This window comes from Brevibacillus borstelensis (genome assembly GCF_037834415.1).
In the GTDB taxonomy this organism is placed as follows: domain Bacteria; phylum Bacillota; class Bacilli; order Brevibacillales; family Brevibacillaceae; genus Brevibacillus; species Brevibacillus borstelensis_A.
In genome coordinates, this window is record NZ_JAUMSJ010000043.1 from 1 (window position 1) to 42,639 (window position 42,639).

At 51.8% G+C, this 42,639-nt stretch carries 51 protein-coding genes and 1 pseudogene; 43 read left to right on the top strand and 9 right to left on the bottom strand.

Going from position 1 to position 42,639, the window contains the following annotated elements:
• Positions 1–80: 80 nt before the first annotated feature.
• A complete protein-coding gene (locus Q3F21_RS23345) occupies positions 81–275 on the bottom strand; it encodes a DUF378 domain-containing protein (RefSeq protein WP_340258384.1) in 195 nt (64 codons plus the stop codon).
• Between the two features lie 180 nt (positions 276–455).
• Here Q3F21_RS23345 and Q3F21_RS23350 point away from each other — a divergent pair, with 180 nt between their 5' ends.
• The 6 genes and pseudogenes from Q3F21_RS23350 (at position 456) to Q3F21_RS23375 (ending at position 4,807) form a co-directional block, all read left to right on the top strand.
• Complete coding sequence (locus Q3F21_RS23350; RefSeq protein ID WP_340258386.1) at positions 456–1,457, top strand: phosphate ABC transporter substrate-binding protein PstS family protein; 1,002 nt, start codon at positions 456–458, stop codon at positions 1,455–1,457.
• Between the two features lie 90 nt (positions 1,458–1,547).
• A complete protein-coding gene (pstC, locus tag Q3F21_RS23355) occupies positions 1,548–2,495 on the top strand; it encodes a phosphate ABC transporter permease subunit PstC (protein WP_340258388.1) in 948 nt (315 codons plus the stop codon).
• Complete coding sequence (gene pstA, locus Q3F21_RS23360) at positions 2,495–3,352, top strand: phosphate ABC transporter permease PstA (RefSeq protein WP_340258390.1); 858 nt, start codon at positions 2,495–2,497, stop codon at positions 3,350–3,352. The genes pstC and pstA overlap by 1 nt, the downstream gene beginning before the upstream one ends.
• Before the next feature lie 36 nt (positions 3,353–3,388).
• Entirely contained in the window at positions 3,389–4,141 is a 753-nt protein-coding gene (gene pstB, locus Q3F21_RS23365) for a phosphate ABC transporter ATP-binding protein PstB (RefSeq protein WP_340258392.1), read from the top strand.
• Positions 4,142–4,192: 51 nt separating this feature from the next.
• Positions 4,193–4,273, top strand: a pseudogene (locus tag Q3F21_RS23370) (ArsB/NhaD family transporter); the annotation flags it as partial.
• Positions 4,274–4,345: 72 nt separating this feature from the next.
• The gene (locus Q3F21_RS23375) at positions 4,346–4,807 is read left to right on the top strand and encodes a hypothetical protein (protein WP_340258394.1); all 462 of its coding nucleotides are present in this window, start codon (positions 4,346–4,348) and stop codon (positions 4,805–4,807) included.
• A gap of 38 nt (positions 4,808–4,845) precedes the next feature.
• On the opposite strand, the gene Q3F21_RS23380 is transcribed toward Q3F21_RS23375, so the two are convergent.
• Positions 4,846–5,625, bottom strand: coding sequence for a DUF4367 domain-containing protein (locus Q3F21_RS23380; protein WP_340258396.1), 780 nt, complete (start codon positions 5,623–5,625; stop codon positions 4,846–4,848).
• Positions 5,612–6,190 carry an RNA polymerase sigma factor gene (locus tag Q3F21_RS23385; RefSeq protein WP_340258398.1) on the bottom strand — a complete coding sequence of 193 codons (579 nt, stop codon included), beginning with the start codon at positions 6,188–6,190 and terminating at the stop codon, positions 5,612–5,614. Before Q3F21_RS23385 ends, Q3F21_RS23380 begins: the two co-directional genes overlap by 14 nt.
• A 492-nt stretch (positions 6,191–6,682) precedes the next feature.
• Here Q3F21_RS23385 and Q3F21_RS23390 point away from each other — a divergent pair, with 492 nt between their 5' ends.
• The 5 genes from Q3F21_RS23390 to Q3F21_RS23410 all read left to right on the top strand — a co-directional run bounded on the left by Q3F21_RS23390 (position 6,683) and on the right by Q3F21_RS23410 (position 9,745).
• Entirely contained in the window at positions 6,683–7,180 is a 498-nt protein-coding gene (locus Q3F21_RS23390) for a hypothetical protein (RefSeq protein WP_340258400.1), read from the top strand.
• Positions 7,181–7,254: 74 nt separating this feature from the next.
• Positions 7,255–7,920 (top strand): ATP-binding cassette domain-containing protein, encoded by a 666-nt coding sequence (locus tag Q3F21_RS23395; protein WP_340258402.1) that lies wholly within the window; start codon positions 7,255–7,257, stop codon positions 7,918–7,920.
• Entirely contained in the window at positions 7,892–8,845 is a 954-nt protein-coding gene (locus Q3F21_RS23400; RefSeq protein ID WP_340258404.1) for a hypothetical protein, read from the top strand. Before Q3F21_RS23395 ends, Q3F21_RS23400 begins: the two co-directional genes overlap by 29 nt.
• A 47-nt stretch (positions 8,846–8,892) precedes the next feature.
• Positions 8,893–9,039 (top strand): ArsB/NhaD family transporter, encoded by a 147-nt coding sequence (locus tag Q3F21_RS23405; RefSeq protein WP_425341296.1) that lies wholly within the window; start codon positions 8,893–8,895, stop codon positions 9,037–9,039.
• 370 nt (positions 9,040–9,409) lie between these two features.
• Positions 9,410–9,745: a metalloregulator ArsR/SmtB family transcription factor gene (locus Q3F21_RS23410; RefSeq protein ID WP_340258406.1), complete on the top strand. Its 336-nt coding sequence runs from the start codon at positions 9,410–9,412 to the stop codon at positions 9,743–9,745.
• A 22-nt stretch (positions 9,746–9,767) separates the two neighbouring features.
• Here Q3F21_RS23410 and Q3F21_RS23415 read toward each other — a convergent pair whose 3' ends face one another.
• Positions 9,768–9,959, bottom strand: a complete 192-nt coding sequence (locus tag Q3F21_RS23415) for a glutaredoxin family protein (RefSeq protein WP_340258408.1) — start codon at positions 9,957–9,959, stop codon at positions 9,768–9,770.
• Positions 9,960–10,238: 279 nt separating this feature from the next.
• Between Q3F21_RS23415 and Q3F21_RS23420 the strand changes: the two genes are divergently transcribed.
• The 13 genes from Q3F21_RS23420 to Q3F21_RS23480 all read left to right on the top strand — a co-directional run bounded on the left by Q3F21_RS23420 (position 10,239) and on the right by Q3F21_RS23480 (position 20,577).
• Positions 10,239–10,406: a gamma-type small acid-soluble spore protein gene (locus Q3F21_RS23420; protein ID WP_340258410.1), complete on the top strand. Its 168-nt coding sequence runs from the start codon at positions 10,239–10,241 to the stop codon at positions 10,404–10,406.
• A 116-nt stretch (positions 10,407–10,522) separates the two neighbouring features.
• On the top strand, positions 10,523–10,912 hold the full coding sequence (gene acpS / locus Q3F21_RS23425) for a holo-ACP synthase (RefSeq protein ID WP_340258412.1): 390 nt from the start codon (positions 10,523–10,525) through the stop codon (positions 10,910–10,912).
• A gap of 266 nt (positions 10,913–11,178) precedes the next feature.
• Positions 11,179–12,213, top strand: a complete 1,035-nt coding sequence (locus Q3F21_RS23430) for a DUF4367 domain-containing protein (RefSeq protein ID WP_340258414.1) — start codon at positions 11,179–11,181, stop codon at positions 12,211–12,213.
• Positions 12,214–12,509: 296 nt separating this feature from the next.
• The gene (locus Q3F21_RS23435; protein WP_340258416.1) at positions 12,510–12,950 is read left to right on the top strand and encodes a hypothetical protein; all 441 of its coding nucleotides are present in this window, start codon (positions 12,510–12,512) and stop codon (positions 12,948–12,950) included.
• A gap of 3 nt (positions 12,951–12,953) precedes the next feature.
• Entirely contained in the window at positions 12,954–14,156 is a 1,203-nt protein-coding gene (gene alr, locus Q3F21_RS23440; RefSeq protein ID WP_340258418.1) for an alanine racemase, read from the top strand.
• A gap of 166 nt (positions 14,157–14,322) precedes the next feature.
• On the top strand, positions 14,323–14,622 hold the full coding sequence (locus tag Q3F21_RS23445; protein WP_024985091.1) for a CopG family ribbon-helix-helix protein: 300 nt from the start codon (positions 14,323–14,325) through the stop codon (positions 14,620–14,622).
• 3 nt (positions 14,623–14,625) lie between these two features.
• Positions 14,626–14,976 (top strand): type II toxin-antitoxin system PemK/MazF family toxin, encoded by a 351-nt coding sequence (locus Q3F21_RS23450; protein ID WP_003389786.1) that lies wholly within the window; start codon positions 14,626–14,628, stop codon positions 14,974–14,976.
• A 265-nt stretch (positions 14,977–15,241) separates the two neighbouring features.
• The gene (locus Q3F21_RS23455) at positions 15,242–15,568 is read left to right on the top strand and encodes an anti-sigma regulatory factor (RefSeq protein ID WP_340258421.1); all 327 of its coding nucleotides are present in this window, start codon (positions 15,242–15,244) and stop codon (positions 15,566–15,568) included.
• Between the two features lie 26 nt (positions 15,569–15,594).
• Positions 15,595–16,593 carry a PP2C family protein-serine/threonine phosphatase gene (locus tag Q3F21_RS23460; protein ID WP_340258424.1) on the top strand — a complete coding sequence of 333 codons (999 nt, stop codon included), beginning with the start codon at positions 15,595–15,597 and terminating at the stop codon, positions 16,591–16,593.
• Positions 16,594–16,617: 24 nt separating this feature from the next.
• Positions 16,618–16,944, top strand: a complete 327-nt coding sequence (locus Q3F21_RS23465) for an anti-sigma factor antagonist (RefSeq protein ID WP_340258426.1) — start codon at positions 16,618–16,620, stop codon at positions 16,942–16,944.
• Complete coding sequence (gene rsbW, locus Q3F21_RS23470; RefSeq protein WP_340258428.1) at positions 16,944–17,435, top strand: anti-sigma B factor RsbW; 492 nt, start codon at positions 16,944–16,946, stop codon at positions 17,433–17,435. The genes Q3F21_RS23465 and rsbW overlap by 1 nt, the downstream gene beginning before the upstream one ends.
• Positions 17,404–18,192: an RNA polymerase sigma factor SigB gene (gene sigB, locus Q3F21_RS23475; protein ID WP_340258430.1), complete on the top strand. Its 789-nt coding sequence runs from the start codon at positions 17,404–17,406 to the stop codon at positions 18,190–18,192. Before rsbW ends, sigB begins: the two co-directional genes overlap by 32 nt.
• 222 nt (positions 18,193–18,414) lie before the next feature.
• Positions 18,415–20,577 (top strand): Tex family protein, encoded by a 2,163-nt coding sequence (locus Q3F21_RS23480; RefSeq protein WP_340258432.1) that lies wholly within the window; start codon positions 18,415–18,417, stop codon positions 20,575–20,577.
• Positions 20,578–20,609: 32 nt separating this feature from the next.
• On the opposite strand, the gene cmpA is transcribed toward Q3F21_RS23480, so the two are convergent.
• Positions 20,610–20,732 (bottom strand): cortex morphogenetic protein CmpA, encoded by a 123-nt coding sequence (gene cmpA / locus Q3F21_RS23485; RefSeq protein WP_122958045.1) that lies wholly within the window; start codon positions 20,730–20,732, stop codon positions 20,610–20,612.
• Positions 20,733–20,813: 81 nt separating this feature from the next.
• Complete coding sequence (locus Q3F21_RS23490) at positions 20,814–21,149, bottom strand: hydrolase/acyltransferase (protein ID WP_340258434.1); 336 nt, start codon at positions 21,147–21,149, stop codon at positions 20,814–20,816.
• A gap of 113 nt (positions 21,150–21,262) precedes the next feature.
• Here Q3F21_RS23490 and Q3F21_RS23495 point away from each other — a divergent pair, with 113 nt between their 5' ends.
• The 7 genes from Q3F21_RS23495 (at position 21,263) to Q3F21_RS23525 (ending at position 28,155) form a co-directional block, all read left to right on the top strand.
• On the top strand, positions 21,263–21,742 hold the full coding sequence (locus Q3F21_RS23495; protein WP_340258436.1) for a SprT family protein: 480 nt from the start codon (positions 21,263–21,265) through the stop codon (positions 21,740–21,742).
• 102 nt (positions 21,743–21,844) lie between these two features.
• Positions 21,845–22,903 carry a thiamine-phosphate kinase gene (thiL, locus tag Q3F21_RS23500; RefSeq protein WP_340258438.1) on the top strand — a complete coding sequence of 353 codons (1,059 nt, stop codon included), beginning with the start codon at positions 21,845–21,847 and terminating at the stop codon, positions 22,901–22,903.
• A gap of 5 nt (positions 22,904–22,908) precedes the next feature.
• Positions 22,909–23,361 (top strand): tRNA (adenosine(37)-N6)-threonylcarbamoyltransferase complex ATPase subunit type 1 TsaE, encoded by a 453-nt coding sequence (gene tsaE / locus Q3F21_RS23505; protein ID WP_340258440.1) that lies wholly within the window; start codon positions 22,909–22,911, stop codon positions 23,359–23,361.
• A complete protein-coding gene (gene tsaB / locus Q3F21_RS23510; RefSeq protein WP_340258442.1) occupies positions 23,361–24,083 on the top strand; it encodes a tRNA (adenosine(37)-N6)-threonylcarbamoyltransferase complex dimerization subunit type 1 TsaB in 723 nt (240 codons plus the stop codon). The genes tsaE and tsaB overlap by 1 nt, the downstream gene beginning before the upstream one ends.
• Positions 24,084–24,085: 2 nt before the next feature.
• A complete protein-coding gene (rimI, locus tag Q3F21_RS23515) occupies positions 24,086–24,550 on the top strand; it encodes a ribosomal protein S18-alanine N-acetyltransferase (RefSeq protein WP_340258444.1) in 465 nt (154 codons plus the stop codon).
• A complete protein-coding gene (gene tsaD, locus Q3F21_RS23520; protein ID WP_340258446.1) occupies positions 24,540–25,616 on the top strand; it encodes a tRNA (adenosine(37)-N6)-threonylcarbamoyltransferase complex transferase subunit TsaD in 1,077 nt (358 codons plus the stop codon). The genes rimI and tsaD overlap by 11 nt, the downstream gene beginning before the upstream one ends.
• A gap of 274 nt (positions 25,617–25,890) precedes the next feature.
• Entirely contained in the window at positions 25,891–28,155 is a 2,265-nt protein-coding gene (locus tag Q3F21_RS23525) for a hypothetical protein (RefSeq protein WP_340258448.1), read from the top strand.
• A 32-nt stretch (positions 28,156–28,187) separates the two neighbouring features.
• On the opposite strand, the gene Q3F21_RS23530 is transcribed toward Q3F21_RS23525, so the two are convergent.
• Positions 28,188–30,119, bottom strand: a complete 1,932-nt coding sequence (locus Q3F21_RS23530; protein ID WP_340258450.1) for an ATP-binding cassette domain-containing protein — start codon at positions 30,117–30,119, stop codon at positions 28,188–28,190.
• Between the two features lie 192 nt (positions 30,120–30,311).
• On the opposite strand from Q3F21_RS23530, the gene Q3F21_RS23535 reads away from it, so the two are divergent.
• From Q3F21_RS23535 to Q3F21_RS23560, 6 genes are all read left to right on the top strand, one after another.
• Complete coding sequence (locus Q3F21_RS23535; RefSeq protein WP_340258452.1) at positions 30,312–30,914, top strand: 5-formyltetrahydrofolate cyclo-ligase; 603 nt, start codon at positions 30,312–30,314, stop codon at positions 30,912–30,914.
• 99 nt (positions 30,915–31,013) lie between these two features.
• Positions 31,014–31,529, top strand: coding sequence for a molybdenum cofactor synthesis domain-containing protein (locus tag Q3F21_RS23540; RefSeq protein WP_340258454.1), 516 nt, complete (start codon positions 31,014–31,016; stop codon positions 31,527–31,529).
• Positions 31,523–32,524: a molybdopterin-binding protein gene (locus Q3F21_RS23545; RefSeq protein ID WP_340258456.1), complete on the top strand. Its 1,002-nt coding sequence runs from the start codon at positions 31,523–31,525 to the stop codon at positions 32,522–32,524. The genes Q3F21_RS23540 and Q3F21_RS23545 overlap by 7 nt, the downstream gene beginning before the upstream one ends.
• Before the next feature lie 42 nt (positions 32,525–32,566).
• On the top strand, positions 32,567–32,917 hold the full coding sequence (locus Q3F21_RS23550) for a twin-arginine translocase TatA/TatE family subunit (RefSeq protein WP_340258458.1): 351 nt from the start codon (positions 32,567–32,569) through the stop codon (positions 32,915–32,917).
• Positions 32,918–32,937: 20 nt separating this feature from the next.
• Entirely contained in the window at positions 32,938–33,711 is a 774-nt protein-coding gene (gene tatC, locus Q3F21_RS23555; protein WP_340258460.1) for a twin-arginine translocase subunit TatC, read from the top strand.
• 81 nt (positions 33,712–33,792) lie between these two features.
• Positions 33,793–34,329: a hypothetical protein gene (locus Q3F21_RS23560; protein ID WP_340258462.1), complete on the top strand. Its 537-nt coding sequence runs from the start codon at positions 33,793–33,795 to the stop codon at positions 34,327–34,329.
• Positions 34,330–34,448: 119 nt separating this feature from the next.
• Here Q3F21_RS23560 and Q3F21_RS23565 read toward each other — a convergent pair whose 3' ends face one another.
• Positions 34,449–35,789: a CAP domain-containing protein gene (locus tag Q3F21_RS23565; protein ID WP_340258464.1), complete on the bottom strand. Its 1,341-nt coding sequence runs from the start codon at positions 35,787–35,789 to the stop codon at positions 34,449–34,451.
• A 261-nt stretch (positions 35,790–36,050) separates the two neighbouring features.
• Here Q3F21_RS23565 and groES point away from each other — a divergent pair, with 261 nt between their 5' ends.
• The 6 genes from groES to Q3F21_RS23595 all read left to right on the top strand — a co-directional run bounded on the left by groES (position 36,051) and on the right by Q3F21_RS23595 (position 42,288).
• Positions 36,051–36,335 carry a co-chaperone GroES gene (gene groES / locus Q3F21_RS23570; RefSeq protein WP_003389758.1) on the top strand — a complete coding sequence of 95 codons (285 nt, stop codon included), beginning with the start codon at positions 36,051–36,053 and terminating at the stop codon, positions 36,333–36,335.
• A gap of 65 nt (positions 36,336–36,400) precedes the next feature.
• Positions 36,401–38,023 carry a chaperonin GroEL gene (gene groL, locus Q3F21_RS23575; RefSeq protein ID WP_340258466.1) on the top strand — a complete coding sequence of 541 codons (1,623 nt, stop codon included), beginning with the start codon at positions 36,401–36,403 and terminating at the stop codon, positions 38,021–38,023.
• A gap of 255 nt (positions 38,024–38,278) precedes the next feature.
• Positions 38,279–39,610 carry an ABC transporter substrate-binding protein gene (locus tag Q3F21_RS23580; RefSeq protein WP_340258468.1) on the top strand — a complete coding sequence of 444 codons (1,332 nt, stop codon included), beginning with the start codon at positions 38,279–38,281 and terminating at the stop codon, positions 39,608–39,610.
• Between the two features lie 101 nt (positions 39,611–39,711).
• Positions 39,712–40,671, top strand: coding sequence for a carbohydrate ABC transporter permease (locus Q3F21_RS23585; protein ID WP_340258470.1), 960 nt, complete (start codon positions 39,712–39,714; stop codon positions 40,669–40,671).
• 10 nt (positions 40,672–40,681) lie between these two features.
• Positions 40,682–41,503 carry a carbohydrate ABC transporter permease gene (locus Q3F21_RS23590; RefSeq protein ID WP_340258471.1) on the top strand — a complete coding sequence of 274 codons (822 nt, stop codon included), beginning with the start codon at positions 40,682–40,684 and terminating at the stop codon, positions 41,501–41,503.
• A complete protein-coding gene (locus Q3F21_RS23595) occupies positions 41,503–42,288 on the top strand; it encodes an HAD family hydrolase (protein WP_340258473.1) in 786 nt (261 codons plus the stop codon). Before Q3F21_RS23590 ends, Q3F21_RS23595 begins: the two co-directional genes overlap by 1 nt.
• Positions 42,289–42,340: 52 nt before the next feature.
• Here the strand turns inward: Q3F21_RS23595 and Q3F21_RS23600 are convergent.
• Positions 42,341–42,639: hypothetical protein (locus Q3F21_RS23600; RefSeq protein ID WP_340258475.1), on the bottom strand; the 299-nt coding region annotated here is incomplete at its 5' end.

Genomic DNA, 42,639 nt, shown 5'->3' on the forward strand with positions numbered 1-42,639 from the left:
TTTTGTACTCTCTGTAAAGGCACCTCGGAAATCGGCAAGGAAAGGCACTGAATCTGTGTCAACCATGAGTCAGGCCATCGTCAAGCCCTTTCCCGGTCCCCTACCAAAAACTTGATGGAATAGAGACCGGCGAGCCCCACCAGTGTATACACGATTCGGCTGACAAGCGAATTCTCTCCGCCAAACAGGGTAGCGACGAGGTCAAACTGGAACAAGCCGATCAACCCCCAGTTGAGAGCACCGATAATAACGAGAATTAAGGCAAGCTTATCCACTTTTTCAATCACTCCTCGAAAAATATAGTAACAGTTTGCCCACTTTCTCAAGCAGGTACTCGCCGAAATGGCCAATCTTTAAGAAAGCTTTACAAAGCCAAAACAATAGAACAACATTCCGCTTGTATCATCTGTAAGTGGAAAGAGGAAAACAAACCGATTGTAAGGAGGATTTTCATCGTGAAAAAACTCGGTAGTTTGATGCTGGCAATGTCTCTGGCAGGCACCATTCTCGCTGGATGCGGCAGCAACGGCGCAACTTCTGCCCCAAGCGCAAATGGCTCCGCGGGTTCGTCCGGCGGCACGGAGGCGACGACTCCTGCAGCTGATAGCAAAACGGCCGGCAATCTGTCGGGAACAGTTAAAGTAGATGGTTCTTCCACCGTTTTCCCGATCACGGAAGCGGCTGCGGAGGAGTTTCAAAAAGCAAATCCCGGAGTCCAGGTAACGGTTGGTGTATCGGGTACGGGCGGCGGCTTCAAAAAGTTCACGGCCGGTGAAACAGACATCAGCAACGCTTCCCGTCCGATCAAAGAAAAGGAAGCGGCGGCAGCGAAGGAAAAAGGAATCGACTTCGTGGAAATTCCGGTGGCTTATGACGGCATCTCCGTCGTTGTCAGCAAGGAAAACAGCTTCGTTGACAAGCTGACAGTAGACGAGCTGAAAAAGATTTGGGAGCCGGACAGCAAGGTGAAGACGTGGAAAGACGTTCGCCCAGACTGGCCTGCCGAGGAAATCAAGCTGTACGGGCCGGGTACTGATTCCGGAACATTCGAATACTTCACAGAGGCGATTGTAGGAGAGGCGAAAAAGAGCCGTCCGGACTACACCGCAAGCGAAGATGACAACGTGCTGGTGCAAGGAATCGCCGGCGACAAAAACAGCCTGGGCTACTTCGGTTACGCGTACTTTGAAGAAAACGCAGACAAGCTGAAGCTCGTTCCGATCGATCATGGCGACGGCAAAGCGATTTCGCCGACATTTGACACGATCAAAGACGGCACTTACAAGCCGCTGGCACGCCCGATCTTTATCTACGCAAACAAAAAGTCTCTGGAAAAACCGGAAGTAAAAGAGTTTGTGAAGTTCTATCTGGAAAACGCTCCGGAATTGGTCAAATCGGTATTCTACGTGCCGCTGACCGATGACAAATACAAAGAATCGCTTGCCAAGATCCAGTAATCCTGACAGCGGATGATCGAGGAATGTGGCGTTATGATCCAAGTAACGCCACTTTTCCCTCTGTTCGCGAGAGGAAAGGGGACGTTCACGTTGGGGAGACAAGAAATATTAACGCTAAATCAAGAGGTACGCCCGAAAAAAAGCCAGATTGTCGTCAAAAACGAGAAGAAAAATAGAGAATTCGGCATCCGCGCGTTTTTGATCGCGTGCGCCTTTGTATCCGTTTTGACCACAGTCGGCATCGTTATAGTGCTTTTGTTCGAAACGATCAGCTTTTTCAAAGAAGTGTCGCTCTTTTCCTTCTTAACAGATACCAAGTGGACGCCGTTGTTTATTCCGCAGCACTTCGGAATCCTGCCCCTGTTGTCCGGCTCCTTGCTGATTACGCTGGGGGCTTGTCTCGTCGCATTGCCGTTTGGGCTGATGACAGCCATTTATCTGAGTGAATACGCGCATGAAAAAGTGCGCCGCACGATTAAGCCAATTCTGGAAGTTCTTGCCGGTGTTCCGACAATCGTTTACGGTTACTTTGCCTTGACGTTCGTCACACCGCTGATCCGCAGCATTTTTCCCGACACCGGGGTGTTCAACGCCCTCTCCGCCAGTATCGTGGTCGGTATCATGATTCTCCCCATGGTTGCCTCTTTGAGCGAAGACGCGATGGTGGCTGTTCCAAGGTCGCTTCGGAATGCCGCCTACGCGCTGGGAGCGACCAAGCTGGAGGTGGCGACCAAGGTTGTCGTGCCTGCAGGCTTGTCGGGGATTATCTCGTCATTTGTACTCGCCTGTTCCCGCGCGATCGGAGAGACGATGATCGTCACGATTGCGGCCGGAGCTACGCCCAAGCTGACGCTGAATCCGCTGGAAAGCATCCAGACGATGACCTCTTTTATCGTTCAGGTCAGCGGCGGCGACATCGAGCACGGCTCGATTGAGTACAGCACCATTTTCGCTGTCGGCATGACTCTGTTCCTTCTTACTTTGGGCATTAACATCATCGCGCAATGGATTACGCGCCGATACAAGGAGGAGTATTGATGTCGGCAGGAAATCTGACTCGTCGAAAAATCTATGACAAGGCCTCCCGCGTGGTCTTTTTGTTGGCTACGCTGTTAGGTGTGGCGGCCCTGGGCATATTGCTATATCGCATTCTTTCCGATGGTCTCGGCTGGCTGGACTGGCAGTTCATCACCAGCTTTGCTTCCCGGTTTCCGGAAAAGGCGGGAATCTTGTCTGCCCTGTTTGGAAGCTTGTGGATTATCGGCATTACCGCCCCCGTCGCGTTTATTTTGGGGATCGGGACCGCGCTTTATTTGGAGGAGTACGCGAAAAAAGGCTGGTTGACCAACCTGATTCAGGTCAATATCAACAATCTGGCCGGCGTGCCATCGATTGTGTTCGGGATCCTGGGTCTTGGCCTGTTCGTGGAAGGCTTTCTGTTTGGCCGCACGATTCTTTCCGGTGCGCTGACGATGGCTCTATTGGTCTTGCCGATCATTGTCGTCGCTTCCCAGGAGGCGATCAGGAGCGTGCCGCAGCATTTGCGGAACGCCTCGTATGCGCTGGGAGCTTCCAAGTGGCAGACGATTCGGGGCGTAGTGATACCCGCGGCGTTTCCAAGCATTTTAACCGGCTTTATTCTGGCTCTGTCCCGGGCGATCGGGGAGACAGCGCCATTGATCGTAGTTGGAGCGGTTACGTTCATCGCTTTTGTGCCGAGCTCGCCGCTTGACCAGTTCACGGTCCTTCCGATCCAGATTTACAGCTGGACATCCAAACCGCAGGATGAGTTTCGCGCCATTGCGGCCGCCGGCATTATCGTACTGTTGATCGTGTTGTTTACGCTGAACGCGACCGCGGTTTATCTTCGCAACAAATATCAGAAGCGCTATTAATCGAGCGATTTTTACAAAGAGAGGGGTCTGGCAACCGTGAGCATCATCGAGGTACGCGATCTGAACCTGTATTATGGACAGCACCATGCCCTGCACAACATCAATATGGGGATTGAAGCGAACAGCATCACAGCCTTCATCGGACCGTCCGGCTGCGGAAAATCGACGTTCCTGCGGACGTTGAACCGGATGAACGACATGATTCAGGGCGTGCGCATCGACGGCACTGTAAAGGTCGTAGGTGAAGACATTTACGAGTCCAGAGTCGACGTAGAGATTTTGCGCAAAAATATCGGGATGGTCTTTCAGCAGCCAAATCCGTTTCCGAAAAGCATTTACGAAAACATTGCCTTCGGCCCTAAACTGCACGGTATTACGGATCGCAGCAAGCTTGACGAAATCGTGGAGAACAGCCTGAAGGCAGCGGCCCTGTGGGGAGAAGTAAAAGATGTTTTGAAGAAACCGGCCTACGGTCTGTCCGGAGGCCAGCAGCAGCGCCTCTGCATTGCTCGCGCGCTGGCGGTGAACCCGCAAATTTTGCTGATGGACGAACCGACCTCGGCCCTTGACCCGATTTCCACAGCGAAGATTGAGGAGCTGCTGGATGAGCTGAAAACGACTTACACCATCGTCATCGTCACGCACAACATGCAGCAGGCAGCGCGCATCTCCGACAAGACAGCCTTTTTCCTCAATGGAGAGCTGGTTGAATTCGATTCCACGCCAGTCATCTTCCAAAATCCGTGTGACAAGAGGACCGAGGATTACATCACAGGGCGTTTCGGATAAAAAGGAAGTGATAGTATCGTAGGAGAGCGGACATGATCGTTCGCTCTTGTTCTTTTTGCAGCGACGCTCATCCTCGTAATCTGGCAGCCCAGGGGATTGTCGATCAGTTATCCGGCCGCCGGGGGGAGTGTAAAAAATAAACCGTCAATTTTCTTGTAGATAGGATGTTTAATATATAGACCAAATTTTAAGGGGGAAACCATTTTGAGACAGTTAGCTGTAAAAATCGCAATGATGGCTTTGCTTGTGATTGCCCTGGTTATTCCTGGACAAGCTTTGGCAGCTCAAACACCGCCACCACCAGAAATACTAACTCCATTTACTCAGTTTGATCCTGATTTTGATTATCTGGAAAAAGGCGCTGCGTACATAAGTTATAGTGGAAAGGGCAAGGCAAGTATTTGGGGGGAAACCATTGCCACCCGTAGAGTTGATAAAGCTGGGATACAGTTGGTGTTACAGCGTTGGACGGGAAGTGAGTGGATTGACGTATACACAGGGGACAAATCGGAAATGAGCGATTCTTCGCGCAATAATAAGACTATCAACAATTTGTCAGTTTCGAGCGGCTACTATTATCGTGTGAAATCGACCCATTGGATTTCATATGGCAGTATAAGGGAAGAAGGCACACGGTATTCGTCTTCTCTTCTAATTCCGGAATAACAAGAAAAAGCGGATGGGGGAGATCCCCTTATCCGCTTTTATTCTAATGAGGTTCCGATCTTTATCATGTCCTCTTTGGTGACCGGTCCAGATAAAAAGACTTTAATTCGGTCTTTCGTCAGCCATTCCAAGCTCACTACGCTGCCATTGCGATCTACGAATAATATCGCCGGGTGTTCTCCTACAAGAACGTCAAACAATTCCCCTGAATCGCCATTAATTTCGGTTTTAATTGCCCCCGTTTTCGCTTCGATTTTCCGTTGGCCGATTTTTAATAACTCTCCATGTTCATTGAGGTATTCAAAGTAGGCATCATTGTACGTTCCGTTCGCTTCCTTTGTGATGAATACAGCATCTAACGTAAATGTTTCAGGTATATAGGAAGGAACCAACAGGGAAAAGGCGATTTTATTTTTTGCATCCTCCAAGCCAGTCTGCTCGGGAGCTAAGCTGCTTCCTGGGCTGTTATCAGTAGGCAGTACTTCTTCCGGAGACAGAGTTTTCGCTTGTGTAGAATCCTGATCTGGGCCTTCATGGAAGATTTGAATGATATCCCCCTGAATCTTTTTGAGTAATGTGGCAAATTTGGCATAGCCTGTAGAAAAACTGTTGCTCAAAAAGAAGCTAGTGACTAAAGAACAGACAATAACAGCGGTGCTTATTTTCACTCGTTGTAGCCACATTTTACGGCGCTTGATTTTTTGAAGTCTAGCCTGTACTTGCTGCCAGGATTCCTTTCCATCAGGGATTTCTACACTGGCATGGTCGCGCTTTAACATTTCTTTCAGCTTGTGATCATCTTGGTTAAAACGATTCATTCCGATCAACCCATTTTCTTGAGAAGTGGTCAAATAATTTCTGACGTGCCCTTCTTAGTAGTTGGGCCAAGGCTTGCTCTGATACTTGCAATTCTTCTGCGATTTCCTTATATGATTTTTCCTCGACATAAAATAGAAATAGTACACTTCGGTATTTCATATTCAACTGATTGAGCGCTTCATGAAGCATTTCGTTACGAACTTGTTGTTCCACTTGATCGGCCACAGCCAATTCTTCGGTTAAGGAAAGGAATTCATTTTCTTTAACGGATTGCAGGTCGGAAACATGACGATATTTTTTATTTTTTTTCATATAGTCAAATGCGGTATTTCGGGCCACTTTCTTGACCCAGGCTTTCATATTCGCGGTATTTCCCAATTTCGGTGCTTTTTCAACCACTTTCAAAAAAGACTCCTGTACGACATCCTCTGCTAATGCATGATCCCTGAACAAGAAATAAATATCGTGGTAGATCAGTTCCCGGTAAGAATGGTAAATCAATTCTTGAGATGAGTGATCCAGGTGATGGAAATTGTTGCGTAAAAAAGAGATCCATTGATCCATATGTACCTCCAGCACCATACTCCTGTCATATTTTCTTTAAATATGCGGTTAAAAATTTGATCTTTTTCCTTTTGAATAATTGTAAAACTACCAATTTTAAAGAGAGATTCATTCTGATAAGGCACTTGGAGGAATTATTTGGAATTATACCATGAAAGTAGATGGCAGAGATAGTTAGAATGGATAATCATGTAAAAGTTTCTAACTATGCATTGAAGCAATAATGGTGCGAAACAACAAGTTAATTCATAATGCTTTCGTAAAAAAATTTAAAATTCAACTGTCAGATTCTGGATGTCCCCGTCGTTATATAGATAGACAGCAAGAATAACAAAAGAAACAGCCCGTTAATGTCTTAGCAATAAAGGAATATAGGGAAAACGGGACTTCATGAAAAAGGAGGAGAGGAAAAGCCCGTTAAAAGAGAGCCGTAAAAAGAACAATGGCGTTTTTAAACTTGAATCAATTATCATTTTTAGGAGGTAGACTGGTATGTTTATGAAGAAAATGGTTACAAAGGCTACTTCTGCAGCATTAGTCCTGACATTTGCTCTTGGTGCTTCAGCATCGGCACATGAGCTTACTCCTGAACAAAATGCGGTTATGAAAGCAGCAAACGAAGTAAAAGTCACCGCATCCGGAACGAGTACAAAGGGTATCAGCAGCACATCGGGCGGCGCTTGGCAGCTCAAGGTTACAAGGGGAAGTTTTCTGGCGTGGTCTGATGCCATCGTTAATTGGGAGTCGAATGGAAAAAAGATAACAAAAAGTGAGGCAAGTCAGGCATCGGGGTGGGTCTTCCCCAATATTGTTAAGGAAAAAGGTATAACAAAACAAAATGTGATGTCTTCCGATACCAGTCATGTCTATTTATCCAAAACTTCAATCGGTGCCGGTATCGTTACACCGTGGGGAGATGTCGAAATATACGAAACCGATTTTTCGGATTATATCCGAGTAAACCACGACGGGTCTTACGACAATTGGTAGAAGATAATTAGGCTGTAAAGCATCGGCCAATGGTTTAGATTGGCCGATGCTTTATACTGCGAGGTGAATTCTAGGTGATTGAAGTGAAAAATGTAACGAAAAAGTATAGCAAGAACACCGTATTGAATAACGTTAGCTTTACCATACAAAAAGGGAAATTTACATTTATAGCCGGACGAAACGGTTCAGGCAAAACAACGTTGCTCAAATGCTTGCTGGATTTGGAACGATATGAAGGGGAAATAACCTACGAAAACCAATCTCTAGATTCTGTCAGGGAGGATATTTCTGTAATTTACGACAACCCACCTCTTTACAAACATTTAACGGGGTATCAAAATATAGAGCTCCTATTGAACAAGAAGCTTTCCAACAAAGAAATTGAGGAAACAAATGTAACCCGGCTACAGCCGGATGTATTGCGGAAAAAAGTAAAAACCTATTCGTTTGGGCAAATCAAAAAACTGAGTTTGCTGATAGCTTTTCTTTCAAACCCCCGCTATTTATTTCTGGATGAAGTCTCCAACGGCTTGGACTACGAGTCTTTGCTTGATGTAAAGCGTATTCTTCAAGAGAACGAGACCGAAATGACCATCGTAGCGATTGGGCATCAATTTGAGTTTTACTCGAGTATTATCGATGATTTGATCGTTGTAAATAACGGCTCCGTTATTACATTCAAGGATTTCCAGCAAAGAGGGGGTGATCTGGTTGAAGAATACAAACTCTATATTCAATAGCGTATCGACGGAACTAAAATATCAAGTCTACTCTCACGTCTTAACTGTTGTGCTGATCATTAGTATTGCCCTTTCGATTGTAAATTTGTACGGACTGATGAAAAAGGCCGATAGTTCCTATACGCTGTATCTAAAAACATACGCTGGGTATGAACAACAAGGCATGGACGTGGAAGAAATGCTGAAAGCCCCTTTAAGCGTTGACAAAACGGGACATCTGGAAATGATCGATAATCCTATAAGATATAATTACGAGGAAACTGCCTCGGCGCTCCGATTATTGAAGAGCGAAAACATCATGACACAAACGCTGGAGTGGATGAGTTTTATTTTTTTTCCTCTGATTTTTGCCTTATACGGCATATATATATCCGCTTATGATTATAAATATCGGACCATTAAAGCCAAGATTGTGCGAACCAGATGGGATAAGCTGTTAACCGCAAAACTACTTTCATTATATTTGTCCGGATTATTCATCATCCTTTGCACGCTTGCAGTATCATATGCAGCGAGCTTTTGGTTTTATCAACAGGTGGTTGAGCACATTCCCGTCGAACAGTTCAGCCATGCCGAATTGCCGCCCGCTAAAAATGTAGTGCCACAGTTTCTACTCAGTATCGGAGCGAGCTTTCTTTTCGCTACCATTGGATTTATTCTTGGCTTGTTATTCAGAGGGTTTGCCGTACCGATGATTATATTTTTCGTATACGATTTGATCGTTCCTGTTCTCGGAGCATACGATATCCGAAATTTAATAGCCGTGATCGCTCATGAACTATTTGATTTCAAAGGGAGATTTCAATTGTTCACACCGCTTCCCGTTCCTTCTTTCGCGGCGATCGCTCTATTATTCGTCGCTTTCATAATTTCTTTGGCCGGTTCCTATCTATTATTCTTAAGACAGGGAAAGTATACTTCGTGAGATACGGATAATCGCTTTTCACGAGAAGGCCCTGGCGGATTTTGGCTGTGCTGTTGATTACGTGGGGGCAGTATTTTCGTACGGGTATCGTTCTGACTGTGCCGACTCTGTTTATTACATGGACCGGCTTGTACTGCACATTGCGAATGTTCGGCGAACAGATGGAAACGAAATCCAGTCATTTGGCGTCGTAGTTCATAGACAACGCTCGTCACTCAAGCGCAGTCAAGCCCGAAACCCAGAGTAAAGAGTCCCATCTGCTCCCCAATGCTATACCCGGGGAATGGAAGAAATACGCAGAACCTCTTCCGCCGGCTTATCCGGACGAATGGAAAAAACATCGAAAGCCGCTTGAAAAAGAGTCTGCTTCCGCTTCGCCGAGGTAAAGCGAGCGGACAAACGCGAGAATGGCGCTGATTTTAAGACTTTGGCCAGAACACAGGGAAGGGAAAAGTAATCGGAAAATGGACAAGCGTTCACCGATCTGTCGACATCATATCTTCCCTGCCTTATGTCCGTGTAGTATACTGATAAACAGATACGCAAGGCAAAGGGTGGGTTTTTATGGACACAGATTTGATGCAGGTGTTGTATTTGTCTGAGATTTATAAGCTGCTCGGCGACAAAACACGCTTGACGATCATGGCTCTCTTGCAGGTACAGTCCTTTTGTGTACGAGATCTCGTGGAGATTCTGCAAACGTCCCAACCATCTGTCTCTCAACACTTAGCCAAACTGAAAACACACGGGTTGGTCAAGGAAAAACGCAAGGGACCTTGGGTGTTTTATTCCCTTAACACGGAGTGTTCACCCGCCATTCGGCAAATTTTGGAGCATTTGCCGGATATGTCGCCAGTAGTAAAAGACAAAAAGGCCACAGCAGCTCATTCGCTAGGTTAACGAATAGGAAAAAAGCGTTGGATCAGGTAAGATCCAACGCTTTTTTTAATTGCTCCTTGTCAAATCCGTGGATGACGATTCGGCCGCCGCCGTCCTTTTCGATCAGAGTAACCGGTGTCATGCTGGCCCCGAGTGCAATCGCTTCTTGAAAAAAGGCGTCATTTTCACGGATGTCGCGATCCTCAAAGGAAACGTTGTGGTGTGTCAGCCACATTTTTTCCTCCTGGCAGGGACCGCACGTTTTTTGTGTATAAACAATAACGGTTTGAGCCATAATCAGACTGCTCCTCTCATTCACACGTAAGCTAACATATTCGCGGCTGACAGCTGTTCTTCCTGCCTCTTCGTTATATTAGGATATCCAAAGCCGTTTTATTGGCGACTGGCATTGTGCTCCGGAATCTGTTGTCCAAGCTAGGAAAAAACAGGAGCGGATACGGGAACGCCGCTCGGCACACATTATATTCAGTGACGTCGAGGAGGTGAAAAGACCATGCCGAAACAAAACAAGCAAGCAGGTATGAACCAAGCGTTGCGCAACCAAACCGCCGCTAACACAACAACTGAGTTTGCAAGCGAAACCAACGTGTCGGAAGTTCGCCGCCAAAACCAGCAATCTGCTGCGAATGCTGCTCAAAGAGCGCAACAGCCGACTGAATAACAAACGTAAAACGCCATCCCCCGCGCAGATTGCGGGGGTGTTTCTTTATGCGCTTGCCAATGATAGCTCGCAAGTGATATGTTGACTGCAAAATAAGACGAGGAGAAATGGCAGACATGATACTGGGCATTGGCATTGACATTGTTGAAATTCATCGCATTCATACCATTTTAAAGCGTCAGCCGCAGCTGCTTGACCGAATTTTCACGGAGGCGGAAAAGCAGCTGCTCGCGGGAAAGGCGGAAGGCAGGCTGGCTGAATATGTGGCAGGGCGTTTCGCAGCCAAAGAAGCGGGAGCGAAAGCGCTGGGGACCGGAATCGGAGGAGCCGTTGGTCTGCATGACATTCAAATCACTCCGGCGCCAACGGGAAAACCGGAAATGACGATTACTGATGCGGCATGCAGCAGGATTGGACAGGACCCGTCGAAGCTTTGCATTCACCTGAGCATTACCCACAGCAAAGAATATGCGGCGGCACAGGTTGTCATCGAATCGAAAGAATAGGCAAAGAGAGAAACAACTGTAACTTGTCTGCATATTGGGACGAGGTTGGACATAGATTTATATCGCGTAGATTAGGAGGGACTACCTGCTCTATCCGGGGATGGGGAGTTTACTGAAAATCAGCGAGTTCACCTCGATCTTGCCTGCGACGAACAGAGAAAGACAAGATATGCGCGCTGATTGGATGAATCAATGACAGATTTCCCAGGAAATAGACAGGGGAGCCCTTCTTCGTCGAAAAATGCAGACAAGGAGGAGTTCTTTGAATGAAACGGGCAGCACTTCCATTGGCGCTCTTGTTGGTTTTTTCTTTGCTGCTCGGCGGCTGCTTCGGTCAAAAGACACCGGAGGACATTGTCGAAGATCTGGGCAGTACGCTGGACAAAATGGCGGGCTACAAATCACAGGCAGTATTGACCATGCAAACAAGCTCTACACCCATGGAGTACGATGTTCAGGTCTGGTATGAAAAGCCGACCAACTACCGGGTAGCCCTCACCTCAAAGCAGCGGGGAATCACACAGATTATCCTGCGAAACAACGAAGGTGTGTTTGTGCTAACCCCCCATTTGAATAAAAGCTTCCGCTTCCAGAGCGGATGGCCGGAAAACAACGGGCCGCTGTATTTGTACGAAACGCTCGCCCGCAGCATTATCGACGATGCTGAACGAAAGATGAACATGGACAACAAGGAATACGTGTTTGAAGTAAAAGCGAATTACAGCGGAAATCGCTCGCTCACCAAACAAAAAATATGGCTCACGGAAGATTTGAAACCAAAGCGGGCGGAAATCATGGATTCCAATATGGATACGCTGGTCAAAATCAACTTTACGGAATTTGTGTTTAATCCGACATTCGATAAGGATTCCTTTGACAAGGATCGCAACATGACATCCAGTTCGATGTCTGTTATCCCGACGATGGCTCAGGGCGCTCAGCCGAACAAGCAGCCGAACAGCCAGTTCGGGGTCATCGTTCCCACCTACATGCCTGAAGGTGTGAAACAGGGCGATATTGAGCCGGTTACCCGGAACGGCCAAAAGACAATCGTCCTTCAGTACAAGGGAGCGTATAACTACAAGCTAATCGAGTCCCGTCCGACGGAGGCGACGGTTTCGTATGAACAAGGAATGCCTGTCGACCTTGGATTTACGATCGGAGTGCTGACGCAAACGGCAGATAATCAGCGTTATCTGACTTGGGAGCTGGATGGCGTCGAGTTTACGTTGACAGGCGACCTTCCCGAGGAAGAAATGGTTCAGGTAGCTCAATCCACGTACGGGTTGGGCGGGAAATAAGGGCGAACCAAAAACGAAATGCGTTCACCAAAAACACGCCAGGTCCCAAGCAGGATCAGGCGTGTTTTTTTCGAATATTACCTTGGATCGCTTCGGCAAAAAGACTTTTCGTCGGAGTGTCGGAGCGGACTAGTTCCTGTTTCGACGTCTTCGCCAAAGCTTGCATCGCACACCTGCCAATCAAAAAGTGTTTCGATTATATGAAAAAAAAGATACATTTGTGCCCAACGAATTGACACGTTCCGTCCAAAAGAGATAAAGTCAGAGTAACTATGCTACGAGGTGAAGTGGTATTCATGAAGAAACAGTCGAACGACATTTTGTATCAAGAGGAATCGGGGTATAAAGACCTTCTTTTGCGGAAAAGCATGAAAATGCGGCTGATGGAAACGTTGGCCTTTGTCATCGGAATGCTCCTGTTGTCGCAGTTCTTTGACTCCAGGACAGACGCATTCAAGATATTTGCCTTTGCTATCGCGATCGCGGTAGTTGGCCTGGCCCCGTTCTTGTACAAGTTTATGCTGCGTCCCTCGTATACGCTGACGAAGACCCATCTGATCATCAGCATGGGCGGACAGGAAACCAGTTATCCGCTGTCCGAGGTGGAGCCGGTCTTTGAAGGGCGCCACCTGTACAGGGTGGGCGGAAAACGCCAGTCGCTGATGGTTTCCAGGCAATTTCTCAATCATTTAAATGAACGCTTGTATCTATACCAAAAGGGCAAAAAGAGGAGATAGCACATGAAACCGTTTTGTCGCGACACGTGGGTAGAGGTAGATCTGGATGCCATTTCGGCCAATGTGGCAAGCTTTCGCCGGCATATACCCGAAAAAACCGGGATCATGGCCGTCGTCAAAGCGGATGGATACGGGCACGGGGCCGTGCATGTGGGCCAGGAGGCGCTTCGGAGCGGTGCCGATTCACTGGCCGTAGCCATGCTTGACGAGGCAGTCGTGTTGCGGGAGGCGGGCATTACCGCTCCTGTTCTTGTACTCGGCTTTACCCCGGTGGATTCTGTCGAAACTGCCAGCAGGCTCGGGATTGAGCTGACTGCTTACCACGCGGACTGGATCATTCGGGCGAATCAGCGGCTTGAGCAAGCTGGTGCAAGGCCGATCGGCATTCACATCAAAACGGATACCGGAATGGGAAGGCTCGGCGTTCGCACAGCAGAGGAGCTTCTCACGGTCGCAAGGGCTTTGGAGCAAAGTCCGTTTCTCGACTGGACGGGAATCTTTACCCACTTCGCCTGCGCGGATGAAGAGGATACAACCCATGTCAAACGCCAGCACGAGCACTTCCAGGCGCTGCTCACTGCCTTGCGCGAGGCGGGGAAAAAGGTTCCGCGGGTCCATTGCTGCAACACGGCCGCGGCGATTGTCTTTCCCGAATGGGGGTATGATACGATCCGTTTGGGCATAGGTTTATACGGGTTATATCCTTCTCCGTTTTTAAAGCATCGTGCACAGGTGCCGCTGGTGCCCGCGCTGTCCTTGAAAACCCGTATTGCTCATCTGAAAACGGCCGCGGAAGCCATGACGGTAAGCTACGGAGCTACCTACACCGCGAAGCCGGGCGAGACGATCGCCACACTGCCCATCGGTTATGCGGATGGCTTTTCCCGATCGCTGTCCAATCGCGGATTTGTTCTGCATGACGGGAGCCGATCACCCGTTGTCGGTCGCGTGTGCATGGACCAGATCATGGTAAGGGTTGGCGGAACTTCCGCCAAGGTAGGTGACGAGGTGGTGCTTTACGGCCGCCAGGGATCGGAAGAAATTTCATTGGACGAAGTAGCCGAGCTGGTGGGTACAATCAATTATGAGATTCCGTGCATGCTGAATTACCGGATTCCCCGCGTCTACCGAAAAGACGGGAGGGTCTCAGGAGTGTTCCATCCGTTGACGATGACGCATGCGCCTGCTCAAAGTGTAAATAACTAGCAGAAGAAAGCAGGCAGGAATTTCGGAGCAAAGCACGAATACTAGTAAAGCGCAAATTTGGGTTTTGACCCGAAGCGGCCGGACAGGTATATTTTTGCAAATGGTTCGACATAATGGTAGTGACCCATACTGGAATGCGGTAACAAGGACTGCGGATGTTACGGTCATGGTTGGAGGTGGATTTGTCTTGTCCAAGTCAAACACGAAACGCATCATGATCAGCCTGCCACAACACTTGCTTCAAGAAGTGGACGGCGTAATACAAAAAGAAAAATCCAATCGCAGCGAGTTTATTCGCCAAGCGATGCACCTGTACTTGAAGGAGCGCAAAAAGCGCGTCATTCGCGAAACCATGCAAAAAGGGTACATGGAAATGGCGAAAATCAACTTGAAAATGGCATCGGAGGCATTCGGCGCTGAAGAAGAGGCTGACCATACTCTTGTCCGCTTAGTTAGCGGGGTGTGACATGTGATTGTCAAACGGGGCGATGTATTTTTCGCTGACCTGTCACCGGTCGTCGGCTCCGAGCAGGGAGGCGTACGACCCGTATTAGTCATCCAAAACGACATTGGCAATCGATTTAGTCCGACGGTCATCGTCGCTGCCATCACAGCGCAGATTCAGAAGGCAAAGCTGCCGACGCATGTAGAGATTGACGCAAAAATGTATGGATTTGATCGTGACTCCGTCATCTTGTTAGAACAGATTAGAACCATTGACAAGCAAAGACTGACCGATAAGATCACTCATCTGGACGACGAGATGATGGATCGAGTCAATGAATCGCTGCAAATTAGTCTGGGAATCATTGACTTTTAAATAAGGAATGGTAATATTACCAGCAGGAGAGAAAAGCCACTTGGTTAGCCAGTGGTTTTTTTGCTGTCGTTTGCAGGGATTTCACGTCCTGGCATCGAATGGTGTACAGGAAAAAAGACAAAAAGTGACACGTTTTGCATGTTTAACCGACTGCTGAAAAGCTCGTCGATGGAAGGAGTTTCTTGTTGTGACAGGGCTTCATTCATATAATATAACGATATCTTCAGAGGCAGATATAGTCACAGCTAGACAAATAGGGAGAAACTTGTCGAAAGACCTGGGATTTGGAACAATTATGCAATCGCGGATTGCTACCACGATTTCCGAGCTGGCACGGAATATTTTCCTTTATGCCGGTTACGGAAACGTATCGGTAGAGCCTCAGAAAGAGGCTGAACGTGTCGGTCTTAGGATAACCGCAACGGACTTGGGGCCTGGCATTGAAGACGTCCGGAAAGCGCTCGAGGACGGGTACTCTACATCCGGAGCGCTTGGAGCGGGATTGCCGGGCGTGAAACGAATGATGGACGAGTTTACTCTGGAAAGCAGTCCGGGTGAAGGAACACAGGTTGTCGTCATTAAATGGCTGTAAGGGACGAGGGGAGATGACACCTGTTCATGAGTCAGGAAAATGAGGATATATACACGCGTATCGTGCATGATTATCTGGAAGGCAAGCGAGAAGACCAGCTTTACCTGGCGCAACAGCTGGGGAAGTGGCTGCTCTCCCGGAACATTTCCCCCGAGGAAGTAACAGACATGCACGCCAATGTACTGGAGCAGCTAGGGGACGTACCGGAGTTCGTCAAGGACTCCTTTCAAATTCTCACGGAAATAATGATTGAATACGGAAATGCCTACCGCTCCTTTGACAGCTGGCGAAGCCGTCATCAACAGCTGCAGGCCGAAATCGCCGTGGCTTCCGCGATGCAGCAGACGCTGCTGCCGCAAACGCTGCCGCAGTACCCGAATGTGGATATCGGCATGATCAGCATTCCGGCCAAGGAGATGAGCGGGGACTTTTACCATTTTCTCTGTGAAAGCGGGAATGAGTTCACTGTCGCCATCGCCGATATTACCGGAAAGGGCATCCCCGCGGCGATGTGCATGTCGATGCTCAGATACGCCATGGACAGCCTCGGGGAGATGAAGCTGGCTCCCGGCAACATGCTTAGGCATCTTAACAGTGTAGTGGAGCGGAATATTGATCCGTGCATGTTTGTGACCATGCAATTTGGCCGCTACAATACGGATCGGCACGCGTTTCGCTACGCTACGGCGGGGCAAGAGCCAGGGTTTTTATACCGGGCGCGGGAAAACCGCTTCTTCGATCTGGAGGGTCAAGGAACGGCGTTAGGGATTGCGGCAGGAAGCGAATACGAGGAACGTGAAATCTATTTGGAGCCCGGAGATTTTCTGATCCTTCTGACAGATGGTGTAACAGAAAGAAAGATTGGCCGATATTACATACAAAGAGAAGAGCTCGTTTCGTTCCTTGAGGAGGAAACGAGTGCGTCTGCACAGGAGATGGCAAACCACCTGTACCGCAGACTGTTGCTTCTCTCTCAATTTGAACTGCCGGATGACTACACCATGATTGTGCTGCGAAGAACGTAAGGCAAGCAAGGGAGGAGAAACAGAATGGAGCTTAGGATCAGGGAGAACAGCCAAGACGGCCAACACCTTTTGTATGTGGAAGGGGAGATCGATGCGTATACCGTATCGAAGCTGAGGGAACGATTGCTCAGTCTGGTGAATCGCCCAGAGGTGAAACGGGTCGACGTTGATCTCTGTGCGGTGGAGTATATCGACAGCACGGGTATCGGTACATTTGTTGCTGCAATGAAAGCCTGTAAGCTGTCAGGCTGTGAGCTTGCCGTGCAAAATTTGTCGCCTCGTGTGGAACGAATTTTTCGTATAACCGGCTTGTATGAAAGAATGGTACTTCACAAAGGAGAGAGCGAATAATGGGTCAGAAACCGGAGGCGGATGTGATTACATTGACACTGCCAGCCCGAGTGGAATACGTCAGCATTGCCCGCTTGACTGTTTCAGGGATTGCCAACCGGATGGGATTCGCTTATGAAGATATCGAAGACATCAAGCTGGCGGTGGCAGAAGCGTGCACCAATGCAGTCGAGCATGCCTACGATTCCCCGCAAGGAAATGACCAGCTCCGCGTTTCATGTTGGCTCCTTCCTGATCGGCTTGTCGTGGAAGTGCAGGATAAAGGAAAGGGCCTCGCACTAGAGAAAGGGCGGGAAACATTAGCTCCGATCCGTCCGGATGTAGATATTGACGAAGTGAAGGAAGGAGGCTTGGGACTATATCTGATTCATTCCGTGATGGACGAAGTGCAAGTCAGCAGTTATGACGGAGTGGCAGTTACGATGACCAAGTATCTGCGACGGGATGAGGTGTCTTACGATGACCGGGCAATCTCGGAAACAGAAGCATAGCCGAGATGAATTGGTCCGGCTGGTGAATGAATATCGCGAGACGAGAGACAGTGTCCTTCAGAGTGAATTGGTGGTAGCCTATTCGTCTTTGGTAGAGTCGCTTGCCAAGAAATTCGTTCGGGGACAAATCCCTTACGAAGATCTGGTTCAGGTAGGGATGATCGGACTGCTGGCGTCGCTCAGGCGGTTTGATCCCGCGTTTGGACGTTCCTTTGAAAGCTTTGCTGTCCCGACGATTGTCGGAGAAATGAAACGATTCATACGGGACAAGACCTGGAGTGTCCACGTTCCCCGCAGGGTCAAGGAGCTTAGCCCAAAAATCAAGCGGGTCGTGGACGAGCTGACCATCAAACTCCAACGCTCCCCGCAGATTGCCGATATTTCAGGGCATTTGGGGGTCAGCGAGGAGGAGGTTCTGGAAACGCTGGAGATGGGGCGAAGCTATCACTCCCTATCCATGGACAGCGAGCTGGAGGCCGACAGCGACGGCAATACCATTACTCTGTTTGATTTGATTGGTTCCGAAGACAGCGGTTATGAGCGAATCGATCAGCACATGCTGCTTGACCGCGCGCTTCATGTACTCGACAACCGGGAAAAAGAAATCATACATCTTACTTTTTATCAAAATTTGAGCCAGAAGCAGGCGGGAGAAGTTTTAGGGATGTCCCAGATGCACGTCTCCAGGCTGCAGCGGAGAGCGCTGGGGAAACTTCGCGAAGTGCTTCGGACCGATCAACAGGAATATACGACGTAAACGAGAAGCGGGGGTGCATGCATCCTCCGCTTTTTTTGCCAGCTTCAACGCCGCTTATTTTTCACGTCGTCCCCACGTGAATCTCAGACGTTTGTCGAAGGTCCATGCCCCCTTTTTCAGCCGGGGTGAGTCGGTTTTCCGTCCAGTTCCGAACTCTTTTTCCCGTGAAGGGAAGAGGTGTTGTGGTACAATAACCACGTAGATGAGCGCAGGAGGTAGAATATGGACCTAACGTTGATGATCCAGACGATCGCTCAGGAGACGGAAATCAAACGGCATCAGGTAGAGCGAACGATCGCCCTTTTGGACGAAGGGAATACAGTGCCCTTTATTGCCCGCTACCGCAAGGAAATGACCGGGCAATTGGATGAGACCCAGATACGGGCGATTGAGGAGCGCGTTCGTTATTTGCGCAATCTGTCTGTACGAAAAGAAGAGGTAATCCGGCTGATCGAGGAGCAGGGCAAGCTGACCGAAGAGCTCAAGACATCCATTGAACGCGCAGCCAAGCTGCAGGAAGTGGAAGACCTGTACCGGCCGTATCGCCAAAAGCGCAGGACCAGGGCGACGATGGCCAAAGAGAAAGGGCTGGAGCCATTGGCGGCCTACCTGTTGACCCTTCCGAAATCGGGAGACCCGGCGGCGGAAGCGCAAGCGTACATAAACCCGGAAAAAGGGGTAGAGTCCGCGGAGCAGGCGCTGCAGGGAGCGATGGACATCATCGCCGAGCAAGTGTCGGATGACCCGCAGATTCGCCAGTGGACGCGTGAGCGCACCTTTCAAAAAGGAACGCTCGTATCGGAGCAGAAGGCAGCCGAAGCAGACGAGAAAAATATTTACCAGATGTATTACGCATACAGTGAACCGTTGAAAAAGGCCGCGCCCCATCGCGTTTTGGCGATCAATCGCGGAGAAAACGAAGGCATCTTGAAAGTGTCGATTGAGGCTCCTGTCGAAGAGATTCTGCTCTTTCTGAAAAAGAAGCTGATTCCGCGGGAGACGGTAGCCCGTCCGTGGCTGGAGACTGCGGCGGAGGATGCCTACAAGCGGTTGATCCAGCCTTCTGTCGAGCGGGAAGTAAGAAACGAGCTGACAGAAGCCGCCGAAGAGCGGGCGATCCACATTTTCGCGGAAAACCTGCGAAACCTGCTCCTGCAGCCGCCGGTGAAGGGAAAGGTTGTGCTTGGTGTAGACCCCGCCTATCGAACGGGCTGCAAGCTGGCTGTCGTCGACGAGACCGGCAAGCTTCTGGAGGTAGCCGTCATCTATCCGACTCCGCCGCTAAACAAAGTAGCGGAAGCTTCTGCAAAGGTAAAGGAACTAATCAATCGATACGGGGTACAGATCATTACGATCGGGAATGGAACGGCGTCTCGCGAGACGGAACAGTTTATCGCCGGCGTGTTGAAGGAAGTAAACGGCGATCTGTCCTATATCATCGTCAACGAGGCGGGCGCTTCCGTATACTCCGCTTCCGCTCTGGCCAAGGAGGAGTTCCCTGATCTGGACGTGGCGGAACGAAGCGCGATTTCCATCGCCCGCAGACTGCAGGACCCGTTGGCCGAGCTGGTCAAAATCGATCCTAAGTCGGTCGGTGTCGGACAGTACCAGCACGACGTTTCCCAGTCGCGACTGGCTGAAAGCCTGCAATTCGTCGTCGAGTCAGCGGTCAACCACGTAGGCGTAGACGTAAATACGGCGTCGCCGCAGCTCTTGCAATACGTGTCCGGGATCAGCAAGCAGGTGGCGGCGAACATCGTCAAAAAGCGGGACGAGACCGGCAAGTTCAAAAGCCGCGCCGAACTGAAGGAAGTTCCCAGGCTGGGGGCGAAGACCTTCGAACAATGCGTTGGTTTTTTGCGGATTATGGACGGGGAAAACCCGCTGGACAAGACCCCTATTCACCCGGAATCGTATCTGGCTACCCACAAGCTTCTGGACCTCATCGGTTTGTCTACCGAAGAGATTGGCAGCGAGGCTTGCCGGGAACGCCTGCAGGCACTTGATGTGCCGACTGTTGCCCAGCAGTTGGAAATCGGGGAACCGACGCTGCGAGATATCGTCGACAGCCTGCTCCGGCCGGGCCGTGACCCCCGCGACGAATTGCCCAAGCCGCTTTTGCGCAGCGACGTGCTTCAGCTCACTGATCTGAGCAAAGGGATGAAGCTGCAGGGAACGGTAAGAAATGTGGTGGATTTCGGGGCGTTCATCGATATCGGCTTGAAAAACGACGGCCTGGCCCACATCTCCCGCTTGCGGAAGGGATTTGTCAAACACCCGCTGGACGTGGTGACCGTCGGGGATATTGTCGACGTGTGGGTAGTCGACATCGACGAAAAACGGCAGCGGGTGGGATTGACCTTGATCTCTCCCCAGGATTTGTAGCACAAGCCTTGCAAATGTCAAAGGCGGCCACCCTATTGAGGGCGGCCGCCGTGTTTTTCCCAGTATAAAAACCAACAGCTGTTGAGCAATCGAATTTGCCGGACGTCCTTCCCGAAGAAGGCACGCTGCAATTGCCTGCGCATCCATTGTGGCATGAAGGGTACCTCCTGGTGTCATTCCTATATTGGCAATGTATGCGGCAAACACACAGGAGGTACCTTTTTTCTTTTGCGTGATTACTCCTCTTCCAGCAGGAATTCAAGCTGTGCCTGCAGAGCGCGAATCTCCGTCAATAGCGAGATCAGCGGGTAGACATTTTCCGGCAAAGAGGAGAAATGGCTCTCCAGCCGACTGACGTAAGCCAGTCCATCTTCCGTTTGAAACGCATCGGAGAGCAGCTCCAGCTCGGCGCATTCCGCGACAACCGTCGGAAGCTGCGGGCGCTCGGCAATGGTCAGCTTGTCGATCTCCTTTTGAAGCCGTTTCAAAAGTGCGACCAGTTGATACATATGGGATTCTGGCATGGCGACAAAGCGCAGCCCCGTTTGTTCCTGCAAGAGTAAATAGCGCATCAGTTCCCCCACCAATCTCATTCTCTCATCAAATAAGTGTACTGTATTGCTCTGGCACTTTTCAACCAAAACTGCTATCGTCGAGGTACAAGGAAAGACGGGGAGAGAAAATGATGACGGATCAGGAGTTGCAAGCGCTGGTCGAGGCCGTCTCGGCGGAGTATTTTTCCCGACCGTTTCGTCACCAGGCTAGGTTCAACAAAAGACTGCGGACAACAGGAGGACGTTACTTGCTTCGTTCCCACGATATCGAGATCAACCCTCGCCATCTGGAGCAGCACGGGGAAGAAGAATTGATCGGGATCGTAAAGCATGAGCTGTGCCACTATCACTTGCATTTGGAAAGGAAAGGGTACCAGCACAAGGATCGCGACTTTCAGGAGCTGCTCAGGCAAGTCGGGGGAAGCCGCTATTGTCAGGAGGTCGGGGGCGGCCGAACGTGGCTGCCTTACCGCTACGAGCTCGTCTGCGAAGCCTGCCAAATGCGGTACAAGCGGAAGCGCAAGATCAATCCGGCCCGTTACCGCTGCGGCCGCTGTTCAGGAAAGCTGCGGCTGTATGAGCTGGAATCAGCGGCAAAGCAGCGGAGCTGACCGCACGGCAGAGAGCGGCGGCAAGCAAAGGCTTGTGAGGAAAGGCTTTCCCGGGCTGCGTGACAGCGCGTTTCTTGCGTGCGTTGAAAGCAGGGCGGTATAATGGAGGCACTGCGAACTAAAGGAGCGGTAGTAGTGACGTACGACGAGTTTTCTCTCATCAGAAAGTGGACCGGCCGTTCCGCCGGCCAAACGGGCGACGGGCTCAGCGTAGGGATCGGAGATGACGCGGCGGTGTTTTCTCTGCCAGCGGACAGGGAAGTCGTGGCTTGCTGCGACGCTATGGTAGAGACCGTTCATTTCCTGAGAGAGACGATGAACCCGAGTGATATCGGCTACAAAGCCGTCATCAGCAACATAAGCGATGTGGCGGCGATGGGAGGCATCCCTCGCTATGCGCTGATCAGCATTGCCGTTTCTCCGCAGTGGAACACGGAGGAGTGTGAACAAATTTACGACGGCATTTACGCGGCGTGTGACGCCTATGGCGTACGTGTGATCGGCGGCGATACGGTGTCCAGTCCCGCTGGCCTTTCGCTGTCTGTCACGGTTATGGGCGAGGTCGAGAAGGGACGCGCGCTGCTCCGGTCGGCGGCGAGACCTGGCCACCTTGTATTTGTGACAGGACATGTCGGCGGATCGGCAGCCGGACTTGATCTTTTGTTGCGAAAGGCAAAATCGGGAGAAGCTGTAGAAGAGAAGTGGCAGCCATTGGCCCTTTTTCACCAGAGACCGGCTGCACAGGTCGCCGCCGGCCGGATTTTGGCCGCCTCCCCGGCTGCAGGAGCGCTCAACGACATCAGTGACGGACTCGCTTCTGAATTGTGGGAGATTTCCGAAGCCAGCGGTGTCTGTCTGCGGATCGAGGAGAGGCTGATCCCGCTGGCGGAAGCGACCCGGATGTATGCGGCGGAGACAGGAAGCGACCCTTTCCGCTGGGCATTGTACGGAGGAGAAGACTATCAGCTGGCAGGGACGATTGAGGCCGAGGCCGCAGAGGGCATCGGCAAGCTGTTTGCCGAAAAGGGCATTCCGTTTACCGTGATCGGGCGAGTGGAAGCGGGGGAACCATCGGTATTGTTGAGTCGCAACTCGTCCTGGGAGCCGCTTGCGAAAGCAGGATTTAACCATTTTGGCAAGGCCGATGCCAGGAAAGGGTGACAGGCATGCAGTATGAATGGAATGCGTCAGGCGTGGAGGAGACCTTGCGCGTTGCGGAAAAGTTGGGCGCCGGCTTGCTTCCCGGCGACTTTCTGGCCCTGGAAGGGGATTTGGGCGCAGGCAAGACGACCTTCACCCAGGGACTGGCTCGTGGTCTTGAGGTAAAGGGAACGGTCAACAGCCCGACTTTTACGATTATCAAGGAGTATGACGGGCGTTTGCCGCTGTATCATATGGACGTCTACCGGGTGGGAGAGGACGCGGACTCGCTCGGGCTGGACGATTATTTTTTTGGAGAAGGCGTCACTGTGGTGGAGTGGGCGTCGCTGATCGAAGATGTGCTGCCGCCGGATCGATTGACTGTGATCCTGCGGAGGGAAGAGGGCGATGCCCGGCGGATTCAGCTGATTCCCCGGGGAGAGCGCTATGTGAAACTGTGTGAGGAGCTTGATTTGTAATGCGGGTACTTGCAATGGATACATCCAATCTCGTGTTGAGCGTGGCTGTAGTGGAAGAAGGACGCGTCCTGGCTGAAATAACCACCAATCAGCAGAAAAACCACTCAGTCCGTCTGATGGACGCGATCTCGGAGCTGATGGAGGAGACAGGTACATTGCCGGAGCAGCTGGCAGGCATCGGGGTTGCCAAAGGCCCTGGCTCTTATACGGGTGTGCGGATCGGTGTGGCCACGGCGAAGAGCATGGCCTGGGCGCTTCAAATACCGGTCATCGGGATTTCCAGTCTGGAGGCCGTCGCCATGAATGCACGCGGATTTTCCGGATTGGTCGTCCCGCTCTTCGATGCGCGGCGCGGACAGGTCTATACAGGAGCTTTCCGGACGAAAGGTTGGGAGGAACTGTCCGTAGCGGCCGAAGAGCGTTTGGTGCTGCTCCGTGATTGGCTCGTTTCGCTGAAAGAGCAGGCCGGGATGGAACCGGTTCTGTTTATGGGAGAGGATTTGCGCATTCATCGGGAGACGATCGAGCAGGAGCTGGGTGAACAAGCCCATTTTGCGCCTGCTTCCCACAATCATCCGCGAGCGGCCCACATCGGATTTGCCGCGCTGGGCAAGCTGGCACGCGGAGGAGATCCGCACGAAATGATTCCTGAATATTTGCAGCTGGCCGAAGCCGAAGCCAAATGGCTGGCGCAAAACCCCGCATGCGGGGTGAAGGAATAGCGATGAGTGAGCAGGTGGATATCCAATTTCGCTTTATGACGCAAGAAGACGTAGACGCGGTCTGGGAGCTGGAGCGTTTGTCGTTTCCGACACCTTGGCCGCGCGATGCCTTTGTCAATGAACTGACGATCAATCCAAATGCCCGCTATGTCGTAGCCGTTCAGGACGGCCAGGTTGTCGCCTACTGCGGCATGTGGATTGTGCTGGACGAGGCGCACATCACCAACGTCGCCGTCCATCCGGACTTGCGCGGACAAAAGATAGGCGAGCGGCTGATGCGGCAAATGATGGGACTCGCCTATCTGTTCGGGGCGAGAAGCATGACGCTGGAAGTGCGTCCGTCCAACACGGTGGCGAGGAACATGTATACGAAGCTGGGCTTTACAGAACAAGGGCGTCGCAAGCGTTATTATTCCGATAACGATGAAGATGCTCTCATAATGTGGGTGACATTGCATGAAGAATAGAAAACCATCGCGCTACGAAGAACGGGTGCAGCAAGCGTACCTGGCCCAGCAGGGTTCTGGTCGTCCCGTGAACATATTGGGGATCGAGACAAGCTGCGACGAAACCTCGGCTTCGGTCGTTCAGGATGGCCGCACTGTCCTGTCCAACGTCATCGCCTCGCAGGCAGATGTACACAAGCGGTTTGGCGGTGTCGTGCCGGAAGTCGCTTCGCGCAGGCACGTGGAGAACATTACCTTGACGATCGAGGAAGCCTTGCAGGAAGCAGGGAAAAAGCTGGATGACATTCAGGCGATCGCCGTCACGTATGGACCGGGTCTGGTCGGGGCTCTGCTGGTCGGGGTAGCTGCCGCAAAGGCGATTTCCTACGCGCGCGGAATCCCTTTGATCGGTGTTCATCATATTGCCGGTCATATTTACGCCAACCGACTGGTTACGGAGCTGGAGTTTCCATTGATCGCTCTGGTGGTATCCGGCGGGCATACAGAGCTCGTCTGGATGAAAGAGCATGGACATTACGAGATTTTGGGAGAGACGCGGGACGACGCTGCCGGTGAAGCTTATGACAAAGTCGCGCGGGCGCTCCACCTGCCGTATCCCGGCGGTCCGCACATTGACCGACTGGCGCACGAGGGAACCGCCAGCATCCCGCTGCCGCGTGCGTGGCTGGAGCCAAATTCCTATGATTTCAGCTTCAGCGGTCTCAAGTCAGCTGTGCTCAATACCCTGCACAATGCATCTCAGCGCGGAGAGAGCATCAGTCCCCAAGACCTGGCTGCGAGCTTTCAGGACTCCGTGACAGAGGTGCTTGTGGAAAAGACGATCCGTGCGGTAAAGGAGTACGGAGCCAGACAAGTATTGCTTGCAGGAGGAGTGGCAGCCAATCGGGGACTTCGGGAAAGGCTGTCGAGAAGGTGCGGGGAGGAAGGCCTTCCTCTGGTCATTCCGCCGCTCTCCCTATGTACCGACAACGCGGCGATGATTGCCGCCGCCGGGTATATTTCCTATCAAAAGGGGCGTTTTGCACAACTGGACCTAAATGGCGTGCCAGGCTTGCCTTTGTCCTAACAACGCAATAAGACGTATGGAGACGCATGAATGTGCTTTAAACCGCATTTATGCCTATAAACTGATCCCTTCGGACTGCTCGTTTGCGGGCGGTTTTTTCTTTTCCTCAGCATTATCCACAGCTTCTGGATAATTTCTGAGGTTTGTCTTCCCCACACCTGTGAATACTGGTGATAACACGAGGCATTTACCGGGAAAATCATGTTTTTTCTGTGGATGAATCTGTGGAATATGTGGATAAACAGAAAATTGTATCAACAGTGAGGGAAGATTGATGAAAAAATGGATGCTGATCGCGGCGGTATTTGTCCTGCTGTCATCGTCGCAGCCCGGACAGATTACGGCAGCCGCTGCTGCGGCGCCGGAGACGATTCCCCAGAAGCGGCAGGTGATTGCGCTGTTTGTCGAGGGGCTTTCCTTTCAGGATGTCGTGCATCTCAGAAGCTATCCACATGTGGATAATTGGCTGAGCAAAGCCGAGTCCGGGGCGCTGTCTATCCGCTCGCCCGGGGCGAGATCGGCGGCCAACTCTTATTTGCTGATGGGCAGCGGCAGCCAGGCTCTCTACACGGAGCGGAGCGGCACGGCCTACCATCCGGAAGAGCTTATCTCCAAGAGGGAAACAGCGGGCGAGCGGATGGTAGAGGTAAGCCCCCCGGAACTGTCGCCCGTAGCGCGCTACCGCATTGTATTTCCCGGCATTTACCGGCTGCAGGCAGAGAATCGCGACAAGCCGTTTACCTCGCGCATAGGCTTGCTGGGCGGGACTTTGGCCCGGCACAATCTGTCTGTCATCAGCTACGGGAGCGGGGACTACGATGACATCAGGACCCGCCACGCGGTCCTGTTCGCGATGGACGAACGCGGAGGCGTGCCTTTTGGCAACCTGTCCGACGAGACAATCGTGCAAGCGCCGTCTTATCCCTACGGCGTAAAAACGAATTACGACTACTTGCTAAAGAGCATTACCAAGGAAACGGCTCCGGGATTGATTTCGGTCCAGCTGGCAGACCTGGCGCGCTTGTATCAGGTAGCGGACGATATGGCGCCGGAGCGTTTTGCCCGACAGTACGGGCAGGTTCTGGAAGATTTGGGCGGGTTTCTCGACCGGCTGCTTGCGTCCCGCAAACCGGGACAAATGGTAATGCTGCTCTCGCCTGTCCCCAACCAGAAGGCCCTGCAGGCCAAAATGCTGCTGTCGCCCGTATTCGTCTGGAGAGGAGCGGAAGCAGGGCTGCTCACATCGGCGACAACGAGGCAGTCCGGGTTGGTCAGCGGGCTTGATATCCTCCCGACCGTGCTTTCCTTTTTGCGGGTTCCCCTGCCGGACGGGCTGGCCGGGCATGCCATGAAAAAGGAAGCGGGGAAAGGGATCGGCGAGCTCATCCAAGAGGTGGATCACATTCATCACGTCTACGCCAACCGCAGCTCTGTGCTGTACACCTACGTCATGCTGCAGATCGTCATTTTGGCAGCTGCTGCGGCCGTCTGGTTGTGGGGAAGGGGGAAAGGAGGAGATGGCGTCCAATGGGGGAGAAGGGCGATGCGTCTTGCCCTCCTTTCCATGCTGTGGTTCCCGCTCTTGTTTCTCCTTGAAGGGTTGCTTGGTTGGAGAGTACCGCCCCCAGTCATTCTCGGAGTACTCATCCTGGGCGCGATAGCGGGTGCCTGGCTGATGGAGGAAAGGACGCTCCCGGCAGGGCTCGCGATCGTGACCGGGTTGACAGTCGCCGCGCTGTTGATCGACGGCTGGAATGGCGCCCCGGCCATGCGCCGTTCTTATCTCGGGTACGACCCCGTGATCGGCGCCCGCTTTTACGGATTGGGGAATGAATACGAAGGGGTGCTGATCGGTTGCACAATCCTTTTTGCGGCAGCCATGTATCAGTGGAGCGCTTCACAAGCAGGGGGAAAGGCAACGGGTATTCAGGGGAAGTATGCTACGTGGGTAATCGTGCCCATCTTTCTTCTCGTTCTTGCCTACATGGCAGCTCCTGCCTGGGGAGCAGATGCCGGCGGGTTTCTGGCGGGACTGGTTGGCTTTGCTGTCGTACTGATTCGGCTCCGGGGCTGGCGCCCAGGCAAAAAAAGCCTCCTGCTGCTTGCAGGAGGCATGCTCGGCGGCATTGCGCTGCTGGCATCTGTCAGTCTCTTGTCCAGTCAGCCGCCGACCCATATCACCAGAGTAGCGGGCCAGCTTGTGTCCGGTGATTGGACGGAAGTGATGCATATCGTGGAACGCAAACTGGAGATGAATCTCAGGCTGATTCGGGTATCTGTCTGGAGCCGGGTCTTTGTCGTGTCCTTGCTTGTGTTGGGGCTGCTTGCGCTCCGCAGCGACAGGTATCTGCGGCACTTCGCCAGCGATTACCCGCTTCTAGCCAAAGGCTTTTCCGGCGTAATAGCCGGTTCGCTGGCGGGCTTGCTTTTAAACGACTCGGGCATCATTACGGCAGCCACATGTATCGTATACCTGGTTGTTCCGTCCCTGTACACCGCTTTGCGAGAGTCGGCGGAGGAGCGCTATTCCAGCTCTTAGGAGGGCGCGTCTTCCGTGAGCGTGTCAGCAGGCTAGCTCTCCGAAAGCTCGCTCCACTCTTCGTACAGCTGCTCCAGATCAGCCTGCGCCTGCTCAATCTTGTCGTTGCGCTCCTTGGCCAACACGTGGTCGCTGTAGATTTCCGGGAGGCACAGCTCCTCTTGCCAGGTCTGGATGGCGGCTTCCCGCTCCTGAATCGCCGCCTCGATTTCCTCCAGGCGGCGCTGTTTTTGGCGCTCGCGGCGCTTGGCCTCCTTGTCGCGCTCGTAGTTGGATTTCTCCTGCTGGTCAGCGGAGAGAGCCTGTTTTTTTGCGCTTTGCGCTTGCTGTTCGGCTGCCAGCTCGGCCAGCTCCTGCTTCTTTTCTACATAATAATCGTAGTTGCCGAGATAGCTGGTGACGCCATCCGGGGAGAGCTCCAGAACCCGGGTGGCGATTTTATTGAGGAAGTAGCGGTCGTGGGAGACGAACAGAATCGTTCCCGGATAATCGTACAAGGCGTTTTCCAATACTTCCTTGCTATAAATATCGAGGTGGTTGGTCGGCTCGTCGAAAATCAGGAAATTGGCCTGCTTGAGCATCAGCTTGGCTAACGAAACACGCGCTCGTTCGCCTCCCGACAGATCGGAAATGCGCTTTTGCACGTCGTCGCCGCTGAACAGAAAGTTTCCGAGCAGGGTGCGGACATCTCGCTCCAGCATCAGCGGATAGTCGTTCCAGATTTCATTGAGTACTGTATTTTGGTCATTCAGATTCCGGTGCTCCTGATCGTAGTAACCGATCGAGACATTGCTGCCGAACTGAATGCTGCCAGCGATCGCAGGCAATTGGTCCACGATCGTCTTCAGGAGAGTCGATTTGCCGATTCCGTTGGGACCGACCAAAGCGACGCGCTCCTCCCGCTCCAGCTCAAAGGCGAGATGGCGGGAGAGCACGGCATCCGGGTAGCCGATGCTGACGTTCGACGCTTTCATCACGACGTTGCCGCTCATTTTGGCCACCTCAAAGGAGAAATGGACCGATTTGTTGCTCACGATCGGCTTTTCCATTCGGTCCATCTTTTCCAGTGTCTTTCGCCGGCTCTGGGCCCGTTTTGTCGTTGTCGCACGCGCGATATTGCGGGCGATGAAATCCTCCAGCTTGGCGATTTCCTCCTGCTGCTTGTCGTAGCGCTTCAATTCCTGTTCCAGCCGGGCAGCCTTTTGGTCGAGGAATAGACTGTAGTTTCCTGTATACCGGGTGGCGCGGGTCCGTTCAATCTCGTATACCACGGTAACCAGCTTGTCGAGGAAGTAACGGTCATGGGAGACCACGAGGATGGCGCCCTGGTAATTTTGCAGGTAGCTCTCCAGCCAGGTGAGCGTCTCGATATCCAGGTAGTTGGTCGGCTCGTCCAGCAGCAGGAGCGAAGGGGCCTGCAACAGCAGCTTTGCCAGGGCTAGCCGCGTCTTCTGTCCGCCGCTCAAGGTGTAGATCGGCGTCTGATAGTCCATATCGGCAAACCTGAGTCCGTGCAGCACCCCGCGAATCATCGCCTCATAGCTGTACCCCCCGCGTTCCTTGAACGCTTCGGAGCGGCGGGAATAATCCTCCAGAATCTGCTGGTACCGCTTTTCATCGTCCAGAACAGCCGGATCGCCCATCAGCGCTTCCAGCTTGCGAAGCTCCTGCTCTTCCTTTTGAAAATGGGTGAAAACCGAGAGCATTTCCTCCCAAATGGATCGCTTGGACTCCAGCCCGCCGTTTTGCGCCAGGTAGCCGAGCGTCACGTCCTTCGGGATGCGGACGGTACCGCTGTCGTAGGAGAGCTGTCCGGCCAGGATTTTCATCAGCGTCGACTTTCCGGCTCCGTTGACTCCTACCAGTCCAACGCGCTCTCCTGTTTGAATTTGCAGAGAGATGTCCTGTAAAATGGTCTCAATCCCATAGGTTTTTTGTATATGTTCAGCTTGAAGCAATATCATTGTTCTCACCTCTATATCATACCGTAAACGACCTGCCGGCCTGCAGGACGCAGCATGCTTGATCTTGGCGCTTCTGAAGGCCGCCAAGCATGTTTCTGCTCCTATCTGCTTAAGTGTAGCCTAGAGACCAGAAAGGGACAACCCCGGCCGATGCCAGGAATGGCCGGGAGCAAAAGAGAGGGGGATGGCTCCATGGAGCTTCTCGACCAAAAGAAGGAGCTGCGAAGGCAAATCCTTGCCCAAAGAGCGGCTGTCAGCCCGGAAGAGCGCGGGGAGCGCTCCGGGAGAATGTGCCGCCTGCTGCTTTCCTTTGACAGACTGCGCGGCTGCCGCACTGTCATGGCGTACTATCCATTTCGCGAAGAGCTGGATATTGTGCCGTTTCTGGAGAAAGCTCTCGAGCGCGGGCAGGAAATATGGCTGCCGCTGACGCTGCCCGCGGAGCGGCGAATCGTTCCGTATGTGTACACAGGGCCTGCCATGCTGAAACGGGGGACGTACGGCATTCTCGAGCCCGATCCGGCCCAAGCCGCGGAAGGGAGGCCGGATAGCCTGGAGGCTGTACTCGTTCCCGGCGTCGCTTTTGACCGCAGGGGAGGCCGCATGGGGTATGGAGCGGGCTATTACGACCGTTTTCTGTCCTCCTTATCGCGGCGTCCGCTGTTGATCGGCTGCGCGTTTGACCTGCAGGTGCAGCAGGCGGTGCCGATGGAACCGCACGACATTTCGCTCGATTTTCTTGCGACGGAGTCAGGGGTCACGGAAACAGGCAGGACAGACTCCATGCAAATGTGACCGCTTTGTGTCGAGATTGCGTCATTTGCCCCAGTACTATCTACATGAGAAAAAAAACAGTGTACAATACAGTAGCAAGAACTATTGGAGGAATGGGCTGTGACCAACTGGAAAATAGGTGTAATATCCGCAAGTGATTCCATTGCAATGGGAGAACGCGAAGATGATCGCATCCCAATTATCCGTAAGCTTGCAAAGGAATGGCTGCAGGTCGATGTGTCTGTCTACCGCGCTGTGTCCGATGATATGGAAGATTTGAAGGAAAACATGATCGAGTGTGTGGATCGTGAAAAATGCGATTTGTTGATCGTGACGGGAGGGACGGGCTTGAGCCCGCGAGACGTGACTCCCGAGGTGACAGCGTGGGTCATCGACAGACCGGTTCCGGGACTGGCCGAGGAAATGCGCCGCGCCGGGCTTCAGCAATCCCGCCGCGCGATGCTGACACGTGCAGTAGCCGGAACGAGGGGAAATACCCTGATTATCAACCTGCCAGGCAATCCCAAGGGCGTCGAGATTTGCTTCAACGCCATCGGGGACATGCTGTCGGACGCCTTGCACATCCTGCAGGGAACAGGAGGAGCCAACGAAGATTGGGGAGGATTGGGTTGGTAGAAAAACCAAAATGGAAGGAAGTGCCGGTACGAGAAGCGATTGGCATGATGCTCCCGCACGATATGACGCAGATTCTCCCGGGGGAGTTCAAGGGACGCTTGTTTAAAAAAGGACATGTCGTCACAGAAGCGGATATCGAGCCGCTGCTTTCCATTGGAAAGGAGCATATCTACGTGCTCGAAATGCCGGAAGGGTTTATTCACGAAGAAGAGGCCGGACTGAGGATTGCCCGTGCCGTTTCGGGTGGAGGACTCGTCTTGACGGAGCCTTATGAGGGCAAAGTGTCGATGAAAGCCGAGCATTTGGGGCTGGCCAAGGTGAACGAAGCGGCTGTTCACGCGCTCAATGAGCTGGAAGGCATTGCGTTTTCCACCATTTACGGCGATCAGGTCGTGCAGCCGGGGCATACAGTGGCAGCTACCCGCATCATCCCGTTGATTATGGAAGAAAAGCGAATCCAACGGTTGGAGCAATTGGCACGCCAGTTTCCCGGTTCGATCGTGGAAGTGAAGCCTTTTCAGAAAAAACGTGTAGGACTGGTGACGACAGGTGGCGAGGTCTTCTCGGGCAGGATTTCCGACAAATTCGGTCCCGTCATCCGCTCCAAGGTAGAAGCGCTTGGTTCCGTCGTGGTCGAACAGCGGTTTGCTCCCGATGACAAAGAACTGATTGAACAGGAAATTATTCGTTTTCTTGAGGAGGGAGTCGATCTGATCCTGGTGACGGGCGGCATGTCTGTAGACCCGGACGATCGCACTCCGGGAGCGATCGCGGGAGTCGGCGCCAAGGTCATCCGCTACGGAACGCCAATGCTTCCCGGTTCGATGCTGATGGTAGCCTATAAAGGAGACATACCGATTCTCGGTTTGCCTGGAGCGGTGATGCACGAACCGTTTACTTCATTTGACGTTTTTCTTCCCCGCATCCTGGCCGGGGAAAAAATTGCCGAACAAGACATGACCCGTTTGGGATATGGCGGATTGCGCAAGTGTTAGCTGGTTACACTGACAAATGACAGGAAAAAAGGAGTGAAGTGCATGAGTACGATTGGAATTCCTGGTCTTATTTTAATTTTGGTGCTGGCGCTGGTTTTGTTTGGACCCAAAAAGCTTCCCGAGCTCGGGCGTGCTGTCGGTCACACCTTGAAGGAGTTCAAGAATGCGACCCGCGGTCTGACGAAAGACGATGACGAGGAAGAAGAGGCCAAGCCTAAAGATCAACAGCAGCAGGCAAAAGCAGCTGTCGTCACGGAAAAGGATGCCTTTGACCGCGAGAAATTGGAGCGGGAAATCCGCGAACGTCTGGAACGCGAGCGCCTGGAAAAAGAAATCCGGGAAAAACTGGAGCAGGAGCGCCTGCAAGCAGAGAACGCACAACACAAGGCGTAGCCGGATAAGGTGGTGCCACGTTGGAAGATCGCGAAATGACTGTAGTAGAGCACCTGACTGAGCTCCGTACCCGGATCATTTGGGTGCTGGCAGTATTTTTTGTCGCCTTGATCGTCGGATTCTTTTGTGCCGGTCCGCTGATCGAATACTTGAAGGAGGACCCGATCGCCGAGGGTGTCCCGCTCATCTCCTTGCACCCTTCCGACACGCTGCGCGTCTACATGCAGTTTGCGTTTCTGGTAGGCGTGGTGGCAACAATGCCGGTGGCGCTGTTTCACATCTGGCGATTCGTGTCCCCGGGCCTTCAGGCAAATGAACGAAGGGTGACGCTGTACTTTATCCCGGCCGCGTTTTTCCTGTTTATCGCAGGGGTGCTGTTCGGGTACTATGTCGTCTTTCCGATGATCATGCTGTTTGTGACAGGCATGTCGCTGGGGATGGACGTCAAACCAAATTACGGGATCGGAGAGTACTTCGGGTTTCTGTTTAACCTCGTCATCCCGTTTGGTATTTTGTTTCAGCTGCCGATTGTCGTGATTTTCCTCACGCGGCTGCGGATATTGAATCCGATGCGTCTGGCCAAAGTGCGCAGATTTGCCTACTTTGGACTTTCTGTCGTAGGCATTACTCTGTCGCCGCCGGAAATCGTCAGCGACATTCTGGTCACGGTCCCGCTGCTGCTTCTGTACGAGGTCAGCATTTGGCTCTCCAAGATGGTGTACCGCAAGCAGCTCGCGGAAGAAGAGAAATGGAACGAGGAATACAGCCTGGAAGCTGATGAAGCTGTCCGCTGATTACAGAAAATCTCCTGCCGAATGGCCGGAGATTTTTTTGTCTGGACATACTAAACGGAAACGATTGGGAGGTGGCTTGGGATGTGGAGAACTGCTTGCGCGATGGTGCTGCTGATTGGTCTTTTGACGGGAGGGCCGAGCGCTTTTGCTAAAGAGGCAGGGGCCGGGCTTTCAACTGACTCTGTGAAAATGGCAGTCCCGATGAATCATGCCGGAGACAGTGAGGTCCGAAAAGGTACCGAGACCGCTGACACGTTCGCCGCCGAGCAGGTGGAGCTATTTGATACGGACAAGGAGCGGGTGGTCAAAACCTGGGAGAATACGACCGAGTTTCAAGCGGAGGCCCAAAGTCTGTTAAAAAGTGTCAGCGGGCGTGTTCTCGACCTGCAGCCTGTCCTGTCGCATGCCTTGATCGTCAAAATTCCGCTGGCACCTCCGCAAAAGCTCACTCATAAACAGGCGGAAATCGATGCGATGATCGCAAATATGTTCGTCGTCATGCCGAAGGAGAGCGGTCGCCGTCCCTGGATGATCCTGCATACGAAAGAAGCGGAGACGCTGGTCGTTGAGTTTTCGGGCCAGACCGGCAAGCTGAGAAAGCTGCTTCAGCTGCCGTAGCAGGGGCCCGAGGCTTGCTTGCTAAAAGAAAACGGAAGGGGAAGCAAAGCACAAATCCCGGCCGTCGCAAGGACAGGTCGGGATTTTTTGCGGTATAAAAGCCTTTTGCACTTTGGATGCTACGGTTTCGGGGTTACAAACGCTTGCGTATAGTAATCGGCGATTACCCCGACACCCAGCTGGGTAAAGTTCTTTTCCAGTACGTTCTTCCGGTGACCGGGGCTGTTCATCCAGCTTTCATGGGCTTCGATGGAGTCAGGATAGCCGGCTGCTATGTTTTCGCCAGCCATGCTGTAGGAAAGTCCTGCTTTGTGCAGCCGCTCAAATGGGTCCATCCCGGTAGTGGCGGAGACGTGGTCAAAGAAATCGTGGCTCTCCATATCGCTGCTATGTCCCCGGGCTACCTGAGCGGCTTGCTCATTCCAGTGAAGCTGAGGGAGCTTGTAACGGTAACGGATGACATTTACCAGGTCGAGTATTTGCCTTTCCCTGGCTGCATGGACCTGTCCCTGCTGCTTGATGCTCATGGGCGGAGGGTCAAAATGGGGAGCCGTACCCGAATAAGTCCAGCGCGTTTCGTAAAAACCGCCGCGTATCAGCATCAGCGGATCGATCAGTCGAATCGCCGTTACCTTATCGCTGTTCTGATTGTCCAGATAAAAGATGTGTGGAATGCCGTCCTGGATCGCAAGCGGCCGTTGATTTTTTTGATTGGCAATTTGGACATCGGCCTTTTGGAACCTAAAAGAGACAGTGTTCTGAAGCTTGTATATTCGGCTCAAGGAAGAAAGGCTCGTGCCGATCCCCACCTCGGCCAGCTTTGCCTCCGGAGCGTTGGAATACAGATCGACGACCTTTCCGGCGGCAATCCCCACCTGGAGGTAGCGAGCCGGGTTTTGGTTGTAGATGTACCATTGATAGCCGAGTCCGCTTGGTTCCTGGCGTGCCGGCTGGCCGAGCCGTTTGGTCACCTGAGCGACAGGCATGCCCAGCGTGATGCCAAACAGGCTGTTTGCTGATTGATCAACCGCTCGAGCTGAAGCAGGGACAGATACTGGCGCCAAAGCAGCCTGAGATACGGCCGACGGCTGCGGAGCCCCCTGCGGCTTTTGCGATGACTTGTCCTTCTGCTTGGCGCCAGCTGCTGCCTGCGTAGCCGGAGCTTGTCCAACGAAAGCCGCTGCGTTTGCTTTATCGAGATGGACCGGCTTGTCTGCAAGATATCCGGCCAGCGTTAAAGGGATGTAGGTGGTTTCTTTGTATTCCAGCGCGGCAGGCTGGTGACCGCCTTTTTCCCGATAGTAACCGGGCTTGTCCGGGTCGGTCACTTCCTTTCCGTCCCAGTAAAGCTTCACGGGTTGGACCGAAGCGAGGACGAGGGGCGAGCCAGTCGGGGCCAGGAGACGGCCAACTCCCGCCACTGAGAGGGCGAAAACGCCGATCCAGAGCCATTTGCGCATGTCAGTATTCCTCCTTTAGAGTGGGTCTGATTCTACGTTTTCTCTATTTATATGAGCCGTCCGGATTGATAGAACAGGAAGAGGGATGAGCATGCGGGCAAGGGACAAGCACGGATCAAGAGATTGGAAATTTGTGAGGGAAAATACTTGCAAAGTACATAGGGATTCATTATTATAGGAATTGGGTGTTAGCACTCGATTTAAATGAGTGCTAACAACGAAAAACTTCTTGAACCTACATTTTTGAGGAGGGTGTTTTTTGTGCTGAAGCCATTGGGTGACCGTGTAGTACTCGAACCAATTTCCAAAGAAGAGACGACCGCTAGCGGCATCGTTCTCCCTGACACTGCGAAAGAAAAACCGCAAGAAGGTCGTGTTGTCGCAGTCGGTTCTGGTCGCGTTTCCGACAACGGAGAGCGCATTGCTCTGGAAGTAAAAGAAGGCGACAAGGTTATTTTCTCCAAATACGCCGGCACCGAAGTGAAAGTGGATAACAAAGAATACCTCGTGCTTCGCGAATCCGATATCCTGGCGATCATCGGCTAAGGCTCTTTCACATAAGGCAAGACCGGTACGAACCGTAAACACATAACGCAGGAGGTTGAGTTCTGATGGCAAAACAAATCAAGTTCTCTGAAGATGCTCGCCGCGCGATGCTTCGCGGTGTTGAAACACTGGCAAATGCCGTTAAAGTAACCCTCGGTCCAAAAGGCCGCAACGTGGTTCTGGAGAAAAAATTCGGTTCCCCGCTGATCACCAACGACGGTGTGACGATCGCGAAGGAAATCGAACTGGAAGACGCATACGAAAACATGGGTGCGCAGCTGGTTAAGGAAGTAGCGACCAAAACCAACGATATCGCTGGTGACGGTACTACCACTGCAACCGTTCTGGCTTATGCCATGGTTCGCGAAGGTCTGAAAAACGTAACTGCCGGCGCTAACCCGATGGTAATCCGCCGCGGTATGGAAAAAGCTGTTCGCGCAGCCGTTGAAGAAATCAAATCCATCGCGAAGCCGGTAGAAAGCAAGTCTGCTATCGCGCAAGTAGCAGCTATTTCCGCTGACGACCAGGAAGTCGGCAACCTGATTGCCGAAGCGATGGAAAAAGTGGGCAAAGACGGCGTCATCACCGTTGAAGAGTCCAAAGGCTTCACAACTGAGCTGGATGTAGTAGAAGGTATGCAGTTCGATCGCGGTTATGCTTCTCCGTACATGATCACGGATACCGACAAGATGGAAGCGGTTCTGAACAACCCTTACATCCTGATCACTGACAAGAAAATCTCCAACATCCAAGAGATTCTGCCTGTTCTGGAGCAAGTTGTACAAAGCGGCAAACCGCTCCTGATCATCGCGGAAGACGTAGAAGGCGAAGCGCTGGCTACGCTCGTAGTAAACAAACTGCGCGGTACCTTCACGGCTGTCGCTGTGAAAGCTCCTGGCTTCGGCGACCGCCGCAAAGCAATGCTGGGCGACATCGCTACCCTCACTGGCGGCGAAGTCATCACAGAAGAGCTGGGTCTCGAACTGAAATCCACAAAACTGGAGCAACTCGGCCGCGCTGGCAAAGTTGTCGTTACCAAAGAAAACACCACGATCGTGGAAGGCGAAGGCAACAAGGCTGATATCGATGCACGCGTTGCTCAAATTCGTCAACAAATCGAAGACACCACTTCCGAGTTCGATCGTGAAAAACTGCAAGAGCGCCTGGCAAAACTGGCTGGCGGCGTAGCAGTGATCAAAGTTGGTGCAGCTACCGAAACCGAACTGAAAGAAAAGAAACTCCGCATCGAGGACGCCCTCAACTCCACTCGCGCAGCTGTGGAAGAAGGCATCGTACCTGGCGGTGGTACTACCCTGATCAACGCAATCAGTGCAGTTGAAAAAGTTGTGGCTGAAGGCGAAGAAGCGGTTGGTGTTCAAATCGTTCTGCGCGCTCTGGAAGAGCCGGTTCGCCAAATCGCTGCCAACGCTGGTTTGGAAGGCTCCGTTATCGTTGAGCGCCTGAAAAAAGAACCTGTCGGCATCGGCTTCAACGCTGCTACCGAAGAGTGGGTAAACATGCTCGAAGCAGGTATCGTGGACGCTGCGAAAGTTACTCGCTCCGCACTGTCCAACGCTGCATCCGTATCGGCTATGCTGCTCACTACCGAAGCAGTTGTGGCAGACAAACCGGAAGAAAACAAGGCGCCTGCCGGCATGCCTGACATGGGCGGCATGGGCATGATGTAAGAAACGGCTATCCGTTTCGCAAAGAGACAGACTTACGGGTCTGTCTCTTTTTCTTTTCAACAAAAAAGCTTCTATGGATCTGTTCGATACGAGGGTGCGTGCATGTGCTTGCCAATCTTTTTGTTTGAAGCAAGGAGTTTGTCTATTATATTTTTTGAAAAGTGTAAATATTTATATTGAAAAAATATTTCCTAATTTTATAATAGATTATAAAATAATACTCCAAGATCAAGCGTTCACGAGAAGGGTAGACAAATGGAAAACGTGGAGGAGATTTTCGCGATGAAAAAAGTAGGGGTTTGGCTGTTTTCTCTTTTGCTGGTATTTTTCCTTGCGGCCTGTAGCGGCAGTCCTCCGGCAACGACTTCCGGCGGCGAAGGGGGGACCGCTCAACCTGCGGGTGATTCGCCCAAAGGGGAACAGGTTGAGCTGACCATGTACAGCTGGCGTGCGGAGGACAAAGAAGCGTACAACAAGATCATCGCCCAATTTGAAGCGCAGCATCCAAACATCAAGGTAAAGTTTAAACCGTTCAAGTCAACCGAGTACAACACGATTCTAACCAATACGCTGACATCCGGAACTGGAGTCGATATTTTGCAGCTTCGCCCTTACCAGGGAGCCGCCTCTATTGCGGATGCGGGATACCTGATGCCCCTCGATGATTTGAAAGGGGTAAGCGACATTCCGCAAGCGTACCTCGATGCAGCGCGCGGCAGCGACGGCAAAGTCTATGGTGTACCGTTGTCGATCAATTCGGCTGTCATCTTCTACAACAAAAAGCTGTTTGAGGAGAACGGCCTGGAGGCTCCGCAAACGTGGGACGAGTTTATTCAGGTCTGCAACGCTTTGAAACAGAAGGGCATCATACCGATCGCGCAATCAGGCAAGGCGGCCTATCTCCTGTCCATCACACACAGCGTCTTTGCTCCGAGTTCGATCGGCGGAAACGAGTACATCGAAAAGCTGATCAAGGGTGAAATCAACTTTAAAGACGCCGCATTCATTGACTCGATCAAAAAGATGAAGGAAATGGAACAGTACTTCCCGCAAGATTTCATCGCTCTCGATGACAAGGACGTCCAGGCCTTGTTCTACACCGGCAAGGCGGCCATGTATATCAATGGAAGCTACCGGCTGGAGACGTTCGAAAAGCATAATCCGGATATGCCGCTTGACGTCATTCCTTCGCTGGCAAAGGAAAAGGGAGGGGATACCCCGATTGTCAACTGGGTGGATGGCTCGTACGGAATCTTCAAGTCAACCAAACACCCGGAGGAAGCCAAATTGTTCATGGAGTTCCTTGCTTCCAAAGAGTTCGGGCAATTGTTCAGCGACGAATTGAACAGGTTCAGCGCGATTCCGGGGGTAGTGCCGAAAAATCCGCTCGTTCAAAAAATGACGCAGTTGAGCGAGAAAAGCATGGTTCCGTTCCTGATGCTGGTTCATTTCGGCGACGGGACTCCGACGACAAAGACACTGTTTGAAAATTCTCTTCAAGGGATGTACATCAACAAGCTGACAGTCGACCAGGTGGCTGAAGAGACACAAGCTTCTGCTGATAAATGGTTTAAACCAGCCAAGTAAGCAGGAAGGCTTACGGATTGTTCATCGCAGCGGTACAGTCAGGCCGGCTTGCTTGACTGTACCTTTTTGATGAGTACTGCATAGGAGGAGGTCGAAACCACGTGCCTGAATTGGAAAAAACACTGGAAGCAAAGGGACAAACAACATTCAAACGAAGGACGAACTGGAAAAAGCATCTCGTCCATCTATTTCTGTTGCCGGCCTTGATCTTTTATGTATGGTTTCAGGTGTTCCCGATCTTTTCTGCGTTTTGGAACAGCTTTTACTCCTGGAACGGGATGCAGCGAGGCTCGTTTGCCGGATGGGACAACTTTGTCCGCCTGTTTACGGAGTCTCCGTTTAAAGAGATGTTTTACCGCGGTTTCGGGCATAACGTCATTTTCTTTATCGTAACCGTTATTTCCAAGCTCTTTGTCGCTTTTTTCCTGGCGATGCTGATAAACAGCAAAATCCGCGGAAAAGATTTTTTCAAGGCGGTCATTTTTATGCCCAAGCTTCTGTCCGTTATCGTTGTCGGGTTTTTATTCAGCCTGATTCTGAATCCTACGTACGGGGCGCTCAATACCTTTCTTGCCTTTATCGGGCTGGAGGAATTGGCGAAGCCGTGGCTTGGCAGTCCGGACACGGCTTTGCATACGATCATCCTGGTAAACAGCTGGTACGGCCTCGGATTTGCTGTTTTAATCTTCCTTGCAGGCTTGCAGGCGATTCCCTCGGAAATCTATGACGCCGCCAAGATGGACGGTGCTTCCGGCCTGACTATGCTGCTTAGGATTACGCTGCCAATGGCGATGCCGTCCGTCATGGTCATGACGATTTTGACATTTATCGGGGCATTTGAGACGTTTGAGCTGATTTTTGCCATGCAAGGGTCTCAGGCCGGGCCGTACTATTCTACGGATGTGCTGGCGACGTATTTTTATCGGCTGGCGTTTGGCTCGGTAGAGGGCGGCGAGTCGATCGGACTCGGTTCCGCTCTTGCAGTCGTGCTGTTCTTGATGATCTCCAGCGCAACAGCCGTACTCCTTTTCTTCTTTAAACGAAAGGAATTCGAACAGTAGGAGGGAATTCATGACTACAAAGATCGGGCAAATGGCCAAGTATCTGATACTGCTGCTCTTTTCATTTCTGGCGTTGTACCCCATTTTTTTGATGATTAGCTCGTCATTCAAGTCCAACCTGGAGATTCTCACGTCTCCACTGGCGCTGCCCACGTCGTTTTCGTTTGAAAACTACACGATGGTCTGGGATAAAGTCAACTTTGGAGCGTATATATGGAACAGTGTGTATGTGAGCGGTCTGTCCGTATTCCTGATCATTTTTCTTTCCTCGCTGGCGGCGTTTTATTTGTCCCGGTACAAGTTTCGCTGGAATCCCTACATCCTGTTTTTCTTTATGCTGGGGTTAATGCTTCCGATGAAGCTGGCTATTCTTCCTCTCTACATGATCATGCTCAAGCTGCAACTGCTGGATACGCTCACGTCACTGGTCATCCTGTATGTGGCCGGAGGGATTCCTTTCGCCGTCTTTGTCTTTTACGGCTTTTTCCGTACGCTGCCGACAGAGCTTGATCAATCGGCGCGTCTGGATGGGTGCAATGGCTTTCAGGTGTACTACAAGATCATCCTGCCCCTTATGAAGCCTGCATTGGCTACAGTCGGGATTGTCCACCTGATTGGCGTGTGGAACGATTTCTTCTATCCGCTTATTTTTTTGAAAAGCGAAGAGCTCAGCACTATTCCGTTAGGGGTACTGGCTCTCTTTGGGGAATACGATACAGAGTGGAACATGTTGTTTGCCAGCTTGACAATTTCCTCTCTTCCCATGATCGTAGCGTTTCTGTTTGCGTCCAGGCAGTTTATTGAAGGACTAACTTCGGGGGCGATCAAGTAATGAAGAAACAGTGGATTACCTTTGACCTTGACGGGACGCTGATGCAAAATCCGTTTGGCAAATGGGTGTTTCCCGAAATTAACGAAACGGTTTCCAGATGGGCAAAAGCCTCGATAGATGTGACCAGTGAACTTGTAACGGAGCATAATAGGCGAATGAAATTGGAAAGATACGTAGAGGCCTACGATTGGGATGAAATGCTGGAAGCATATTTGGAGCATCTGAATATAGCAAGGAAACTAAACATTGAAGAGATCGTGATCAATCACTGCGTCAGTCCCAAAATTCACCTGCTTGAGGAAGGCATTCTTACTGTTTTGGGGGAGCTTCGGACTCGGGGCTACTTGGTCGCGGCAGTTACTAACGGTTTTTTCAAGTATCAGTACCCTGTGATGGAGAAGTTGGGACTGGCGGAGTATTTTGACGTTATTGTCACGCCGGAAAGAGCGCGGACAGGGAAGCCGGATCCTGCTATTCTGCGGACTTTGGAAGGAAACGTCATTGCCCATGTGGGCGATCGACTGGATCACGATGTTCAACTCGCCAATCTGTATGGCTGCCAGTCAGTCCTTGTTTATCGCAATCTTCCGGAAGAACTGCAAGCTTTACAGCCATGGCAGAGAGCTGCCCATCAGACAATGCATCAGATTTGCCGGGCCAAATGGCAGGAGGAAGGGTCTGTTGATTTGACTGAATCGCTCCCTGATGTATGCAAACCTAAAGTGGTTATTGGATCTATTAAAGAACTGTTATCGGTGTCGCTTACTCCAGACGTATCCGCTTAAGGGGCGGATACCATTTTTTTACGGTTGCGCAATCCCGCCGAGGGTGGTATGCTTACGTTTGTGTCTCTGAAAGAGAGCTTTTTTCAAGGGGATTAAAAAAAGATAATTTCTTTAGAAAAAATTCTTGATTTTCCGAAGTAGACATGATATAGTTTAAAGGGTCGACACCGATACGGCGTTTGATATCATCAAGACGAAATGCTCTTTGAAAACTGAACAGCGAAGCGTTTTTATCGAAGTAATGCCAGATGTTACGCTGAGGCACTTCAGTATCGAAATGATGCCGGGTGTGACGCTGAAATACTTCGTTCGTGAGCAAATCACAAGCCAAGCAATTTCTTTCTTGAAGTC

Excerpts from the sequence above, each read along its gene's own strand:
- pstA (WP_340258390.1), top strand. The coding sequence starts at position 2,495 with ATGTCGGCAGGAAATCTGACTCGTCGAAAAATCTATGACAAGGCCTCC.
- Q3F21_RS23380 (WP_340258396.1), bottom strand. The coding sequence starts at position 5,625 with ATGAATCGTTTTAACCAAGATGATCACAAGCTGAAAGAAATGTTAAAG.
- Q3F21_RS23385 (WP_340258398.1), bottom strand. The coding sequence starts at position 6,190 with ATGGATCAATGGATCTCTTTTTTACGCAACAATTTCCATCACCTGGAT.
- Q3F21_RS23390 (WP_340258400.1), top strand. The coding sequence starts at position 6,683 with ATGTTTATGAAGAAAATGGTTACAAAGGCTACTTCTGCAGCATTAGTC.
- Q3F21_RS23410 (WP_340258406.1), top strand. The coding sequence starts at position 9,410 with ATGGACACAGATTTGATGCAGGTGTTGTATTTGTCTGAGATTTATAAG.
- Q3F21_RS23415 (WP_340258408.1), bottom strand. The coding sequence starts at position 9,959 with ATGTGGCTGACACACCACAACGTTTCCTTTGAGGATCGCGACATCCGT.
- Q3F21_RS23420 (WP_340258410.1), top strand. The coding sequence starts at position 10,239 with ATGCCGAAACAAAACAAGCAAGCAGGTATGAACCAAGCGTTGCGCAAC.
- acpS (WP_340258412.1), top strand. The coding sequence starts at position 10,523 with ATGATACTGGGCATTGGCATTGACATTGTTGAAATTCATCGCATTCAT.
- Q3F21_RS23430 (WP_340258414.1), top strand. The coding sequence starts at position 11,179 with ATGAAACGGGCAGCACTTCCATTGGCGCTCTTGTTGGTTTTTTCTTTG.
- Q3F21_RS23435 (WP_340258416.1), top strand. The coding sequence starts at position 12,510 with ATGAAGAAACAGTCGAACGACATTTTGTATCAAGAGGAATCGGGGTAT.
- alr (WP_340258418.1), top strand. The coding sequence starts at position 12,954 with ATGAAACCGTTTTGTCGCGACACGTGGGTAGAGGTAGATCTGGATGCC.
- Q3F21_RS23445 (WP_024985091.1), top strand. The coding sequence starts at position 14,323 with ATGGTTGGAGGTGGATTTGTCTTGTCCAAGTCAAACACGAAACGCATC.
- Q3F21_RS23460 (WP_340258424.1), top strand. The coding sequence starts at position 15,595 with ATGAGTCAGGAAAATGAGGATATATACACGCGTATCGTGCATGATTAT.
- Q3F21_RS23465 (WP_340258426.1), top strand. The coding sequence starts at position 16,618 with ATGGAGCTTAGGATCAGGGAGAACAGCCAAGACGGCCAACACCTTTTG.
- rsbW (WP_340258428.1), top strand. The coding sequence starts at position 16,944 with ATGGGTCAGAAACCGGAGGCGGATGTGATTACATTGACACTGCCAGCC.
- sigB (WP_340258430.1), top strand. The coding sequence starts at position 17,404 with ATGACCGGGCAATCTCGGAAACAGAAGCATAGCCGAGATGAATTGGTC.
- Q3F21_RS23480 (WP_340258432.1), top strand. The coding sequence starts at position 18,415 with ATGGACCTAACGTTGATGATCCAGACGATCGCTCAGGAGACGGAAATC.
- cmpA (WP_122958045.1), bottom strand. The coding sequence starts at position 20,732 with ATGCCACAATGGATGCGCAGGCAATTGCAGCGTGCCTTCTTCGGGAAG.
- Q3F21_RS23490 (WP_340258434.1), bottom strand. The coding sequence starts at position 21,149 with ATGCGCTATTTACTCTTGCAGGAACAAACGGGGCTGCGCTTTGTCGCC.
- Q3F21_RS23495 (WP_340258436.1), top strand. The coding sequence starts at position 21,263 with ATGACGGATCAGGAGTTGCAAGCGCTGGTCGAGGCCGTCTCGGCGGAG.
- thiL (WP_340258438.1), top strand. The coding sequence starts at position 21,845 with ATGGAGGCACTGCGAACTAAAGGAGCGGTAGTAGTGACGTACGACGAG.
- tsaE (WP_340258440.1), top strand. The coding sequence starts at position 22,909 with ATGCAGTATGAATGGAATGCGTCAGGCGTGGAGGAGACCTTGCGCGTT.
- tsaB (WP_340258442.1), top strand. The coding sequence starts at position 23,361 with ATGCGGGTACTTGCAATGGATACATCCAATCTCGTGTTGAGCGTGGCT.
- rimI (WP_340258444.1), top strand. The coding sequence starts at position 24,086 with ATGAGTGAGCAGGTGGATATCCAATTTCGCTTTATGACGCAAGAAGAC.
- tsaD (WP_340258446.1), top strand. The coding sequence starts at position 24,540 with ATGAAGAATAGAAAACCATCGCGCTACGAAGAACGGGTGCAGCAAGCG.
- Q3F21_RS23525 (WP_340258448.1), top strand. The coding sequence starts at position 25,891 with ATGAAAAAATGGATGCTGATCGCGGCGGTATTTGTCCTGCTGTCATCG.
- Q3F21_RS23530 (WP_340258450.1), bottom strand. The coding sequence starts at position 30,119 with ATGATATTGCTTCAAGCTGAACATATACAAAAAACCTATGGGATTGAG.
- Q3F21_RS23535 (WP_340258452.1), top strand. The coding sequence starts at position 30,312 with ATGGAGCTTCTCGACCAAAAGAAGGAGCTGCGAAGGCAAATCCTTGCC.
- Q3F21_RS23550 (WP_340258458.1), top strand. The coding sequence starts at position 32,567 with ATGAGTACGATTGGAATTCCTGGTCTTATTTTAATTTTGGTGCTGGCG.
- Q3F21_RS23560 (WP_340258462.1), top strand. The coding sequence starts at position 33,793 with ATGTGGAGAACTGCTTGCGCGATGGTGCTGCTGATTGGTCTTTTGACG.
- Q3F21_RS23565 (WP_340258464.1), bottom strand. The coding sequence starts at position 35,789 with ATGCGCAAATGGCTCTGGATCGGCGTTTTCGCCCTCTCAGTGGCGGGA.
- groL (WP_340258466.1), top strand. The coding sequence starts at position 36,401 with ATGGCAAAACAAATCAAGTTCTCTGAAGATGCTCGCCGCGCGATGCTT.
- Q3F21_RS23580 (WP_340258468.1), top strand. The coding sequence starts at position 38,279 with ATGGAAAACGTGGAGGAGATTTTCGCGATGAAAAAAGTAGGGGTTTGG.
- Q3F21_RS23590 (WP_340258471.1), top strand. The coding sequence starts at position 40,682 with ATGACTACAAAGATCGGGCAAATGGCCAAGTATCTGATACTGCTGCTC.
- Q3F21_RS23595 (WP_340258473.1), top strand. The coding sequence starts at position 41,503 with ATGAAGAAACAGTGGATTACCTTTGACCTTGACGGGACGCTGATGCAA.